This is a genomic window from Demequina soli (assembly GCF_000971195.1).
GTDB lineage: Bacteria > Actinomycetota > Actinomycetes > Actinomycetales > Demequinaceae > Demequina > Demequina soli.
On record NZ_BBLZ01000004.1, the window covers coordinates 396,280 to 447,621 of the forward strand.

At 73.3% G+C, this 51,342-nt stretch carries 53 protein-coding genes, 1 tRNA gene and 1 pseudogene (1 of these 55 only partly in view); 14 read left to right on the forward strand and 41 right to left on the reverse strand.

Annotated features, from left to right (window positions below; translation table 11 throughout):
* The 9 genes from AOM04_RS10940 to AOM04_RS10975 all read right to left on the reverse strand — a co-directional run.
* On the reverse strand, nt 1-189 hold the start of the coding sequence (locus tag AOM04_RS10940) for a M20/M25/M40 family metallo-hydrolase (protein ID WP_062464814.1). The gene continues 1,110 nt to the left of window position 1, outside the view; the window shows 189 of its 1,299 coding nt (coding positions 1-189); its start codon is at nt 187-189; its stop codon lies off the left edge, out of view.
* 49 nt (nt 190-238) lie between these two features.
* On the reverse strand, nt 239-1,639 hold the full coding sequence (locus AOM04_RS10945) for an ArnT family glycosyltransferase (RefSeq protein WP_062464815.1): 1,401 nt from the start codon (nt 1,637-1,639) through the stop codon (nt 239-241).
* A 164-nt stretch (nt 1,640-1,803) separates the two neighbouring features.
* Nucleotides 1,804-1,891: transfer RNA gene (locus AOM04_RS10950), tRNA-Leu, on the reverse strand.
* Between the two features lie 113 nt (nt 1,892-2,004).
* Nucleotides 2,005-2,151 (reverse strand): GPGG-motif small membrane protein, encoded by a 147-nt coding sequence (locus tag AOM04_RS14825; protein ID WP_169816437.1) that lies wholly within the window; start codon nt 2,149-2,151, stop codon nt 2,005-2,007.
* Nucleotides 2,152-2,310: 159 nt separating this feature from the next.
* Complete coding sequence (locus AOM04_RS10955) at nt 2,311-5,721, reverse strand: error-prone DNA polymerase (protein WP_062464816.1); 3,411 nt, start codon at nt 5,719-5,721, stop codon at nt 2,311-2,313.
* Nucleotides 5,714-7,411 (reverse strand): DNA polymerase Y family protein, encoded by a 1,698-nt coding sequence (locus tag AOM04_RS10960; protein ID WP_228373690.1) that lies wholly within the window; start codon nt 7,409-7,411, stop codon nt 5,714-5,716. The genes AOM04_RS10955 and AOM04_RS10960 overlap by 8 nt, the downstream gene beginning before the upstream one ends.
* A complete protein-coding gene (gene imuA', locus AOM04_RS10965; RefSeq protein ID WP_156160703.1) occupies nt 7,408-8,100 on the reverse strand; it encodes a DnaE2-dependent mutagenesis accessory factor ImuA' in 693 nt (230 codons plus the stop codon). Before imuA' ends, AOM04_RS10960 begins: the two co-directional genes overlap by 4 nt.
* A 138-nt stretch (nt 8,101-8,238) precedes the next feature.
* The gene (locus AOM04_RS10970) at nt 8,239-8,997 is read right to left on the reverse strand and encodes an ABC transporter permease (RefSeq protein ID WP_156160704.1); all 759 of its coding nucleotides are present in this window, start codon (nt 8,995-8,997) and stop codon (nt 8,239-8,241) included.
* A complete protein-coding gene (locus AOM04_RS10975) occupies nt 8,976-9,776 on the reverse strand; it encodes a TrmH family RNA methyltransferase (protein ID WP_062464818.1) in 801 nt (266 codons plus the stop codon). The genes AOM04_RS10970 and AOM04_RS10975 overlap by 22 nt, the downstream gene beginning before the upstream one ends.
* 95 nt (nt 9,777-9,871) lie before the next feature.
* On the opposite strand from AOM04_RS10975, the gene AOM04_RS10980 reads away from it, so the two are divergent.
* A complete protein-coding gene (locus AOM04_RS10980) occupies nt 9,872-10,876 on the forward strand; it encodes a DUF2157 domain-containing protein (protein WP_062464819.1) in 1,005 nt (334 codons plus the stop codon).
* Between the two features lie 87 nt (nt 10,877-10,963).
* Here AOM04_RS10980 and AOM04_RS10985 read toward each other — a convergent pair whose 3' ends face one another.
* From AOM04_RS10985 to glgA, 6 genes are all read right to left on the reverse strand, one after another.
* Complete coding sequence (locus AOM04_RS10985) at nt 10,964-12,043, reverse strand: SPFH domain-containing protein (RefSeq protein WP_062464820.1); 1,080 nt, start codon at nt 12,041-12,043, stop codon at nt 10,964-10,966.
* Between the two features lies 1 nt (nt 12,044).
* Nucleotides 12,045-12,491: an NfeD family protein gene (locus AOM04_RS10990; protein ID WP_228373691.1), complete on the reverse strand. Its 447-nt coding sequence runs from the start codon at nt 12,489-12,491 to the stop codon at nt 12,045-12,047.
* A 108-nt stretch (nt 12,492-12,599) separates the two neighbouring features.
* A complete protein-coding gene (locus AOM04_RS10995; protein ID WP_062464821.1) occupies nt 12,600-13,511 on the reverse strand; it encodes a sulfite exporter TauE/SafE family protein in 912 nt (303 codons plus the stop codon).
* 86 nt (nt 13,512-13,597) lie between these two features.
* Complete coding sequence (locus AOM04_RS11000; protein ID WP_062464822.1) at nt 13,598-14,071, reverse strand: RrF2 family transcriptional regulator; 474 nt, start codon at nt 14,069-14,071, stop codon at nt 13,598-13,600.
* Between the two features lie 3 nt (nt 14,072-14,074).
* Nucleotides 14,075-14,857, reverse strand: coding sequence for an ABC transporter ATP-binding protein (locus AOM04_RS11005; RefSeq protein WP_062464823.1), 783 nt, complete (start codon nt 14,855-14,857; stop codon nt 14,075-14,077).
* 11 nt (nt 14,858-14,868) lie between these two features.
* Complete coding sequence (glgA, locus tag AOM04_RS11010; protein ID WP_062464824.1) at nt 14,869-16,071, reverse strand: glycogen synthase; 1,203 nt, start codon at nt 16,069-16,071, stop codon at nt 14,869-14,871.
* Between the two features lie 70 nt (nt 16,072-16,141).
* Here glgA and AOM04_RS11015 point away from each other — a divergent pair, with 70 nt between their 5' ends.
* Nucleotides 16,142-17,383 (forward strand): glucose-1-phosphate adenylyltransferase, encoded by a 1,242-nt coding sequence (locus tag AOM04_RS11015; protein ID WP_062464825.1) that lies wholly within the window; start codon nt 16,142-16,144, stop codon nt 17,381-17,383.
* Complete coding sequence (gene serB / locus AOM04_RS11020; RefSeq protein WP_062464826.1) at nt 17,380-18,012, forward strand: phosphoserine phosphatase SerB; 633 nt, start codon at nt 17,380-17,382, stop codon at nt 18,010-18,012. Before AOM04_RS11015 ends, serB begins: the two co-directional genes overlap by 4 nt.
* A 267-nt stretch (nt 18,013-18,279) precedes the next feature.
* Here the strand turns inward: serB and AOM04_RS11025 are convergent, their stop codons facing one another.
* From AOM04_RS11025 to fabG, 4 genes are read right to left on the reverse strand one after another with little or no spacing between them, the layout of a single operon-like run.
* Nucleotides 18,280-19,245 carry a glycoside hydrolase family 88 protein gene (locus tag AOM04_RS11025; protein WP_062464827.1) on the reverse strand — a complete coding sequence of 322 codons (966 nt, stop codon included), beginning with the start codon at nt 19,243-19,245 and terminating at the stop codon, nt 18,280-18,282.
* On the reverse strand, nt 19,242-19,754 hold the full coding sequence (locus AOM04_RS11030; protein ID WP_062464828.1) for a SixA phosphatase family protein: 513 nt from the start codon (nt 19,752-19,754) through the stop codon (nt 19,242-19,244). The genes AOM04_RS11025 and AOM04_RS11030 overlap by 4 nt, the downstream gene beginning before the upstream one ends.
* Before the next feature lie 4 nt (nt 19,755-19,758).
* Nucleotides 19,759-20,526, reverse strand: a complete 768-nt coding sequence (gene fabI, locus AOM04_RS11035; protein ID WP_062464829.1) for an enoyl-ACP reductase FabI — start codon at nt 20,524-20,526, stop codon at nt 19,759-19,761.
* A 41-nt stretch (nt 20,527-20,567) separates the two neighbouring features.
* On the reverse strand, nt 20,568-21,272 hold the full coding sequence (gene fabG / locus AOM04_RS11040) for a 3-oxoacyl-ACP reductase FabG (RefSeq protein ID WP_062464830.1): 705 nt from the start codon (nt 21,270-21,272) through the stop codon (nt 20,568-20,570).
* 61 nt (nt 21,273-21,333) lie between these two features.
* Here fabG and AOM04_RS11045 point away from each other — a divergent pair, with 61 nt between their 5' ends.
* Nucleotides 21,334-22,176 carry an SURF1 family protein gene (locus AOM04_RS11045; protein WP_062464831.1) on the forward strand — a complete coding sequence of 281 codons (843 nt, stop codon included), beginning with the start codon at nt 21,334-21,336 and terminating at the stop codon, nt 22,174-22,176.
* 69 nt (nt 22,177-22,245) lie between these two features.
* Here the strand turns inward: AOM04_RS11045 and AOM04_RS11050 are convergent, their stop codons facing one another.
* Complete coding sequence (locus tag AOM04_RS11050; RefSeq protein ID WP_062464832.1) at nt 22,246-23,844, reverse strand: ABC-F family ATP-binding cassette domain-containing protein; 1,599 nt, start codon at nt 23,842-23,844, stop codon at nt 22,246-22,248.
* A 131-nt stretch (nt 23,845-23,975) separates the two neighbouring features.
* Between AOM04_RS11050 and AOM04_RS11055 the strand changes: the two genes are divergently transcribed.
* Genes AOM04_RS11055 through AOM04_RS11065 form a run of 3 tightly spaced genes read left to right on the forward strand, consistent with a single transcriptional unit; the run spans nt 23,976 to nt 26,278 of the window.
* On the forward strand, nt 23,976-24,656 hold the full coding sequence (locus tag AOM04_RS11055; protein WP_062464833.1) for a biotin transporter BioY: 681 nt from the start codon (nt 23,976-23,978) through the stop codon (nt 24,654-24,656).
* A 9-nt stretch (nt 24,657-24,665) separates the two neighbouring features.
* A complete protein-coding gene (locus AOM04_RS11060; RefSeq protein WP_062464834.1) occupies nt 24,666-25,373 on the forward strand; it encodes an energy-coupling factor ABC transporter ATP-binding protein in 708 nt (235 codons plus the stop codon).
* On the forward strand, nt 25,370-26,278 hold the full coding sequence (locus AOM04_RS11065; protein WP_062464835.1) for an energy-coupling factor transporter transmembrane component T: 909 nt from the start codon (nt 25,370-25,372) through the stop codon (nt 26,276-26,278). The genes AOM04_RS11060 and AOM04_RS11065 overlap by 4 nt, the downstream gene beginning before the upstream one ends.
* A 9-nt stretch (nt 26,279-26,287) precedes the next feature.
* Here the strand turns inward: AOM04_RS11065 and AOM04_RS11070 are convergent, their stop codons facing one another.
* Together AOM04_RS11070 and AOM04_RS11075 are read right to left on the reverse strand one after the other, a co-directional pair.
* The gene (locus AOM04_RS11070; RefSeq protein ID WP_062464836.1) at nt 26,288-26,836 is read right to left on the reverse strand and encodes a DUF1697 domain-containing protein; all 549 of its coding nucleotides are present in this window, start codon (nt 26,834-26,836) and stop codon (nt 26,288-26,290) included.
* Entirely contained in the window at nt 26,829-27,395 is a 567-nt protein-coding gene (locus AOM04_RS11075; protein ID WP_062464837.1) for an NADPH-dependent FMN reductase, read from the reverse strand. The genes AOM04_RS11070 and AOM04_RS11075 overlap by 8 nt, the downstream gene beginning before the upstream one ends.
* Before the next feature lie 118 nt (nt 27,396-27,513).
* Between AOM04_RS11075 and AOM04_RS11080 the strand changes: the two genes are divergently transcribed.
* The 5 genes from AOM04_RS11080 (at nt 27,514) to AOM04_RS11100 (ending at nt 31,436) form a co-directional block, all read left to right on the forward strand.
* A complete protein-coding gene (locus tag AOM04_RS11080; RefSeq protein WP_062464838.1) occupies nt 27,514-28,308 on the forward strand; it encodes a helix-turn-helix transcriptional regulator in 795 nt (264 codons plus the stop codon).
* Nucleotides 28,309-28,375: 67 nt separating this feature from the next.
* Nucleotides 28,376-28,822 carry an MmyB family transcriptional regulator gene (locus AOM04_RS11085; protein WP_062464839.1) on the forward strand — a complete coding sequence of 149 codons (447 nt, stop codon included), beginning with the start codon at nt 28,376-28,378 and terminating at the stop codon, nt 28,820-28,822.
* A gap of 66 nt (nt 28,823-28,888) precedes the next feature.
* A complete protein-coding gene (locus AOM04_RS11090) occupies nt 28,889-29,758 on the forward strand; it encodes an MmyB family transcriptional regulator (protein WP_062464840.1) in 870 nt (289 codons plus the stop codon).
* Between the two features lie 21 nt (nt 29,759-29,779).
* Nucleotides 29,780-30,568 (forward strand): SDR family NAD(P)-dependent oxidoreductase, encoded by a 789-nt coding sequence (locus AOM04_RS11095; protein WP_062464841.1) that lies wholly within the window; start codon nt 29,780-29,782, stop codon nt 30,566-30,568.
* Between the two features lie 25 nt (nt 30,569-30,593).
* Nucleotides 30,594-31,436 (forward strand): alpha/beta hydrolase, encoded by an 843-nt coding sequence (locus AOM04_RS11100; RefSeq protein WP_062464842.1) that lies wholly within the window; start codon nt 30,594-30,596, stop codon nt 31,434-31,436.
* 83 nt (nt 31,437-31,519) lie between these two features.
* Here AOM04_RS11100 and AOM04_RS11105 read toward each other — a convergent pair whose 3' ends face one another.
* The 8 genes from AOM04_RS11105 to AOM04_RS11140 are packed head-to-tail and all read right to left on the reverse strand — an operon-like array spanning nt 31,520 to nt 37,970.
* Nucleotides 31,520-31,846 carry a metal-sulfur cluster assembly factor gene (locus tag AOM04_RS11105; protein ID WP_062464843.1) on the reverse strand — a complete coding sequence of 109 codons (327 nt, stop codon included), beginning with the start codon at nt 31,844-31,846 and terminating at the stop codon, nt 31,520-31,522.
* Nucleotides 31,843-32,328, reverse strand: a complete 486-nt coding sequence (sufU, locus tag AOM04_RS11110; RefSeq protein WP_062464844.1) for a Fe-S cluster assembly sulfur transfer protein SufU — start codon at nt 32,326-32,328, stop codon at nt 31,843-31,845. The genes AOM04_RS11105 and sufU overlap by 4 nt, the downstream gene beginning before the upstream one ends.
* The gene (locus AOM04_RS11115) at nt 32,325-33,593 is read right to left on the reverse strand and encodes an aminotransferase class V-fold PLP-dependent enzyme (RefSeq protein ID WP_062464845.1); all 1,269 of its coding nucleotides are present in this window, start codon (nt 33,591-33,593) and stop codon (nt 32,325-32,327) included. The genes sufU and AOM04_RS11115 overlap by 4 nt, the downstream gene beginning before the upstream one ends.
* 2 nt (nt 33,594-33,595) lie before the next feature.
* Nucleotides 33,596-34,351 carry a Fe-S cluster assembly ATPase SufC gene (sufC, locus tag AOM04_RS11120; protein ID WP_062464846.1) on the reverse strand — a complete coding sequence of 252 codons (756 nt, stop codon included), beginning with the start codon at nt 34,349-34,351 and terminating at the stop codon, nt 33,596-33,598.
* Entirely contained in the window at nt 34,348-34,701 is a 354-nt protein-coding gene (locus AOM04_RS11125) for a non-heme iron oxygenase ferredoxin subunit (protein WP_062464847.1), read from the reverse strand. The genes sufC and AOM04_RS11125 overlap by 4 nt, the downstream gene beginning before the upstream one ends.
* Nucleotides 34,694-35,893, reverse strand: coding sequence for a Fe-S cluster assembly protein SufD (gene sufD / locus AOM04_RS11130; RefSeq protein WP_062464848.1), 1,200 nt, complete (start codon nt 35,891-35,893; stop codon nt 34,694-34,696). Before sufD ends, AOM04_RS11125 begins: the two co-directional genes overlap by 8 nt.
* Entirely contained in the window at nt 35,890-37,317 is a 1,428-nt protein-coding gene (gene sufB / locus AOM04_RS11135) for a Fe-S cluster assembly protein SufB (RefSeq protein ID WP_062464849.1), read from the reverse strand. The genes sufD and sufB overlap by 4 nt, the downstream gene beginning before the upstream one ends.
* Nucleotides 37,314-37,970: a helix-turn-helix transcriptional regulator gene (locus AOM04_RS11140; protein ID WP_062464850.1), complete on the reverse strand. Its 657-nt coding sequence runs from the start codon at nt 37,968-37,970 to the stop codon at nt 37,314-37,316. Before AOM04_RS11140 ends, sufB begins: the two co-directional genes overlap by 4 nt.
* Nucleotides 37,971-38,231: 261 nt before the next feature.
* On the opposite strand from AOM04_RS11140, the gene AOM04_RS11145 reads away from it, so the two are divergent.
* Nucleotides 38,232-39,179 carry a COX15/CtaA family protein gene (locus AOM04_RS11145; RefSeq protein ID WP_062464851.1) on the forward strand — a complete coding sequence of 316 codons (948 nt, stop codon included), beginning with the start codon at nt 38,232-38,234 and terminating at the stop codon, nt 39,177-39,179.
* A 47-nt stretch (nt 39,180-39,226) separates the two neighbouring features.
* On the forward strand, nt 39,227-40,411 hold the full coding sequence (gene ilvA / locus AOM04_RS11150) for a threonine ammonia-lyase (protein ID WP_156160713.1): 1,185 nt from the start codon (nt 39,227-39,229) through the stop codon (nt 40,409-40,411).
* A gap of 40 nt (nt 40,412-40,451) precedes the next feature.
* Here ilvA and AOM04_RS11155 read toward each other — a convergent pair whose 3' ends face one another.
* The 11 genes and pseudogenes from AOM04_RS11155 to AOM04_RS14875 form a co-directional block, all read right to left on the reverse strand.
* On the reverse strand, nt 40,452-41,021 hold the full coding sequence (locus AOM04_RS11155) for a hypothetical protein (protein ID WP_062464853.1): 570 nt from the start codon (nt 41,019-41,021) through the stop codon (nt 40,452-40,454).
* A 220-nt stretch (nt 41,022-41,241) separates the two neighbouring features.
* Complete coding sequence (locus AOM04_RS11160) at nt 41,242-41,868, reverse strand: NUDIX domain-containing protein (protein ID WP_062464854.1); 627 nt, start codon at nt 41,866-41,868, stop codon at nt 41,242-41,244.
* Nucleotides 41,868-43,556 (reverse strand): CTP synthase, encoded by a 1,689-nt coding sequence (gene pyrG, locus AOM04_RS11165; RefSeq protein ID WP_062464855.1) that lies wholly within the window; start codon nt 43,554-43,556, stop codon nt 41,868-41,870. Before pyrG ends, AOM04_RS11160 begins: the two co-directional genes overlap by 1 nt.
* Before the next feature lie 14 nt (nt 43,557-43,570).
* Nucleotides 43,571-44,473, reverse strand: coding sequence for a copper transporter (locus tag AOM04_RS11170; RefSeq protein ID WP_062464856.1), 903 nt, complete (start codon nt 44,471-44,473; stop codon nt 43,571-43,573).
* The gene (steA, locus tag AOM04_RS11175; protein ID WP_062464857.1) at nt 44,470-45,600 is read right to left on the reverse strand and encodes a putative cytokinetic ring protein SteA; all 1,131 of its coding nucleotides are present in this window, start codon (nt 45,598-45,600) and stop codon (nt 44,470-44,472) included. The genes AOM04_RS11170 and steA overlap by 4 nt, the downstream gene beginning before the upstream one ends.
* A gap of 5 nt (nt 45,601-45,605) precedes the next feature.
* A complete protein-coding gene (gene recN / locus AOM04_RS11180; RefSeq protein WP_062464858.1) occupies nt 45,606-47,288 on the reverse strand; it encodes a DNA repair protein RecN in 1,683 nt (560 codons plus the stop codon).
* A gap of 1 nt (nt 47,289) precedes the next feature.
* Nucleotides 47,290-48,153: an NAD kinase gene (locus AOM04_RS11185; protein ID WP_062464859.1), complete on the reverse strand. Its 864-nt coding sequence runs from the start codon at nt 48,151-48,153 to the stop codon at nt 47,290-47,292.
* Complete coding sequence (locus AOM04_RS11190) at nt 48,150-48,968, reverse strand: TlyA family RNA methyltransferase (protein WP_228373692.1); 819 nt, start codon at nt 48,966-48,968, stop codon at nt 48,150-48,152. Before AOM04_RS11190 ends, AOM04_RS11185 begins: the two co-directional genes overlap by 4 nt.
* Nucleotides 48,969-48,970: 2 nt before the next feature.
* Nucleotides 48,971-49,144 carry a hypothetical protein gene (locus tag AOM04_RS14630; protein ID WP_156160705.1) on the reverse strand — a complete coding sequence of 58 codons (174 nt, stop codon included), beginning with the start codon at nt 49,142-49,144 and terminating at the stop codon, nt 48,971-48,973.
* 11 nt (nt 49,145-49,155) lie between these two features.
* Entirely contained in the window at nt 49,156-50,157 is a 1,002-nt protein-coding gene (locus AOM04_RS11195; RefSeq protein WP_062464861.1) for an HAD-IIA family hydrolase, read from the reverse strand.
* A pseudogene (locus tag AOM04_RS14875) lies at nt 50,154-51,342 on the reverse strand (hypothetical protein); the annotation flags it as partial. The gene AOM04_RS11195 and the pseudogene AOM04_RS14875, both read right to left, overlap by 4 nt.

A 51,342-nucleotide genomic window follows, 5' to 3' on the forward strand; every position in this document is an offset into this window, starting at 1 on the left:
CCACAGCGCGGTGAGCGACGCGCGGCCGGGCTCGGCCTCGCGGATCACGGGTTCGAGGCCCAGGTCGCCGAGGTACGTCGCGACGTACTCCGCCGCGGCACGCTCGCCAGGTCCCTCGGCGTCGCCGTAGTTGGAGGTGTCGATGCGCATGAGGTCGCGCGCGAGGCGGACGACGTCGGACTCGGTCATGGCGCCCAGGCTAGCGGGCCCGCGCGGGCGCGCCCCGCATCGTCCCGCGTCAGATGACGCGCCACCCGTTGACGATCACGACGCCCAGCACCACCAGTCCCAGCACCGACAGCGCGTACACGAGCCACCGGTAGCCCGCCTTGTGCGCGGCGACCACGATGCACGCCACGGCGCCCGGGATGAGCGCGAGCCCGTAGCGCCCGGTCACGTTGGGGAAGTACTGCGGGACCACGGTGTTGAAGTACGCCTGCACCTGGACGATCGTCGGGTACAGGATGGTGCCCGCGAGCACCATCCAGCCGAGCGTGCGGCGCGCCGGGTCCTTCGCGCACGCGACGATCACCGCGAAGATGGCGCCGATGACGAGGACGTTGAGCAGGCGCGTCCACGCGAGCATGAGGGCGACGTTGAGCGGCTCCTGCAGGTAGAAGTCCGACGCGAGGTTGAGCCCCGAGAACGCGGTCTCGAGCCACTCCGAGCCGGGCAGCCCGGTCACGTCACGCGTGTTGAGGCCGACCAGCGGGTTCTGCCAGCTCGGGTCCCCCCGGCCGCCCTGCCACGCCTGCCACAGCCCGTACGGCACGAGGATCGCCCCCGCCATGCCGACGACGATCCACAGGTCCTTGATGCGGGGCTGCTTGCGGCGCCAGTCGCGCAGCATGCGGAACGCAAGGAGCGCGCCGAGGGCGATGAACGGCACCGCGGCGATGGTCTTGGCCATCCCGGCGAGCCCGGCGAGCAGGGAGGCGAGGCGCCAGTCCACGTCGTCGTCGACGAACATGCGCGCGGCCAGCCAGATGGCCGAGGCGCCGATCACGATCGACGAGGCGTCCGGGTTGACCGTCGTGACGGCGTGCAGGACGCGCGGGAACGCCGGGAGCAGCAGCGGCGCGACGATGGCGGCGGCCGGGTCGACGCGCCAGCGACGCAGCGCGGCGAACATCATCTGCATGCCGAGCGCGAGCCACAGCACGCCCATGAGACGCGCGGCCGTGAGGAAGTCCACGCCGGGCACCACCGCGGCGAGGGCGCGGGCGGGGAACCCGACCAGCGCGTAGAACACGGGCGGGTAGAAGAAGTTGTACTGCTGGCCCTCGTACGGGAACTGCCACGCCTCCGCGTCGGAGCCGCACGCGGGCAGGTCGTAGCCCTCCTGGCCGACGCACGCCCAGGTGTCGCGGATCTCCGGGGCGATCACCGAGCCCGCGTAGGGGATCTGGAAGTGGGCGACGCGCCACGCGTAGTCGGCGTGGGTGGGCTCGTCGATGCGCGACATGGCCGAGCCCGGACCCAGCACCACGGGGATCACGATCGCCGCGGACACGACGACATAGAACGCCAGCACGGCGAGGTACGAGCGGCGCGAGTCGCGGAACGATGCGGCCCACTCCTCCGCGAGCCCCAGCCACTCGGAGGGCAGCGCCGCCCGCCGTCGCGTCGTGGCTGTCACCTGCGCTCCTTGTCCGACCGGGCCGATGGGGGCGCCGACCGGCGGCGCGCTGCTCGCATCGTATAGGCGCCTGGAGGCGGACGATGCGCGGCGCACCGCGGCCCGGACGTGCGACGATGCCGGGGAACGCGGAAGGCCCCGACCTGATGGTCGGGGCCTTCCTCTGGTGTCCGAGGGGGGACTTGAACCCCCACGCCCTATACGGGCACTAGCACCTCAAGCTAGCGCGTCTGCCAATTCCGCCACCCGGACAGGTGACCTGCTGGACTCTCTCGAGCCCCTCAGCGCGAGAAGAACTCTAGCACGGCCCCGGGGCGACATTTTGCACTCGGGGCGGAATCGGCCGAAAAACTAAGTGATGGGCGTCAGCTGAGGAGGCTCACGCCTCCGGGTCCGATGAGCAGCCCGACGACGATGAGCACGACGCCCCACAGGATCTGCTTCTGGAAGATGCGGATCACGCCGAAGACGACGAGGATCACCGCGATGATCCAGAGGATGAAGTCCCACATGGTTGTTCCTTCCGTCCGTATGAAGTGCGGTCCCGGGATGCCTCCCTGACAACCTCTCGCGACACCGCAGGTATTCCCCGGTGCCCTCCCCCATGGTGCGCTCGCGCGGCGTGTTGCGCACCCGGAGGGCGCCTGCCGCCGTCGCGGATGCGCGCGCCGTCATCGGAAGTCCCGCGACCTGCTGGGGACCTTGAGGGACATGGGTGACAGGTGCTCGGCGACCAGGTTGGTGGCGCCGTCGGCGCGCTCGATGCGCCCGCGGATGATGAGCGCCGGCGAGCGCCGCGCGACCGCCTGGAACCTCTTCCAGACCCCCACCGAGCAGATGACATTGAGGAAGCCGGTCTCGTCCTCGAGCGAGATGAACGTGACCCCCCTCGCCGTCCCGGGACGCTGCCGGTGCGTGACGACGCCCGCGACGGTGACCCGCCGCTCCGCCTCGTGGGCGAGCACGTCGGCGACCCGCAGGACGCCCGCCTTGTCGAGGCCCTCGCGCACGAACATCGTCGGATAGCCGTCGACGGACACCCCCGACGCCCACACGTCCGCCACGGCCTCCTCCACCACGCTCATGCCGGGCAGCATGGGCGCCTGCGCGCCCGGGACGGTCCCGGGCAGCGTGTCGGGACCCTCGCGGGACAGCACCCCGGACGCCCACAGCGCCTCGCGTCGCGTCACGCCGAACGCCTCGAGCGCGCCCGCCGTCGCGAGCGCCTCCCACTGCGCCGTGGTGAGCCCCCTCTCGGGGGCGAGCCCGGCCTGCCCCGACACACCCGTGGGGCGGATGCGCACGCGGCGGGCCATGTCGTGGAGGTCGGCGAACGGGCGCTCGGCGCGCGCGGCCACGATCGCGGTCGCGGCCTCGTCCCCCAGCCCGCGCACCGCGCCCAGGCCCATCCGCACGCCCAGCAACGGGTCGACGCGCACCAGGCGCGCCATCTCCGGGCGCCTCTCCCCCGGCGCCGCGAACGGCTCGTCGAGCGCCTCGACGCGCGCGAGCACCTCGGAGCGGGCCACGCAGGGCCGCAGGATCGCCTGGCCGTGGCGGCGCGCGTCCGCGGCGAGGGACTGCGGCGAGTAGAAGCCCATGGGCTGCGCGGCGAGCAGCCCCGCGTAGAACGCGGCGGGCCGGTGCACCTTGAGCCAGCTCGACGCGTACACGAGGTACGCGAACGAGTACGAGTGGGACTCGGGGAAGCCGAAGTCGGAGAACGCCTTGAGCTTGTCGAAGATCTGGTGGGCGACGTCCGCGGTGATGCCGCGCTCGTTGGCGCCGACCATGAAGCGTGCGCGCAGCGCCTCCATGCGCTCGGGGCTGCGCTTGGAGCCCATGGCGCGGCGCAGCTGGTCGGCGAGCGCGCCGTCGAAGCCGGCGGTGTCCATCGCCATCTGCATGAGCTGCTCCTGGAACAGCGGCACCCCGAGGGTCTTGCCGAGCGACTTCTCGAGCAGCGGGTGGAGGTAGGTGACCTCCTCACGCCCGCGCGCCCGGTTGATGTAGGGGTGGACGGAGCCGCCCTGGATGGGGCCGGGGCGGATGAGCGCGACCTCGACGACGATGTCGTAGAACTTCCGTGGTCGCAGCCGCGGCAGGGTCGCCATCTGGGCGCGCGACTCGACCTGGAACACGCCGACGGTGTCGGCGGCGCACAGCAGGTCGTAGACCGCCGGGTCCTCCTGCGGCAGCGAGTGCAGGCCGAGGTCCTCGCCGCGCACCTCCTGCATGTACCGGAACGCGTACTTGAGAGCCGAGAGCATGCCCAGGCCGAGCAGGTCGAACTTCACCAGCCCCGCGTCGGCGCAGTCGTCCTTGTCCCATTGGAGGACGGTGCGGCCGGGCATGCGGGCCCACTCGACGGGGCACACGTCGATGACGGGCCGGTCGCAGAGCACCATGCCGCCGGGGTGGATGCCCAGGTGGCGCGGCAGGCGCATGAGCCGGTCGGCGAGGTCGAGCACGTTGTCCGGGATGTGCTCGAGGTCCTGGGTGGGCGGCGGCTCGGGCCACATCGCGTCGCGCTGCTTCGCGGCCCACTCCTCCTGCCTCTCCGGCGGGACCCTCAGGGCGCTCCACCGGTCGATGGACTTGGACCACGCGTCCTGCTGGCCGACGTCGAAGCCGAGCGCGCGGGCCGCGTCGCGCACCGCCGACCGCGGCCGGTACTGGATGACGTTCGCGACCATCGCGGCGTTGATGCGGCCGTGGCGCGAGAAGACGTACTGGATGACCTCCTCGCGGCGGTCCGACTCGATGTCGACGTCGATGTCGGGCGGCCCGTCGCGCTCGGGCGCGAGGAACCGCTCGAACAGCAGGCCGTGCGTGACGGCGTCGACCGCGGTCACGCCGAGCGCGAAGCAGACCGCGCTGTTGGCGGCGGAGCCGCGCCCCTGGCAGAGGATGTCGGAGCGACGGCAGAACGCCACGATGTCGTGGACGATGAGGAAGTAGCCGGGGAAGTCGAGCGCCTCGATGACGGCGAGCTCGTGCTCGATCTGCCGCCATGCGCCGGGCACCCGCTCCGCGTCGGGCGGCCCGTACCGCTCGCGGGCGCCGCGGTAGGTGAGCTCGCGCAGCCACGTGGCCTCGGTGTGGCCCGGCGGGACGGGGTACGGCGGGAGGTGCGGGGCGACGAGGTCGAGGTCGAACGCGCACTCGGCGGCGAGCCGCGCGGCCGTGGCGACGGCCTGCGGGTGACGGCGGTGGCGGAACAGCATCTCGCCCGCGCTGCGCAGGTGCTGGCCCGGGGAGCCGGGCAGCCAGCCGTCCATGTCGTCGAGCGAGGAGCGCGAGCGCACGGCCGCGAGCGCGCCCGCGAGGTCCGCGTCGCGCGGGGTCGCGTAGTGAGCGTTGGTCGTCGCGACCAGGGGCAACGAGGCATCGAAGGCCAGGTCCGCGAGCGCGGCGTTGATCTCGGAGTCGTAGGGCGAGCCCGTGTCGGTGATCTCGACGGCCACGCCCTCGCGCCCGAACAGGGACACGAGCCGGTCGAGCTCGGCCGCCGCGGCCGCGTAGCCGTCGCGGGAGATGCCGCCGGCCAGAGCATCGGCCCCCGCGCGGCGGGAGGCGCCCGCGACGCCGGCCCCGCCGAGCCCGGTGAGGGCGGCGCGCACGGGACCCTTGCGGCAGCCCGTCAGCACGAGCAGGTCCCCGCCGCCGGCGTCGGCGAGCGTCTCGAGGGTGTAGCGGGCGAGGCCCTTCTCCCCCGTCGCGAGGTGCGCCATGCCGATGGCGTGGCTGAGCCGCGAGTAGCCGCTCGCGCCGCGCGCGAGCACCACGAGGTGGGAGGCGCGCGGGTCGGGCACCCCGGTGGGCGGGTCGAGCACCGGACGGCCGCCGGGCCCCTCGACGGCGAGGCTCAGCTCGGCGCCGAACACGGTCGGCAGGCCGATCTCGCGGGCCGCGCCGGCGAACCGGACGGCGCCGTAGAGGCCGTCGTGGTCCGTGATCGCGAGCGCGCTGAGACCCAGCCGGCCCGCCTCCGCGGCCATCTCCTCGGGCTGGCTCGCGCCGTCGAGGAAGCTGAAGGCGCTGTGGGCGTGCAGCTCGGCGTACTCGGGCAGGTCAGTCATAGACGGCCTCCAGGCGCCACTCGCCGCCGCCGTACGCGAGCAGCACCGCGGTCGCGACCCCCTCGCCGTCGCGCAGCGCGACCTGGAGGTAGGCGAGCCGGGACGCATCCTCGGACCACCAGCGCTCGGACACGGGCCACGGCCCCGCCCACGACTCGACGGGCCGCGGCCTGTCCCACACCGGCCCGACGATGCGCCCCACGTGCCCCTCGGAGGGGTGACGGTTCGCGGCGCGCGCCCGCTCGTCGGCGCCGTCCGCCTCGAGCCGCACCCACGTGGGCGGCGCGCTGATGGCGAGCCGGCGGCTGATGGTGACGGGGGCGCCGCCCGCGTCGAGCACGAGCGCGGGGCGGGCGACCGGCGGCACGGTCGCGGGCGGCGGGTCGGGGATCCGCCCCGGCCACGGGTGCGCGATCGCGCGGGCGGGGGGCGCCTCCTGGCCCCAGGGCGCGAGGTGCGCCCTGTCGCGGGGAGAGCGCCCGCCCTGCTCGGCGACCGCGAGCACACCCTCGAGGCCGAGAAGCCCCTGGACGCGCTCGAGGGCACGATGCGCGCGCGAGTCCGCGCCCGACACCCCGCCCCACAGGTAGGCCTGCTCGGAGCCGAGCGGGACCACGTCCTCGGCGACCAGGCCCAGCGACACCAGGGGCGACGGCTCGGGGCCCTTGTCCCCGCCGGCGCCCGCGGTGCCCGACAGCCAGCCCTCGAGCTGCCAGCGGACGCGGTCCGTCATGTGGCGCGCGAACGCGCCGGCGCGGGTGCCCACGTCGGTGCGCCACACGCGCTCGAGCTCCTGGCCCTTCTCGGTGCGCGCGGTGATGCGCACCCGCCCGCAGCGCACGCCCGCGGCCAGCAGCGCCGCGTCGAGCGCGGCGGCGGCCTCCCGGGCGACGTGGACGAGCTGCTCGATGCGTTCGGCGGGATCCTCGAAGACGTGCTCGACGGCGATGTCCTCCTCGCTGCGGCGCAGCACGGGCGGGGCGAGGTCCTCCCCCGACGCGAGCCGGTGCGCCCACACGCCCACGGGCCCGAAGCGGGCCAGCACGTCCGGGAACGGCAGCGCCGCCAGGTCCCCCAGGGTGACGATCCCGAGGCGGGTGAGCACGCTCGCGAGCCGCTCCGCCTCCTGGCGCTGGACGCGCTCCATGGCCGCGAGCGCGAGCGACTCGACCGGCGCGGGCGCGAGGTAGTCGCGCGACGTGCCGGCCGGCACGAGCTCCGCGCGGCGCGCGGCGATCACGGCGGCGAGCAGGCCGTCGGCGGCACCGACCGCGCACTCGAGCCCCGCATGCTCGGCGACGGCGGTGACGAGCGCCTCCGCGAGCGTCTCCTCGGAGCCGTGGAAGCGGGCGGCGCCGTCCGCGGGGATGATCATCAGCCCGGGACGGGAGATCTCGACGCCGGAGACGGCCTGCTCGGCGGCGGCCGCCACGGACTCGAACAGCCGCGAGTCGCGCCCCTCGTCGTGGGGCAGGATCACGAGCTCGGGGCACGCGCGCTGCGCGAGGCGGCGGGTGCTGCCGCGCCGCACCCCGGCGGCGCGCGCGGCCGCCGACACCGCGACGAGGCCGCGCCCGTGCAGGACGGCCGCGGGGACGTCCGCTCCGAGCCCCGCCTCGGTCATCGCGGCCACGACCGGCCAGTCCGGCACCCAGAGGACGGCGCGACGCACCACGGTCACGACGCTCACGCCGCACCCCCGAGGACGCGCGCGGCCGCCACCGCGGGCACGGTCGCGCCGCGTCGCAGCGGGGCCTCCGCCTCGAGCGGCACGGTGACGAGCCGCGCGGCGGCGCCGCGGCGCTCCTCGACGCGCACGGTGAGCTCCCGCCCCCGCAGGCGGCCGTCACCCGCGCCGAGCCCGTGCCAGCGGGACGCGACCGCGGTCAGGCTCGCATGCGCACCCGCCCAGGGAGCCTCGGCGATGATCACCGCGCCGCGCTCCCTGGCGCGGGTGGCGAGGCGGCGACGGTCGGGCTCGGACAGCGCGAGGCGCGGCCCCAGCAGCACGACGTCCATGCCGTCGACGCACGCGCCCGCCACGGCGGCCGCCTGGGCGCCCGGGTGCGGCACGAGCGCGACCCGTGCGAGGTCGAGCCCGCGCCGCGCCGCCGCCACCACCCCGAGCGAGGGCATGCCGACGGCCGCGGTCCAGGACCCCGCCTCGGAGGCGGCGGCCGCGAGCGCGAGCATGAGGGACGTCGAGCCCGCGACGGCGATCACCTGGCCGCGCCTGAGACCCTGCGGCAGCACCTGATCGAGCAGCGGCACGAGCGGCAGCGTGGGCGCCTCCCAGCGCTCGCGCGTGGTGCCGACCTTGCGCTGCACGCCCGCGAGCGCCTCGCGCGCCCGGGCGAGCCTGGCCTCGGCCGTCTCCATCGCGTCACCCGCCTCCCGCATCGTCCATTCGAACACCTGTTCGAACGATTCGATTATGGACCCACCCTCCGACAGCGGGCAAGGCGCGCACGAGCGCCCTGGAAGGACGCCGGATCGCGGCGAGGAGAGGAGGGCCGGTCAGGCAGGGCGGCGCGCGCCCGTCCCGGCGCGCATCAGCTGCGTGGCCGCGACGGCCGCGACGGACTCCGCGGCGAGGAGCCCCACCAGCACGAGCAGCTGCACCTGGGCCGCCTCGAGCGGCGACGCTCCCCCGAGCAGCAGGCCCACGAAGGCCCCGGGGAGCACGACGACGCCGGCGTTGCGGGTCTGGTCGATCGCCGGCACGAGCGCCCGGGAGACCGCGACGCGGGCCAGGGGCGCCGCCGCCTGCCGCGGCCGCGCGCCGAGCGCGAGCCAGCCCTCCACCTCGGGCCACGTCGCACGGGCCTCGTCGCGCATGCGCTGGCCGGCGAGCGAGACCGCCGTCATGGAGCCGCCGATGATCTGCGCCGCGAACGGCAGCAGCGACGCCGCCTGCCGCGGCAGCGCCCCGGCACCCATGACCGCGCCGACCGCGACCACGGCGCCCGCGACGATCGCGGCCGCGACCCGCCACGCGCCGGCGGCGCCCAGCCCGATCCGTCGCGTCGACGTCCACGTCGCGGCGGCCACCATGACCGCGAGGTACAGCCACACCGCGCCGGGATGGCGGAACACCCACCCGATCACGAGCGCCACCGCCGCCAGCTGCACCGCCGCACGCGCGATCGCCACGGCGGCGTCGCGCCCCATCCGCACCCGGGCGGCCGCGAGCGCGCCGAGCGCGACGGCCGCCAGCGCCGCCACCGCGACCACGAGACGACCGACGCCGCCCATCAGCGGGCCCGCAGCTCCCACATCGCGACCGCCGACGCGGCGGCCACGTTGAGCGAGTCCACTCCCCCGTGCATGGGGATGACGACCGCCTCGTCGACGTGGGCGAGCGCCTGGCGGGTCAGCCCGTCGCCCTCGGTGCCCATCACCAGGGCGACCCGCTCCCCGGCGCGCGCGGCGAAGTCGTCCAGGGCCACCGCATCGTCCCTCAGCGCGAGGCCCGCGACGGTGAAGCCGAGCCCGCGCAGCTCGTCGAGCGCGCCCGGCCACGACTCGGCGCGCGTCCACGGCACCTGGAACACCGTGCCCATCGACACCTTGACGGAGCGGCGGTAGAGCGGATCGGCGCACGTGGGCGAGACCACCACCGCGTCCGCGCCGATGCCCGCCGCCGACCGGAAGATCGCGCCCACGTTGGTGTGGTCGACCAGCCCCTCGAGGACCACGATGCGCCGCGCGTCGCGCGCGAGGTCGGCCAGCGCCGGCAGCTCGGGGCGCTGCATCGCCGCGAGCGCGCCGCGATGCACCTGGTAGCCGGTCACATCCTCGAGCAGCGCCGCGGGCGCGAGGTACACCGGCACGTCCTCGCCCACCAACGGCTTCACCGAGGACAGCCACCTCTCGCTCACCAGCACGGACCGGGGACGATGCCCGGCACGCACCGCGCGACCGATCACCTTGGCGCCCTCCGCCATGTAGAGGCCCCGCTCGGGCTCGAGCGCGCGGCGCAGCGCGACGTCGGTGAGGTCGCGGTAGTCGGCGAGGCGGGGGTCGGCGGGGTCGTCGATCGCGATGACGGGCATGGGCCCATCATCCCAGGGAAGCGGGCGGCCGCATGCCCCCGGGAGTAGCCTGGAGGTGTCGACGACGAGGTCGGCACCGCCGGAGGGAGGCGGTCGTGAACACGCTGGACACCAGGCTCGACGCATGGGTCGAGCAGGGGCTCATCACCCCCGAGCAGGCCGCCGAGCTGCGCCGCTACGAGGTCGCGCACCCCGCCGAGGAGCCCGCCGCGACGCCGGCCCCGACACCCGGGGAGGTCGCCGTCGCGCCTCCCGGCGCGCTCGCGGTCGTCGGCGAGGTCGTCGGCTACCTCGGCGCGGTGCTCGCCGTCTCGGGCGCCGCCTTCGTGGTGAGCCGGACGTGGTCCGACCTGTCCGATCCCGCTCGGCTCGCCCTCGTCGCCGTGCTGACCGCCGCCGTCGCCACGGGCGGCGTGCTCGCGGCCCGGGCCCCGCAGCCGCCCGCGCAGCGCCTCGCGTCCGTGCTGCTGCTCGCGACCGTCGCCCTGTCGGGGTGGCTCGCCTGGGTGGTCGCGCACGACGTCGCCGGGCTCACGGCGGACGATGCGCTGGCCCGGTCGGTCACCGTGACGCTCGCCGTGGTCGCGGCGACGGTCTACGTGCTGCGCCGCCGCGCGCTCGCGCAGGGCGCGCTGCTGGCCTCGCTCGCCGCCGCGCTGACCGCGGTCGTCGCGCCGTGGAACGCGGACGCCTCGACCCTCGCGATGGGTGCCGCGTGGGCCGGGCTCGGCCTCGCATGGGTGGTGCTCGGCGCGGCCCGGGTGCTGCCGCCCGCCCCGATGGCGCTCGTCACGGGCGGCCTGCTGGCGATCCTGGGCGCGCAGATGGCCGGCGCGGGCGCGCACCGGGTCGCGGTGATGTCCGCGGCCGCCGCGCTCGCGGTCGCGATGATCGCGGTCGCCGTGACGCTGCCCCGCCTCATGCCGCTCATCGTGCCGGGCGGGATCGGGCTGCTGGTCGCGGTGCCGCGGCTCATCAGCGAGCTCGTGGGCGACGCCGTCGCCACCTGGGTCGCGGTGATGGTCACGGGGATGGCCCTCGTCGGGCTGGCGGTGTGGCTCGTGCGGGAGCGCCGGCAGCCTCCGGGCCTCGCCCCCTGAGCGTCGCCCGGGGCCGCCCGTCACAGGCCCCGGGCGCGGCGAGGGCCCCGAGGGATCGCTCCCCCGGGGCCCCTCGCATCGTCCGGGCTACTGGCCCTTCTCGGCGTCCGGGTCGAACGGCTTGCCGGACCGCGTGCCGGCCTGCTCCGCCTCGCCCGAGATGCCCTCGGCCTGCCGGCGCGCCTCCTCGAGCGCGGCACGCGGGTCCGCGAGCGCGGAGGTGATGCGCGACGTGCGCTGGCGGGCACGCTCGGGATCGCGCTCGAGCGGCGCGCCCTCGTCGGTCACCCCGAAGCCGGCGGCGACGGCCTTGAGCGCTCCCGTGAACTCGGTCGGCACGAACCACATCTGGTTGTTGTTCGCCTTCGCGACCTCGGGGAGCATCTGCAGGTACTGGTAGGACAGCAGCTTGGAGTCGGCGTCGCCCTCGTGGATGGCGTCGAACACCTGGAGGATCGCGCGCGCCTCGCCCTCGGCGCGGAGGATCTTGGACTGCGCCTCGCCCTCCGCCTTGAGGATCGCGGACTGCTTCTCGCCCTCGGCGGTGAGGATCGCGGACTGCTTGACGCCCTCGGCGGTGAGGATCGCGGCGCGGCGGTCGCGCTCGGCGCGCATCTGCTTCTCCATCGAGTCCTTGATCGACAGCGGCGGCTCGATCGACTTGAGCTCGACGCGGTTGACGCGGATGCCCCACTTGCCGGTCGCCTCGTCGAGCACGCCGCGCAGCTGGCCGTTGATCTGGTCGCGGCTGGTGAGCGTCTGCTCGAGGTCCATCGTGCCGACGATGTTGCGCAGCGTCGTCACGGTGAGCTGCTCGACACCGGTGATGTAGTTCGCGATCTCGTAGACCGCGGACTTCGGGTCGGTGACCTGGAAGTAGATGACGGTGTCGATCTCGACCACCAGGTTGTCGGACGTGATGACCGACTGCGGCGCGAACGAGTACACGTTCTCGCGCAGGTCGACCTTGGCACGCACCTTGTCGATGAACGGCACGAGCAGGTGCAGCCCCGCGTCCATCGTCGCGTGGTACCGGCCGAGCCGCTCCACCAGGTACGCCTGCGTCTGCTGCACCACGATGATCGCGCGCGCGATCGCGGTGATGACGAAGATCGCGAGGACCGCGAGCGCGACCCACACGATGATCATCCCTACGTTGTCACCCATCTCAGCTCTCCTCCTCGGGCGCGACCACGGCGGTCGCCCCATCGATCCTCAGCACGGTGACGTCGGCGCCCTCGGGGATGGCGGGCGCATCGGCAACGGTGCGCGCCGTCCAGACCTCGCCGTTGAGCTTGACGCGGCCCCGCGTCTCCGTCACCTCGTCGATCGCGCGTGCCGACCGGCCCACGAGCGCGGCGGCGTTGGTCTGCGCCGCGCCCTCGCCCTTGGCCCGCAGCGAACGCAGCAGGTAGGGCCGCAGCAGGCCGATGAGCGCCGCCGCCACCACGAGCGCGATGATGACGCTGAGCCACCACGGCGCCCCCAGCAGGGCCGCCACGCCTCCGGCGAGCGCGCCACCGGCCAGCATCGCGAACAGCAGGTCGAGGGTGAAGAGCTCGATCGCCCCGAGCACCATCGCCCCGATGAACCACCACAGGAACTGTTCTCCCACGTCTTCCTCCTTGTTCTTGCGACGCTAGCAGGGGCGACGAGAGGCGCGCATCGTCCGCGGGGACGATGCGCGCCTCAGGGTCGGGGTGCGCCCGGGTGGGCGTGGGGCTCAGGCGGCGGGCGCCTCGGCCTCCAGCGCCTCGGCGCGGCGGAGCGCCTGGTCCGCGTGATGCCCGCGCCACGCGCGGGAGATGGCCCACGCCCACGCGGCGACGATGGTCGCGTACACGGCCCAGCTGTACGGGGCGACCGCGGACAGCGCGTCGGAGTGGAGCAGGGTGCGCGCGTTGGTGAGGAGGATCATGCCTCCGACGGCGGCGCCGAGCATGCGCGGCGGGACGATGCGCACGAGGTACGCGGCGATGGGGGCGGCGACCAGGCCGCCGGCCAGCAGCGCGAGCACCCATCCGAAGTCGATGCCGGCCGAGCCGAGGCCGAGGATGAAGCCGATCGAGGCGGCGGCGGAGACGAGGAACTCGCTCGTGTCGATCGAGCCGATCACCTTGCGGGGCTCGAGGCGGCCGGTCGCGAGGATGGTGGGCGTGCCGATGGGGCCCCAGCCGCCGCCGCCCGTCGCGTCGACGAAGCCGGCGACGAGTCCGAGCGGGGCGAGGAAGCGCGAGCGCAGCGGCTGCTTGGCCTTCTCGGCGCTGACCTTGGTGCCGGTGAAGCGCGTGAGGACGTACAGGCCCAGGCCGAACAGGAGGGCCGCCATGACGGGGCCGGCGGCCTCGGTGGTGATGCTCGACAGGAACGTCGCGCCGGCGAACGCGCCGATCGCGCCGGGCACGCCGACGCGCCACACCACGCGCCAGTCGACGTTGCCGAAGCGCCAGTGGGCGACGCCCGAGGCGAGGGTGGTGCCGACCTCGGCGAGGTGCACGGTGGCCGACGCGAGCGCCGGGCTCAGGCCCACGGCGAGCATGAGCGTCGACGACGTGACGCCGTAGGCCATGCCCAGGCTGCCGTCGACGAGCTGGGCGCCGAATCCGACGATCGCCAGCAGGACGAGTGAACGCATGGGTGCCTCCGCTCGAGCCGGCCGCGGGCGCGACCATGGGTCGAGGTGAGACAAACCATACCCACCTAGTAGGTAGGAATCAATCCCTACCTGTCAGATGGGTTGATGTGGGCGTCCTCCCAGGCCGCTTGGTCGTCGACAAGCGCGCGGATCTCCCCCGGCAGCTCGCCGCTCGCGAGCTGCGCGACCGTCACCTTCTCGAGCACGTTGCGCACGCTCGCGCGCACCGCGACCCACACCGTGAGCAGCTCCGACGCGGCGCCGCCGTACTCGAGGTCGGACGGGCGCTCGCCGCGCACGAAGATGAGCGGCCCGTCGACGGCGCGCACGACGTCCGCGAGCGTGATGTCGACCGCCGGCCGGGCCAGGCGGTAGCCGCCGCCGATGCCGCGCTGGCCGACCACCAGGCCGTCGTCGCGCAGCTCCGTGAGGATGCCCTCGAGGAACTTGCGGGGGATCCCCTGGCTCGCGGAGATCTCGCCGGTGGTGCGCGGCGCGTCGGAGCGCGCGAGCTCGGCCGCCGCCCGGAGGGCGTAGTCGGCGCGGGCGGAGACCTTCACGGGTCAGCCGCGGCGCGCGGAGAAGCGGCCGCCGTTGGCGGTCAGCTCCACCGGCATGCCGTAGGTGGCGGAGAGGTTCTCGGACGTGAGCGTCTCGGCGATCGGGCCCGCGGCGACGATGCGCCCCTCGCGCAGCAGCAGCACGTGGGTGAAGCCCACGGGGATCTCCTCGACGTGGTGGGTCACCATGACGAGCGCCGGCGAGCGGTCGTCGGCGGCGAGCTCGGTCAGCGCGGACAGCAGCTCCTCGCGACCGCCCAGGTCGAGGCCCGCGGCGGGCTCGTCGAGCAGGAGCAGCTCCGGGTCGGGCATGAGGGAGCGCGCGACCTGCACGCGCTTGCGCTCGCCCTCGCTCAGGGTGCCGAACTCGCGCTCGGCGAAGGTCTCCATCCCGAACGCCCACAGGAGCGCGTCCGCGCGCTCCTCGTCGAACGAGTCGTACTCCTCCTGCCAGCGGCCCGTCACGCCGTGCGCCGCCGTCATGACGACGTTGCGGACGGTCTCGTGCGACGGGATGCGGTCGGCGAGCGCCGCGCTCGACAGGCCCACGCGCACCCGCAGCTCGCGGGTGTCGGTGTCGCCGAGCGTCTCGCCGAGGATGGTCGCGCGCCCCTCGGTCGGGAACATGCGCGCCGAGGCGATCGACATGAGGGTGGTCTTGCCCGCGCCGTTGGGTCCGAGGACCACCCAGCGGTCCGTGTCGGAGACGCTCCAGGACACCTCCCGCAGGATCTCGTTGTCACCACGGCGGACGCGCACGCCCTCGAACTCGAGCACCTCAGTCATGGCAGGTGAGCCTATCCAAGAATGGAGCGGTAGACGCTCAGCGTCCGCTCCCCGATCGCCTCCCACGAGAAGCTCTCGGCGGCGCGTCGGCGGCCCGCCTCGCCCATCGCCTTCGCGCGGTCGACGTCGGAGACCATGGCGGTCAGCGCGGCGGCGAGATCGGAGACGAAGGCCTCGGGGTCGCGAGGCGTGCCGGTGCCGTCCTGCTCCTGGTCGATCTCGACCAGCGTGCCGATCTCGCCGTCCACCACGACCTCGGGGATGCCTCCGGTGGCGGTCGCGACGACGGGCAGGCCCACGGCCATCGCCTCGAGGTTGACGATGCCGAGCGGCTCGTACACCGACGGGCAGACGAACGTCGTGCACGCGTCGAGCACCGCCACGAGGTCGGCGCGCGGCAGCATCCTCTCGATCCACACGATGCCGTCGCGGGTCTCCTGCAGCGTGGCGACCGCGCCCGAGACCTCCGCGGCGATCTCCTTGGTGTCCGGCGCTCCCGCGCACAGCACCACCTGGACGTCCTGGGGCAGCCGCTCGACCGCCTTGAGGAAGTAGGGCAGGCCCTTCTGGCGGGTGATGCGGCCGACGAAGACGATCGCGGGACGGTCGGGGTCGATGCCGTGCTCGGCGACGACCGCATCGGCGTGCGCGCGCGCCTCGTCGGTCGCGGGCGCGGCCCACGCGTCGACGTCGATGCCGTTGTGGACCACGTGGACCTTGCCCGGGTCGACCTCCGGGTACGAGCGCAGGACATCCTTGCGCATGCCGTCCGACACCGCGATGATGCCGTCCGCGCCCTCGTACGCGGTCTTCTCGATCCAGCTCGAGACGCGGTAGCCGCCACCGAGCTGCTCGGCCTTCCACGGGCGCATCGGCTCGAGCGAGTGCGCGGACAGGACGTGCGGGATCCCGTGGAGCCGCGCGGCGAGGTGGCCGGCCATGTTGGCGTACCAGGTGTGCGAGTGCACGAGGTCGGCGCCGCCGCAGTCCTTCGCCATCGGCAGGTTGTGCGCGAGCACGTCGAGAGACGCGTCGCCCACTCCCCCGCCGAGCGCGTCGTACCCGGTCACGCCGGGCTCGTCGCGGGGTCCGTCGAACGCCCGGACGCGGACGTCCACGTGCTCGCGCAGCACCGCCGCGAGCTCCGTGACGTGCACTCCGGCGCCTCCGTAGATGTGGGGCGGGTACTCGCGGGTGAGGATGTCGACGCGCATGTCCCCCACGCTAGCGGCTCGCCCCACGAAGAGCCTGCGACGTGCCCGCTTCGCCCCCTATGCTGGGTCTATGCCAGCGCCAAAGGTACTTGCCATCGTCCTTGCAGGAGGTGAGGGCAAGCGCCTGATGCCCCTCACCGCGTCACGCGCCAAGCCCGCGGTGCCGTTCGGCGGCACCTATCGGCTCGTCGACTTCGCGCTGAGCAACCTCATCAACTCGCGCTACCTCCACGTCGTCGTGCTCACGCAGTACAAGTCGCACTCGCTCGACCGCCACATCGCGCGCACCTGGCGCATGTCGCCGCTGCTGGGCAACTACGTGGCGCCGGTGCCCGCGCAGCAGCGTCGCGGCCCGCACTGGTACCTCGGCAGCGCCGACGCGATCTACCAGACCGTCAACATCATCGAGGACGAGCAGCCCGACATCGTCGTGATCGTCGGCGCCGACCACGTCTACCGCATGGACTTCTCACAGATGGTCGACGCGCACATCGCGTCGGGCGCCGAGTTCACGGTCGCCGGCATCCGCCAGCCGATCGGCCTCGCCGACCAGTTCGGCGTCATCGACATCGACCCGTCGCACCCCGACCGCATCCGCGAGTTCCTCGAGAAGCCCAAGGACCCGAACGGGCTGCCCGACAGCCCCGGCGAGATCCTCGCGTCGATGGGCAACTACGTCGCCAACGTCGATGCCCTCATGGCGGCGCTCACCGCGGACGCGGAGAACCCCGCGTCGAAGCACGACATGGGCGGCGACATCGTCCCCTGGTTCGTCGAGCGCGGCGAGTGCGGCTTCTACGACTTCATCGACAACGACGTCCCCGGCTCGACCGATCGCGACCGCGACTACTGGCGCGACGTGGGAACGCTCGACATGTACTACGACGCCCACATGGACCTCATCGCGGTCCAGCCGGTGTTCAACGTGTACAACGACCGCTGGCCCGTCCACCAGGGCCTCATCACGCACGCGCCGGCCAAGTTCATCCACTCCGAGGAGGGCCGCCTGGGCCACGCCGCGGACTCGATCGTCTCCCCCGGCGTCATCGTGTCGGGCGCGACGGTCACCGGCTCCGTGCTGTCCCCCGGCGTCCGGCTCCACTCGTGGTCGACGGTCTCGGACTCCGTGCTCCTCGACGGCGCACAGATCCACCGTCACGCGCAGGTCCACCGCGCGATCCTCGACAAGAACGTCGTGATCCAGGAGGGCGCCCGCGTGGGCATCGACCGCGAGGCGGACCTCGCCCGCGGCTACACGGTCACCGAGAGCGGCATCACCGTGGTCGCGAAGGGCACGGTCGTCACGGCATGAGGTTGTGCGTCCTCGACGTCGATTCCACCCTGATCACCGCCGAGGTCATCGAGCTCATCGCCGCCCGCGCGGGCACGCGCGAGCTCGTGGCCGAGATCACCGAGCGCGCGATGCGCGGCGAGCTGGACTTCGCGGCTTCCCTGCGCGAGCGCGTGGCCACGCTGGCCGGCATCCCCGACTCCGTGTTCGCCGAGGTGCGCGCCGAGGTCGAGTTCACGCCCGGCGCGCCCGAGCTCATCGCGGGCCTCCAGGCGGAGGGCTGGGAGGTCGCGCTGGTGTCGGGCGGCTTCGAGGAGATCGTCGGCTCGCTCGCCGCGTCCGTGGGGATCACCCGGTTCCGCGCCAACCGCCTCGAGGTGGACGATGCGCGGCTCACCGGCCGCACGATCGGCCCCGTCATCGACCGGGCGGCCAAGGCGGCGACGCTGCGCGAGTTCGCGGCCGAGGTCGGCTGCGCGCTCGAGGACGCGGTCGCGATCGGCGACGGCGCCAACGACCTCGACATGATGGGCGTCGCGGGCCTCGGCATCGCCTGGCACGCCAAGCCGATCGTGCAGGAGCAGGCGGACATCGCCCTCAACGGCGCGCGTCTCGACGAGGCGCTGCCGCTCATCCTCGCGCGCGGCTGATCGCCGCCCTTCCCCGCATCACCGCCTCGAGAGCGGCGTGGCATGCACGTGCCGCGCCGCTCTCCGTTTTCACGTGGTTGCGAACGCGTGGCGCGCGTCCTCGAGGGTGCTCCATCGCGGTCCCTCGCAGGCCCATGCCATATACCAGGGATGATGTGCGGGGCGCCCGCGCTCCCCCGGTGCGCGAGCGCGGCGATGCGTTCGCAATTGCGTGAAAACGGCGAGCGCGGCGCACAGGTGGTGCCGGTGTACCCGCGGGAGGGTGGATCAGGTCAGCCGGGACGCCGCCGCGATCGCCAGGATCGCGAAGGCCTGGGCCTCCGCGCTGGTGCCCGAGCGGTCGAAGCCGGGCGCGCCGCAGACCTCGCGGACGATCCCGTCCTCCCCGACCGAGGCGAGGGCCGCCTCCGCCCAGCGCGCCGCATCGTCCGCATACGAGGCCGGCAGCCAGCCGTCCGCCACGCCCGTGAAGGCCGCGTAGGCGAGCATGAGGCCGGCACCGCCGTCGACGAAGGTCGACGGGTCGTCGAGCACGTCGTGGAAGCGGCCGTCCGGGCGCTCGAAGGCTGTGCACGCGTCGATCAGCTCGCGCGCCTCGCGCTCCCAGCGCGCGCGCACGGTGTCGGCCTCGACGCCGAGGTGCAGGGCACGCGCGAGGCCCGCCGCCACCCAGCCGCTCCCGGACGCCCAGAAGGCGTCGCGCGCGAACTCGCCGGAGGCCATGTCGTAGCGGTGCCGGTACAACCCGGTCCCGGCGTCCCACAGCTGCTCGCGGTGCATGCGGTACTGCATGTCCGCCGGCGCGAGGTCGCCGGACGCGACGAGCGCGGGCACCACCATGTAGACGGAGTCCGCCCACACCTCGGTCGAGCCCTTGAGGTGGTGGAGCACGCCCCAGTCGTCGCGCGGCGAGTGCCGGAGCAGCCACCAGCGCTGGCGCTGCGCGGCCTCGGCGGCCGGCGCATCGTCCTCACCCAGGAGGAGCGTCGCCTCGAGGAGGGGGCCGGAGTTGACGGCCCCCGCATCGTCCATCGCGCCGAGCTGGCCGTCCGCGTCCTGGCGCGTGACAGCGTCCCGCGCGAGCATGCGCGCGAGGCCCAGGTGACCCGAGTCGATCGCGGCGTGCGTCGCGACGCCCTGCTCCCACGCGAAGCGCTGCATCGAGAGCAGCGCGCGCCACAGCGGCGCGGTGTCGCGGGAGGCGAGGGACGGCGCGGGTACGGTGCCGCTCACTCCTCGACGTCGCGGCCGGACAGCACCGCGACGAGGCGACCGCAGCGCGAGGTGACCTCGGACCACGGGCAGTCGAACTCGAGCACCGCGGCGGTCGCGGTCGGCAGGCCATGCGCGACGCGCTGGAGCGCGGTCTTGTCCGAGCCGGGCCCCGCAAGGTGGGCGGCGGCCGCGGACGAGGTCGGCTCGTGGCCGACGATCACCACGGTGTCGGTGTCGCCGAGCCCGTGCAGGACCTCGAGGATGCCGCCGACGTGGGTCTCGTACAGCTCGTCCTCGGTGACCGTCTCGCACGCGGGCAGGCCGGCCGCCATGAGCTTCCACGTCTGCTGCGTGCGCACCGACGGCGACACGAGCGCGAGGGTGGGCGTGTAGCCGGCCTCCGCGATCACCTGGCCCAGGCGCGTCGAGGCCTTGCGGCCGATGAGCTCGAGGGCGCGGGCGGAGTCGTCGAGTCCGGCCGCGGGGGCCTCCGCCTTGGCGTGGCGGGCGAGGATCAGCGTGGGCACGGTGTCACTGTCCCATAGCGTGGACGCCGCCGTCCACGTGGATCATCTCGCCCGTGGTGGCGGGGAACCAGTCGGAGAGCAGGGCGGTCACGGCGCGGGCGGTCGGCGCGGTGGCCTCCGAGTCCCAGCCCAACGGGGCACGCTCGGACCAGTTGCCCTCCATCTGCTCGAAGCCGGGGATGTGCTTCGCGGCGGTGGTCTTGATGGGGCCGGCGGAGACGACGTTGCAGCGGATGCCCTGCGGGCCGAGGTCGCGCGCGAGGTACCGGTTGACGGCCTCGAATGCGGACTTCGCGACGCCCATCCAGTCGTAGACGGGCCACGCGAAGCGGCCGTCGAACGTGAGGCCCACGATGGAGCCGCCGTTCTCGAGCAGCGGCGCGGTCGCCTGCGCGAGCGCCTTGAGCGAGTACGCGGAGATGTGGATCGCCGTGGAGACGTCCTCCCACTCGGCGCTCATGAAGTTGCCACCCATGACGGACTGCGGCGCGAATCCGATGGAGTGGACCACGCCGTCGAGGTGCGGGACCAGCTCGCGGACCTTGTCGGCGAGGCCAGCGAGGTGCTCGGGGTTGGTCACATCGAGCTCGACGACCTGCGCCTCGACGGGCAGGCGCCGGCCCATGGCCTGGGTGATCTTGAGCGAGCGGCCCACGCCTGTGAGGACCACGGTCGCGCCCTGCTCCTGGCACAGCCGCGCGACCTCGAACGCGATCGAGCCCTCGGTGAGGACGCCGGTGACGAGGATGTTCTTGCCTTCGAGAATGCCCATGGGTGCTCCTAAGGGGGACGTAGCGGGGACGATGCGGGGTGTCAGTGGCCCATGCCGAGGCCGCCGTCGACGGGCAGCACGGCGCCCGAGACGTAGCCCGCGGAGTCGGACGCGAGGAAGACGGCGGCGGCGGCGACCTCGGAGGCCGCACCGAAGCGCTTGGCGGGGATGGTGTCCGCGTACTGCTTGACGGTGTCGTCGCCCAGCTCGGCGGTCATGTCGGTGGTGATGAAGCCCGGCGCGATGACGTTCGCGGTGATGCCGCGCGCGCCGACCTCGCGGGTGACGGAGCGGGCCATGCCCACGAGCGCCGACTTCGACGACGAGTAGTTGACCTGGCCGGGGTTGCCCATGAGGCCGACGACGGAGCCGATGAGCACGATGCGCCCGTAGCGCTCGCGGATCATCGAGTTGACCGCGCGACGCACGCAGCGGAACGTGCCGGTGAGGTTGACGTCGATCACCTGCTCGAAGTCATCGTCGCTCATGCGCATGAGGAGGCCGTCGCGCGTGATGCCGGCGTTGGCGATGAGCACGCGGACGCGGCCGTGCTGCGCCTCGAGCTCGTCGAAGGCGGCGTTGACGGCGGCGGTGTCGGTGACATCGGCGATGGCGCCCGTGACGCCGTCGGGCAGGTCGCCCCCGCGGTAGATGGTGGACACGGTGTCGCCGTTGGCCACGAAGGCCTCGGCGATGCTGCGACCGATGCCGCGGTTGGCTCCGGTGACGAGGACGTGGCGGGTCATGGGGGCCACGCTAGCGGAGGGCGGGACCGGAGCGCGAAAACGCGGCCACTACCCTTGTCGGGTGACCACCCCCTCCCTGGCCTCCCGGATCCTGCGCGTCACGGGCATCGTCCTGGTGTCGCTCGCGGTGTCCGCGGTGGCGGTGAAGGCGGGGTTCTGGCAGTGGCACCGTCACGAGACCCGCGCGGCCGCGATCGAGCTGTACGACCGCAACGCGGCCGCCGATGCGGTGCCGCTCGAGGAGGTGCTCTCCCCCGGCGACGCCGTCGGCGAGCACGAGTGGACGCACGCGACCGTGTCGGGACGGTTCGAGCCGGGCTCGGAGACGCTGCTGCGCAACCGGCCTGTCGACCGCGAGCGCGCGTGGCAGCTGCTGGCATGGTTCGACACCACCGACGGGCGCGCGCTGCTGGTCAACGCCGGCTGGGTGCCCATCGAGGACTCGGCGGAGGACACCTCCGCGGTGCCCGCCCTGCCCGCCGGGGACGTCACGCTCACGGTGGTGCTGCGCGCGCAGGAGGCCGACGACGGCCGCCGCGACGAGGGCGCGACCCGCATCACCGCGCTGCAGATGCCCACGCCCGACGCCGACCCGATCGACGGCTACGGCGTGGTGCAGCAGGTGTGCGACTCCGCCGGCTGCGACGACGCGATCGGCGAGCAGGTGCCGCTGCCCACGCTCAGCCTGGGCCCGCACCTGTCCTACACGTTCCAGTGGTTCGCGTTCGCCGTCATCGCGCCCGTGATCGGGATCCTGCTCGCCCGCCGCGAATGGCAGCTGCTGTCGGGCGCCCGCCCGGGCGACGAATCGTCCGCCGCCGAGAAGGCGCCGCAGGAGCCCGCCGCGCCGCGTCGCCGACGTGCGGCGGGTCCCAGCGACGAGGAGATCGAGGACGCGCTGTAGGGCTTCCAATGACAGATGTGACGGGTGTGACGTCCCGTCACACCCGTCACATCTGTCATTGCGAATCGTTCAGGCGAGGGAGATGAGCTCCCGGTAGGACTCGTTGTAGAGGTCCTCGACCGCGTCGGGCAGGAGCAGCACGCGCTCGGGCTCGAGCGCCTCGACGGCTCCCTCGTCGTGCGTCACCAGCACCACGGCGCCCTCGTAGGTGCGCAGTGCGCGCAGGATCTCGGCGCGCGACGCCGGGTCGAGGTTGTTGGTCGGCTCGTCGAGCAGCAGCACGTTGGCCTGCGACACGACGAGGGTCGCGAGCGCGAGGCGGGTCTTCTCGCCGCCGGAGAGCACCTTGGCGGGCTTGTGCGCGTCGTCGCCGACGAACATGAAGGAGCCGAGCACGTTGCGCACGGCCGTGTCGTCGAGGTCCGGCGCCGCGTGGCGCAGGTTCTCGAGGACGGTCGCCTCCATGTCGAGCGTGTCGTGCTCCTGCGCGTAGTAACCGAGCTTGAGGCCGTGCCCGGGCTGCACCTCGCCGGTGTCGGGGTCCTCGACGCCGCCGAGCAGGCGCAGCAGCGTGGTCTTGCCCGCGCCGTTGAGGCCCAGCACCACCACGCGCGAGCCGCGGTCGATCGCGAGCTCGACGTCGGTGAACACCTCGAGCGAGCCGTAGGACTTCGACAGCTCCGCCGCGCGCAGCGGGGTCTTGCCGCACGGCGCGGGGGTCGGGAAGCGCAGCGCGGCCACGCGGTCCTGCACGCGCTCGCCCTCGACGCCGGAGAGCATGCGCTCGGCGCGCTTGGCCATGTTCTGCGCGGCGACGGCCTTGGTGGCGGTCGCCTTCATCTTGGCGGCCTGGGCCATGAGCGCGGCCGCCTTCTTCTCGGCGTTGTCGCGCTCGCGGCGACGGCGCTTCTCGTCGGTCTCGCGCTGCCGGATGTAGAGGTCCCAGCCGAGCGCGTACTGGTCGAGCTCGCCGCGGTTGGCGTCGAGGTGGAACACGCGGGTGACCGAGGCGCGCAGCAGCTCGACGTCGTGCGAGATGACGACGAGACCGCCGGGGAACGAGGCGAGGAAGCCGCGCAGCCACACGATCGAGTCCGCGTCGAGGTGGTTGGTGGGCTCGTCGAGCAGCAGGGTCTCCGCGTCGGAGAACAGGATGCGGGCCAGCTCGACGCGGCGGCGCTGACCACCCGACAGGGTGCCCAACGGCTGGGACAGGATGCGCTCGTCGAGGCCGAGGTTCGCGGCGATGCGCTGGGCCTCGGACTCGGCGGCGTAGCCGCCCGCCGCGCGGAAGCGCTCCTCGAGGCGCGGGTAGGCGTTCATCGCCTTCTCCATGACCGCGAGGTCGGGGCTCGCCATGCCCTCCTCGGCGTCCCGCAGCTTCTGCATGAGGCCCGCGAGATCGCGCACCGACAGGATGCGGTCGAGCGCGCGCTGGGTGGGCTCACCCTCGCGCGGGTCCTGCGGCAGGTAGCCGATGCTGCCCTTGTGGGTGACGGAGCCGCCGGTGGGCTGCGTCTCGCCCGCGAGGATGCGCGTCATCGTGGTCTTGCCGGCGCCGTTGCGGCCGACGAGGCCCACGCGGTCGCCGGGCCCGATCTGGAAGCTCGCGGGGTGCAGCAGCACCCGGGCGCCGATACGGACCTCGAGATCCTTGGCGATGATCACACGTTCTCCCTGCTGTCGACACGGCGGCGTTTGTGGCGTCCGCACAACGTTTCTGCACCCTGGCCTCAACTCGGTCTCGGGGACCACCGGCGGCTCTAGGGTTTCCGCATCCAGTATCCCAGGGGGTTCGTATGTCGCAGAACCGTGGCCTGACCGGCCAGTCCATCGCGCTCGTCGCCGTCTTCGCGGCCTTCATCGCCGCGGCCTCGCAGGTGAGCATCACCATCGGGGTCGTGCCCATCACCCTGCAGACGTTCGCGGTGGTCCTCGCGGCGCTCGTGCTGGGGCCGTGGCGGGCGCTCGGAGCGGTGGCGCTCTACCTCGTCATGGGCGTGGTGGGTGCGCCGGTGTTCGCCAACCACCTGGGAGGGCTCGCCGTCCTCACCGGACCGACCGGAGGCTTCCTCGTCGGGTTCCTCGTGTCCGCGGTGGTGGTCGGCGCCCTCGCGAGGCTCCTCGCTCGCACGGGCCGGCTCGCGCGGCGCGGCGGCGCCGCCGCCTGGCTGATCGCCGCGGGCCTCGTCTCCGTCCCGCTCATGTACGCCGTCGGGGCTCCGTGGCTCGCGCTGCGGACGGGCCTGCCGCTGCTGCCCGGCCCGGAGTGCTCCGGCGTGTGGGACAAGGCGTGCGCGTCGGTCGCCACCGTCGGGATCATGCCCTTCATCCCGTTCGACATCGTCAAGGTGGTCGCCGCGGGCATCGTCGCCGCGGCCATCCGCCGTGCCTACCCGGGGCTGCTCGGGGCGGCGAGCCGCGCATCGTCCACCCGCACGGTCCACCAGGGGGACGAGGCGCCGGCCGCCACCGCGTAGCCTTGACGCATGATCGAGTTCAAGGATGCGGCGGTCGTCGCGCCCGATTCCGGGGTCCCCATCCTCGAGCCGACCACCCTGACGCTCACCGAGGATCGCATCAGCATCATCGGCGCGAACGGGTCCGGCAAGTCCACCCTCGCCCGCCTCATCAACGGCCTCGTGCTGCCGGTCGAGGGCCAGGTGCTCGTCGACGGGCTCGACACCCAGCGTGACGGCGCCCAGGTGCGCCGCAAGGTGGGCTACCTCTTCACCGACGCGTCCGCGCAGCTCATCATGCCCACCGCGGTCGAGGACGTCGCGCTGTCGCTGCGGCGCCTGATCAAGAGCCGCCGCGAGCGGGACGACGCGGCGCTGGCCGCCCTCAAGGAGATCGGCCTCGCGTCGAAGGCCGACGTCTCCGTCAACGCGCTCTCGGGCGGCCAGCGCCAGCTGCTCGCCCTCGCGGGCGTGCTCGCGTGCACGCCGTCGATCCTCGTGGCCGACGAGCCCACCACCCTGCTCGACCTGCGCTGGCGCGCACACGTGGGCGCGCTGCTGCGCTCCCTTCCGCTGCAGGTGATCGAGGTCACGCACGACCTCGACTCCGCGGCCCGCGCCGAGCGCACGCTCGTGGTCGACCTCGGCCGCGTGGTGTTCGACGGCGATCCCAAGGAGGCCGTCGGCGTCTACCGCGACCTCATGTTCGGCCGCGCGTCTCAGGGCGCGACGGCGTGATCTCGCTCCTCGGCATCTACCGGCCCGGCCGGACCCCCCTGCACCGCGCGCCCGCGTGGTCCAAGATGCTGCTCCTGCTGGCGATCTCCATCCTCAGCATCGCCGTCTCCGATCCCGTCACGAGCCTCGGCATCCTCGCGGCGTCGCTCCTGCTTCTCGCCTCGACACGCCCCCCGCTCGCCACCACGCTCAAGGGCATGCTGGCCATCGCGGTCCTCGCGGTGCTCGCCGCCGGGTTCCAGATCTGGCGGGGCGACTACGTGCGCGCGCTCGACCTCGCGGGCGACCTCATCTCGATCGCCGCGCTCGCGCTCGCCGTGTCGAGCTCGACGTCGATGTCGGACATGCTCGAGCTGGTGACGGCCCTCGCGCGACCGCTGCGATGGGTGCTCCCGCCCGAGACCATCGGCGTGATGGTCTCCCTCACCCTCCGCTCCATCCCCGAGGCCGCCCGCATCCTCACCGAGGCCCGCATCGCCGCCCGCGCGCGCGGCCTCGAGCGCGACCCGCGCGCCATCCTCATCCCCTCCGCGTCGCGCACGGTCGGCTTCGCGCTCCAGCTGGGCCAGGCGCTGCACGCGCGCGGCATCGCGGAGCACGGCCGCGCGGCGCGCCTGCCGGTCGGCCCCGATACCAGGGACGATGCGCACCCCCGGGTGATGGCCGAGCCTCCGGTCCGCGAGGCGACCCCCACCGGCGAGACGCCGGTCCAGGAGCCGAGGGCGCGTCGCGGCGGGCGCCGTGCGCACCGCGACGAGGCGGTCGAGACGGTGGCGGAGCCCGCACCCGCTCCCCCGGCGACGACTCCCGAGACCGTCGTCACGACGCCGGAACCAGCGACCGAGCCGGAGCCCGAGCCCACGACCGGCGCGATCCCGCGCTGGGGCCGCGTCCACGAGGGCTGAGCCGGGCCCTCAGGCCTCGTCGAGCATCCCCACCAGCCGCGTGGTGGTCGCCCAGCTCCGGATGGTCATGTCTCGGTAGGCGGGCGTGCCGACGACGCTCGACATCCTGCTCCGCGTGCGCTCGGCGCTGAGGCGCCGGAAGTACACGACGCCCTTGCCGGCCCAGCCCGAGTCGACGCCCTCGCGGATCCCGAACGCCGCAAGCGCGGCCTCGGCATCGACCCCCGCGCGCAGGAACGCGACGTCCGAGTGGTAGACGTCCGGCTCGGTGCCGAACCCGGCCGGCGCATCGTCCACCGCGGCCCTGAGGCGCGCCGCCCCCACGCCCACCACGACGGTGTCGACGTCGAACCTGTCGCGCAGCACGTCCTCGACGAGCAGCTCGACGCCCGCCTCCTCGAGGCCCGGCGACTCGAGGAGCACGTTGCCCGACTGGATGTACGTGCGCGCGGGCACGCCGCGGGCGGCGAGGACCTCCCGCAGGCGTGCCATCGGCACCGGGTTCCTGCCGCCGACGTTGATGCCGCGGATCAGGGCGACGTGGCTGGCGTCACCCACGGGGCAGGACGGTGAGGACCCGCGCGGTGTGGTCGTGGAACTCCTGCATGAACGCGGCGAGGAAGTGCTCCGTCGCCTCGACGGACACGTTGCCGGACTCGTCGATGAGGCCGGGCGTGAAGTGGATGTAGGCCTCCGGCGCGGTCATCTGGCGTGCGTTGCAGAAGCTGAGGACGCCGCGGAGGCTCTGCTGGCTCACGGCCGTGCCGATCATGCCGATCGATGCGCCGATCACGGCGGCGGGCACGTGGTCGAAGGCGTTCTGCCCCCACGGACGCGACGCCCAGTCGATCGCGTTCTTGAGCGCGCCCGGGATGGAGCGGTTGTACTCGGGGGTGACGAACAGGAGCGCATCGGAGGCGTTGATGGCGTCCTTGAGGGCGACGGCGGGCGCCGGATAGGCGGTGTCGTAGTCGGGGCTGTACAGCGGGAGGTCGCCGATGGGGATCTCGGTGAACTCCATGTCGTCGGGCGCGAGGCTGACGAGCGCCTTGCTGAGCAGGCGGTTGATGGACGTCGAGGACAGGCTGCCGACGAGGTATCCGACCTTGTAGACCATGGTGGCGCTCCCGGGGATGGTGGATGGGTCCCGTTCATCGTCGCCCGCGAGCGCGGGCCTCGCAACGCGAGCGCGCGACCCCTGGCCGTGCGCGCCGCGGCGCCCTAGCCTGAGCCGTGTGGCGATCAACGAGCTGGGCAACTACCTGCGGGCACGCCGTCACGCCGTGCGCCCGGAGGACGTCGGCCTGCCGCGCGACGACGGCCGCCGCGTCGACGGGCTGCGACGCGAGGAGGTCGCGAGCCTTGCGGGGATCAGCGCCGAGTACTACCTGCGCCTCGAGCAGGGCCGGGACACGCACCCGTCCGACCAGGTGCTGCGCGGGCTCGCGCGCACGCTCGGGCTCGACGACGCCGCTACCGCGTACCTCCACCGGATCGCCGACCCGCCGCCCGTGCGCTCCTTCGCTCCCCTGCCCGGCTCGCTCGACGACGAGGTCTTCACGTTCCTCGACGGCTTCGAGGACACCGCCGCGTACGTGATCAACGCCTGCCAGGACGTGCTCGCCGTCAACGAGCGAGCGAGCCGGGTGTTCACGTTCGGGACCGTCGGGTCGAACATGTTCGACACGCTGTTCTCGGAGGCCGCGCGCTCCAACCTGCCGGACTGGGACGACCACGTCGCGCTGGGGATCTCGGCCCTCCGCGAGCGCAGCGACCCCGACGACCCCCGCCTCCACGAGCTGGTCGGCCGGCTGCTGGTGACCGAGCCCGAGTTCGCGCGCCTGTGGGACCGCCACGACGTCACGGTCCAGGCGAGCGGCGTGGGCACCACGTGGGTCGCGGCGCTCGGCGCGCTGCTCACGCTCAGGTGGCAGAGCCTGCAGGTCCCGGGCGAGGCCGGGTTGACGCTGGTCGCGCACTACGCCGACCCGGGCACACCCGCCGAGGAGGCGCTGCGCTCGCTCGGCTGAGACCCGCCGCGAGGGTGGGTGCGCGGGGGTCCTCGTCGGGACGATGCGCGAGACCTAGGCTCGCCGCATGGAGCAGGTCGATGCGCTGCTGGCCGAGTTCGTCGAGTCGCTGGCGCTCACCCCCGCGGCCGTGGTCGATGCGCGCTGGGACGTGGTCGCCTCCAACGCGCTGGCGCGCGCCGTCTCGCCGAGCCTCGCCGTGGGCACCAACCTCGCGGAGGCCACCCTCCTGGGCGGGAGCGCGCGCCGCACACTGCGGGAGTGGGACGTGGTCGCGACGCGCATGGCCGACCTGCTCGCCCGCCCGCTGTCGCGCGACGACGACACGACGCCGCTCCACGGCCTCACGGTGGCGATGGAGCATCCCGAGGTCGGTCGCCTCGACCTCACCTACGAGCTGCTGCGCGTCACCGGCGCCGAGCAGACCGTGATCCTCGGGCACGCCGCGGTGGCGAGCGAATCGGAGCGGCGCCTCCTCACCCTCGCCGCCCGCCTGGGTCCCGCCGCCCGGTGACGCGCCCCGCGAGCGTGGGTGCGACGCGGCCAGGCACGTGCGGCGCGACGGACCTACCCTGTCGCCATGGAGAGGCTGGGTCCGCTCGCGCAGTTCCTGCGTGCGCGGCGAGCGCTGGTGCAACCCGAGGCGGTGGCGCTGCGACGGGGAGCGTCCGCGCGCCGCGTCGACGGGCTGCGCCGCGAGGAGGTCGCGCTTCTCGCGGGCATCAGCACGGACTACTACCTCAAGCTCGAGCAGGGCCGCGAGCTCCATCCGTCCACCACGGTGCTGGACGGCATCGGCCGGGCGCTCGCCCTCGAGCCGCACCTGCTGCTGCACCTGCACCGCCTGGCGCGCCCGCCCCTCGCCCCGGCCCCGCGCACCGACGGCGCCGTGAGCCCCACGCTGCTGGGGCTCATCCGGTCGATGCCCGGTGTCCCGTGCCACGTGCTCACCAGGCGCCTCGACCTCGTCTACGTCGATCCCCTGGCGGAGCGCCTCAGCCGCGCGTTCCGCGTCGGCGGCAACCTGGTCGCGATGGTGTTCCGGCCGGAGGCGCCCCGCACCGCCGCCTGGCATGTCGACGCGCGGCGAGCGGTCGCGTACCTGCGCGCCTCCGTCGATCCTCACGACGACGGCCCCGAGATCGCCCGCCTCCTCGACGAGCTGCGCGCGCTCGACCCGGAGTTCGAGGTCCTCTGGGAGCTCCACGAGTCCGGCGTCCCCAACGGCGCGCCGACATTCTTCGCACACCCCGAGGTCGGCACGATGGAGCTCCGTTACCAGGCCTTCGGCCTGCCGGGGACCGGAGGGCAGTCGCTCGGCATGTACGTGCCCGCGCCTGGCGGGCCCTCGGCCGAGCGGCTGCAGCTGCTCGCCCAGCTCGTCGACGACGAGTCGCTGCTGGGTGACCGTGGCGCACCTAGGAAGCCCGGGGCCACGACGTCGCGTTGACGCGTTCGTAGCGTCGGGGGCATGGACCTCGGACTGGACGGCAGGACCGCGATCGTCACGGGCGCGGGCAAGGGCATCGGCCTGGCGATCGCCCAGGCGCTCGCCGGCGAGGGGGTGCACGTGATCGCGGCCTCGCGGTCGCGGACCGATGCGCTCGACGCCCTGGGCGACGCGGTCACCTTCGTGTCCGCGGACCTCACCGACCCGACGGTGCCCGCCTCGCTCGTGGCCGTCGCCGAGGAGCGCGGCGGCCTCGACATCCTGGTCAACAACGTCGGCGCCGTGTCCCTGCGCGGGGACGGGTTCATCGCGATCGACGACGACGCCTGGGCGCGGACCTTCGAGGTGTGCTTCTTCTCGATGCTCCGCATGACTCGCGCCGCCATCCCGGCGCTCGTCGCCCGCGGGGGAGGCAGCGTGGTCACCGTCGGGTCGGTCAACGCGTTCCTGCCCGACCCCGGCGTCGTCGACTACTCGGCCGCCAAGGCCGCCGTGTGGAACCTCTCGAAGGCGCTCTCGAAGGAGTACGGGCCGCAGGGCCTGCGGTTCAACACCATCAGCCCGGGGCCCGTGGCGACCGACCTGTGGCTCGGCGACCACGGGGTGGCGGCGACCGCCGCCGCACAGCTCGGCGTCGACGTGGACACCGCGCGCGACGCCGTCATCGCCCAGCAGGGCGGCTTCTCCACCGGCCGCTTCACCCAGCCCTCCGAGGTGGCCGACCTGGTCCTCGTGCTCGCGAGCGGCCGCGCGGGCAACATGACCGGCTCGGACGTCCTCATCGACGGCGGGCTCGTCAAGACCCTCTAAGCACCCCATCACAAGGAGCACTCCCATGCCGAGCACCACCCCCGACATCGTCTTCATCCACGGCCTCTGGATCCACGCCACCGCGTGGGAACCCTGGCAGACCCTCTTCGAGGAGCACGGCTACGCCTCGACCGCGCCGGGCTGGCCCGGCGACAAGGACACCGTCGCGGCGACCCGCGAGGATCCCAGCGGGCTCGACGGGGTCGGGATCGCCCGGATCGTCGACCACTACGCCGAGGTCATCGAGGGCCTCGACGGCAAGCCGATCGCGGTCGGCCACTCGTTCGGCGGCCTGGTCGCCCAGGAGCTGCTCGCGCGCGACCTGGTCCGCGGCGCCGTCGCGATCGACCCCGCCCCCATCAAGGGCGTGACCGCGCTGCCGTTCTCCCAGCTCAAGTCAGGGTTCCCTGTGCTCAAGAACCCCGCCAACAAGAACCGCACCGTCGCGCTCACCCCCAAGGAGTTCCACTACGCGTTCGGCAACGCGATCTCGGAGGAGGAGTGCAACGGGATCTTCGATGCGTATGTGATCCCCGGGCCGGGCCGCCCGCTGTTCGAGGACGCGACCGCGGCCTTCGTCAGGCGCTCCCCCGCGGCGGTCGACACCCACAGCGCCGCCCGCGGGCCGCTGCTGCTGACCTCCGGCACCGAGGACCACGTGGTCCCCGCGGTGGTGACGAAACAGGTCCTCAAGCTCTACGCCGACAACACCGCGTCGATCACCGAGTACCACGAGTACGAGGGCCGCGGCCACTCGCTCACGCTCGACGACGGCTGGCGCGAGGTCGCCGAGGACATCCTCGGCTGGCTCGCCGCGCAGGGCCTCACGCCGAGCGCGACCGCCGCAGACGCCGACGCGGCGCGCTGAGCCGGCCGCCGCATCGTCCCCCGAGAACGACGAGAGCCTCCTCCCCGCGAGGGGAAGGAGGCTCTCGCGTGTGCGACGGCGTCTCAGACGTTGAAGCCGAGCGCGCGCAGCTGCTCGCGGCCGTCGTCGGTGATCTTGTCCGGGCCCCACGGCGGCATCCACACCCAGTTGATGCGGAAGCCGTCGACCAGGCCGTCGAGGGCCTGGGACGCCTGGTCCTCGATGACGTCCGTCAGCGGGCAGGCCGCCGACGTGAGCGTCATGTCGATGACGGCGTGACGGTTCTCGTCGAGCATCACGCCGTAGACCAGGCCGAGGTCGACGACGTTGATGCCGAGCTCGGGGTCGATGACGTCGCGGAGCGCTTCCTCGACGTCGGCGGCGTTGGCCGGAGAGGTGGTCTCGGTCATGCCTGTCCTCCTTCCACGGCGGCGGACTGTGCTCCGCGCGCCTGGATCAGCGCGTCCCGGAAGGCCATCCAGCCCAGGAGCGCGCACTTGATGCGTGCAGGATACTTGCCCACCCCGACGAAGGCGGTCGCGTCGCCGAGCAGGTCCTCGGTCTCGTCGTCGAGGTGCTCGCCCTTGGCCTGCATGAGGGCGCGGAACGCCTCGACGGTCGCGTCGGCGGTCTCGAGGGACTCGCCCTCGAGCAGCTCCGACAGCACCGAGATGGAGGCCTGCGAGATCGAGCAGCCCTGGCCCTCCCACGCGATCGCGGAGACGGTGTCGCCGTCCACGCCGACGCGCAGGGTGACCTCGTCGCCGCACGTGGTGTTGAGCTGGTGCGACTCCCCCGTGCCGGCGGCCGTGATCTCGATGAGGCCGCGGCCGTGCGCCTCGCGGGCGTGGTCCATGATGACCTGCTGGTACATCTGCTCGAGGGTGCTCATACGGTGACTCCGAAGAACTCGCGGACGCCGGCCAACGCCTCGATGAAGGCGTGGGCGTCGTCCTCGGTGGTGTAGACGTGCGCCGAGGCGCGGGTCGAGCCCGTGAGCCCCAGGCGACGGTGGAACGGCTGGGCGCAGTGGTGGCCGACGCGCGCCGTGATGCCGCGGTCGTCGAGGACCTGGCCCACGTCGTGCGCGTGGACGCCCTCGACGACGACGGCCGCGAGGCCGAGCACCGCCGTGCCGTCCCCGCCGACGGGTCCGAGCAGGCGCACGCCCGGCAGCGCCGCCGCGCCCTCGCGCAGGATACGCGCGATGCGGGCCTCGTGCTCGGCGACCCGGTCCATGCCGAGGCCCATGAGGTAGCGGGCCGCGGCGCCCATGCCGACCGCCTGCGCGACGGGCTGGGTGCCGGGCTCGAACCGCTGGGGCGCGTCGAGGAAGCCGGTGGTCTCCATGGTGACGACCGTGATGGCGCTGCCGCCGAACTGCGACGGTGGCAGGGCGTTCAGCAGGTCGGACCGTCCCCAGAGGGCGCCGATGCCGGTCGGGCCGAGCATCTTGTGCCCCGAGAACGCCAGGAAGTCGACGCCCAGGTCCGCCACGTTGACCGGGAGGTGGGGCACGGACTGGCAGCCGTCGAGCACCGTGAGCGCACCGACCTCGCGCGCGCGAGCCGTGATCGTCGCGACGTCGGAGACGACGCCCGTGACGTTGCTCGCGTGGGTGAACGCGACCACGCGCGTGTTGCCCGTGATCACCGAGGCGAGATCGTCGAGGACCATCACCCCCGCATCGTCCACCGGGATCCACGCGAGCTCGGCGCCCGTGCGGGCGGCGAGCTGCTGCCACGGGATGAGGTTCGCATGGTGCTCGACCTCGGTGATGACGATGCGGTCGCCGGGGCCGACGCGGAAGCGGTCCGCCGCGGGGCCGCCGGCGCCGAGCGACGCCTGCAGCATGCCGTTCGCGACGAGGTTGAGCGCCGCGGTCGCGCCGGGCGTCCACACGATCTCCTCGGCGGGCGCGCCGACGAGCCGGGCGACGTCCTCACGCGCCGACTCGAAGGCCTCGGTGGCCTCCTCGGCGAGGATGTGGGCGCCCCGGGCGACCGCGCCGTTGTGCTCGCGGTAGAACCGGTCCTCGGCCTCGAGCACGACGAGCGGCTTCTGCGCCGTCGCACCCGAGTCCAGGTACACGAGCGACCTCCCGTTCCTGACCGTGCGGGCCAGGAGCGGGAAGTCGTCGCGCAGATCGGGGAGCATGGTCAGGCGTTCGCCACGTAGCGGTCGTAGCCCTCGGCCTCGAGGCGCTCGGCGAGCTCGGGGCCGCCCTGCTCGGCCACGCGGCCGGCCACGAACACGTGCACGAAGTCCGGCTTGATGTAGCGGAGGATGCGCGTGTAGTGCGTGATGAGCATGATGCCCAGGCCGGTGTTGTCCTTGGCGCGGTTGACGCCCTCCGAGACGATGCGCAGCGCGTCGACATCGAGGCCGGAGTCCGTCTCGTCGAGGATCGAGATCTTCGGCTGGAGGAGCTCCATCTGGAGGATCTCGTGGCGCTTCTTCTCGCCGCCCGAGAAGCCCTCGTTGACGCCGCGCTCGCCGAACGCGGGGTCCATGCGGAGGTTCTCCATCGCGCCCTTCACGTCCTTGACCCACGTGCGGAGCTTGGGGGCCTCGCCGTCGATCGCGGTCTTCGCGGTGCGGAGGAAGTTGGACACGGACACGCCGGGGACCTCGACCGGGTACTGCATCGCGAGGAACAGGCCCGCCTTGGCGCGCTCGTCGACGCTCATCGCGAGGACGTCCTCGCCGTCGAGCGTGACGGAGCCCTCGGTGATCGTGTACTTGGGGTGGCCCGCGATCGAGTAGGCGAGGGTCGACTTGCCGGAGCCGTTGGGGCCCATGATGGCGTGGGTCTCGCCCGAGTTGATGGTCAGGTCGACGCCCTTGAGGATCTCCTTGGTGCCCTCGGGGGTGTCGACGGTGACGTGGAGGTTGCGGATCTCCAGGGTGCTCATGCGTTCTCCTTGGTACGGATGGGGGTGTCGACATCGACGAGGACGCGCTCGCCGTCGACACGGGTCGGGTAGGTCTTCACGGGGGTGATGGCGGGCAGCTCGTCGGGCTCGCCGGTGCGGACGTCGAAGCGCGAGCCGTGGCCCCAGCACTCGATGAAGCAGCCCTCGACGTCGCCCTCGGAGAGCGAGACGGCGCCGTGGGTGCACATGTCGTCGATGGCGTAGAAGTCGCCGTCATCCGTGCGGACGATCGCGATCTCCACGTCGGAGCCGTTCTCCAGCGTGAGCTCGGCGAGCATCGCCGAGCCCGGCTGGAGGTCGCCCACCATGCAGGCGAGCTGCTCACTCATCGCCGGGCTCCTCCTGGAGGTCGTCCGCGACGTGCTCGAGCTCGAGGTCGATCTGGCGCATGAGGCCCTCCTCGACGGCCGGCACGCCGATCTCGTGGATGAGGTCGGCGAAGAAGCCGCGGACCACGAGCTTGCGCGCCTGGTCCTCCGAGATGCCGCGCGAGCGCAGGTAGAACATCTGCTCCTCGTCGAAGCGGCCGGTCGCGGACGCGTGGCCCGCGCCCTCGATCTCGCCGGTCTCGATCTCCAAGTTGGGGACCGAGTCGGCGCGCGCGCCGTCCGTGAGGACGAGGTTGCGGTTGAGCTCGTACGTGTCGGTGCCCTCGGCTGCCGCGCGGATGAGGACGTCGCCGATCCACACGGAGTGGGCGGTGGCGCCGGCCAGCGCACCCTTGTAGGTGACGCGCGAGGTGCACTTCGGGACCGCGTGGTCGACGAAGAGCTGGTGCTCCTGGTGCTGGCCCGAGTCGGCGAAGTAGAGGCCGAACAGGTCGACCGAGGCGCCCTCGCCGGCGAACGCGGCGGAGGTGTTGAGGCGCACGACCTTGCCGCCGAGCGTGACGACGGTGCCGCGCAGGCGCGCGTCGCGGCCGAGCTTGGCGACCACCTCGCCCGCGTGGACCGCGTCCGCGTCCCACTGCTGCAGCAGCACGAGGTTGAGCCCGGCGTTGTCCGCCAGGTTCACCGAGACGAGCTCGGAGTAGCGCGCGGTGCCCGTGCGGGTGATCACCACGGTCGCCTCGGCCGACTGGCCGACCTCGATGAGGAGGTGGCCGCGGACGTCGCCGCCGACGCCGGTGAGGTCGATCGTGATGGGCTCGTCGACGACGGTGTTCGCGGCGATGGCGAGCGCCATCGCGCCGCCCGAGTGCTTGACGGCCAGCGCCGACGCGCGGTCGCCGGGCGCGCGCACGGTGCGCTCGCGCGCATCGTCCACGGGAACCTCGGTGAGGGTCACGCCCGCCGGGAGCTCGCTGGTGGCCCACTCGAGGTGGCCCGCGACCGGCTCGTCCGCGAACAGCGGCTTGAGGTCGCGCACCGGCGAGAAGCGCCAGTTCTCCTCGCGGCCCGTGGGCACGGGGAACGCGTCGGCGTCGAAGGAGACGATGCGGTCCGCACGGGACTTGTCGGGGACGATGCCGTGCGAGTGCGCGGCGTCAGCGGTGGCCTGGGTGTGATCGGTGACGGTCAACCGACGGATCCTTCCATCTGGAGCTCGATGAGGCGGTTCAGCTCGAGCGCGTACTCCATGGGCAGTTCGCGCGCGATGGGCTCGACGAACCCGCGCACGATCATGGCCATGGCCTCCGACTCCTCGAGCCCGCGGGACATGAGGTAGAACAGCTGGTCCTCGGACACCTTCGAGACGGTCGCCTCGTGGCCCATGTGGACGTCGTCCTCGCGGACGTCGACGTACGGGTAGGTGTCGGACCGGGAGATCTGGTCGACAAGCAGCGCGTCGCACAGCACGTTCGACTTCGAGTTCTTCGCGCCCTCGAGGACCTGCACGAGGCCGCGGTACGAGGTCCGGCCGCCGCCGCGGGCGACGGACTTCGAGATGATCGACGACGAGGTGTTGGGGGCGGCGTGCACCATCTTGGCGCCCGCGTCCTGGTGCTGGCCCTCGCCGGCGAACGCGATCGACAGCGTCTCGCCGCGCGCGTGCTCGCCGAGCATGAAGATCGCCGGGTACTTCATGGTGACCTTCGAGCCGATGTTGCCGTCGACCCACTCCATGGTGGCGCCCTCGGCCGCGGTCGCACGCTTGGTGACCAGGTTGTACACGTTGTTCGACCAGTTCTGGATGGTCGTGTAGCGCACGCGGGCGTTCTTCTTGACGATGATCTCGACGACGGCCGAGTGCAGCGAGTCGCTCGAGTACACCGGCGCGGTGCAGCCCTCGACGTAGTGCACGTAGGAGCCCTCGTCCGCGATGATCAGCGTGCGCTCGAACTGGCCCATGTTCTCCGTGTTGATGCGGAAGTAGGCCTGCAGCGGGATCTCGACGTGGACGCCCGGCGGGACGTAGACGAACGAGCCGCCCGACCACACGGCCGTGTTGAGCGCGGCGAACTTGTTGTCGCCCACCGGGATGACGGTGCCGAAGTACTCCTCGAACAGCTCCGGGTGCTCCTTGAGCGCCGTGTCGGTGTCGAGGAAGATCACGCCCTGGGCCTCGAGGTCCTCGCGGATCTGGTGGTAGACCACCTCGGACTCGTACTGCGCGGCGACACCCGCGACGAGGCGCTGCTTCTCCGCCTCCGGGATGCCGAGCTTGTCGTACGTGTTCTTGATGTCCTCCGGCAGCTCCTCCCACGAGGTCGCCTGCTTCTCGGTGGACCGCACGAAGTACTTGATGTTGTCGAAGTCGATCGCGGTGAGGTCGGAGCCCCAGTGCGGCAGCGGCTTCTTGTCGAACAGGCGCAGGCCCTTGAGACGCAGGTCCAGCATCCACTCGGGCTCGTTCTTGAGCGCCGAGATCTCACGGACGACGTCCTCATTGAGGCCGCGCTTGGCAAGCGCGCCGGCCTCGTCCGAGTCGTGCCATCCGAACTGGTAGTTGCCGATCGAGGCGATGGCCTCGTCCTGCGTCATGGGCTCGGTAGGAGCACTCATGCTGATCCTTCCTTACGGGTGGGGGTGGCGAGCGGGATCGTGGTGGTGCAGACGTGGGCGCCGCCCGCGAGGGTCGACAGACGCTGCACATGCACGTCGAGGATCCTCGAGAAGGCGCGGGCCTCGGCCTCGCACCACTCGGGGGTCCTCTCCGCGATGGACTGGACGGGGCAATGCCCCTGGCAGAGCTGGACGGTGATGCCGCCGGGGCCCGGACGGACCGAGGCGGCGTAGCCGCGCTGACCCAGCGCGGCGGCGAGCTCCTCGACGCGGCGCTCCATGGGGGCGTCGGCGTCGACGGCGGTGGCGAGGGCGTCCTCGAGCTCCTTGGCCTTGGACTCCACGAAGGCCTCGAGGCCGCCGCTGTCGCGCAGCGCCGTGATGGCATCGACGGCGACGTCGCGATAGGCGGAGGCCAGGGCGCGCTGGCCCTCGTTGGTGGCGACGAACGAGCGCGCGGGGCGGCCGCGGCCACGGACGTGGAGGCCGGCGGGCTCGTGATCGACGATGTGCCCGTCGTCCTCGAGCGCGGCCAGGTGGCGGCGCACGCCGGCCGGGGTGACGCCGAGCTCGGTGGCGAGCGCGGCGGCCGTGATGGGGCCGGCGGTGGCGATGAGGCTGAGGACGCGATCGCGGGTGGTGTCGGCGTGCATCCGGTGCCCTCTCCTTCTGGTCGCGGCTCGGCCCTCGACGGCCGCGCCTCAATTAGGAAACATTTTGGTTCATTAAAAAGAACGCCGCAAGCAAGGCCCGCCTAACCTCGCCGCCGCGGTCCGTGGACGATGCGTCGCGCGCCTCGCCGCGCCCGTGCGGCGCCCGCGTGGTCAACGCTCGCAGGCGCCGCGTTGTGCCCGCCGGTGCGCGACCCACGGAACCGGGCCGGCGCATCGTCCCGCGCACCTAAGATTGTCCGCGTGTCGAGCACCACCGATTCCCCCGTGACCTCCTCCCCCGCCCGCGGCCTCCGCAGCGTGCCCGGCCGCCTCGGCGACCTCGTCGGGCGCCACACGCGCGGGCTCACGCTCGCGAACATCGCGACGCAGGCGGGCATCATCGTCACGGGCGGCGCGGTGCGCCTCACCGGCTCGGGCCTGGGCTGCTCGACGTGGCCGCAGTGCGAGCCGGGCCAGTTCACGCCCACGCCGTTCGGCGAGTCGACCATCCACCCCTACATCGAGTTCGGCAACCGCACCCTCACGGGCCTCCTCACCATCGTCGCCGTGCTGCTCGCGATCGGCGTGTGGCGCACGCGCCGCGACCTCCGCTGGTGGGGGCTCGTGCCGCTGGCCGGCGTCGCGGTGCAGGCCGTGCTCGGCGGCATCACGGTGCTCGTCCACCTCGACCCCGTGATCGTCGCGCAGCACATGCTCGTCAGCCTCGCGCTGGTCTGGTACTCCACGTGGCTCGCGCTGCGCTACCGCGGCGCACGCGGACGCCTCGGCGTCAACCTCGCGCCCGAGCGGTGGGTGTCGGCCGGCCTGCTGCTGGCGCTGCTGATCCTCGGCACCGTCACCACCGGCGCGGGCCCCCACTCCGGCGATGCGGGCGTGACCGACCGCCTCGCGATCGACCCGGCGACGGTCGCCCGCGCGCACGCGCTCACCGTCTGGGCGTTCTGCGCGCTGCTCGTGTGGATCGGCTGGCAGATCCGCCGCGACCGCAGCGCGGGCGCGCGCGACGAGGCGCGCAAGGCGTACTGGGTGCTCGTGGGAGTCACGCTCGCGCAGGCCGCGATCGGCGAGATCCAGTACTTCACCGGGCTGCCGTCGCTCATCGTCGGCTTCCACATGCTCGGGGCCGCCACCCTCACGGCCGCGCACTCCGCGTTCTTCCTGCTCAACAAGCGCGAGCGCGTCGCGTGAGCGCGGGGGGCGAGGTCACGCTCGCGCGGATCGAGGACGCCGCGCGCATGCTCGCCGGCGTCGCCCAGCGCACGCCCGTGGACCACGCCTCCTCCTTCAGCGAGATGCTCGGCGCGCCCGTGCACCTCAAGCTCGAGAACCTCCAGCGCACCGGATCGTTCAAGGTCCGCGGCGCTGCCTACCGCATGTCCCGCCTCACCGCCGACGAGCGCGCCCGCGGCGTGGTCGCGGCCTCCGCCGGCAACCACGCGCAGGGCGTCGCCCTCGCGGCGCAGCAGCTGGGCATCGAGGCGACGATCTTCATGCCGCTCGGCGCCCCGGTCCCCAAGCTGCTCGCGACCAAGGGCTACGGAGCCACGGTCGTGACGGAGGGGGCGACGGTCGAGGAGTGCCTCGCGCAGGCCGCCGCCCACGCCGACCGCACCGGTGCGGTCATGATCCACCCCTTCGATCACCCCGACGTGATCGCGGGTCAGGGCACCATCGGCCTCGAGATCCTCGAGGCCGTGCCCGACGCGCAGACCATCGTGGTCCCGATCGGCGGCGGCGGGCTGGTCGCCGGCGTCGCGGTCGCGGCCAAGGCGGTCGCGGAGCGCCAAGGCCGCAGCATCCGGATCCTCGGCGTGCAGGCGGCCGCCACCGCCGCGTTCCCGCCATCGATCGCGGCCGGCCATCCCGTCACCATCGACCGCGCCGGGACGATCGCGGACGGCATCGCCGTCGCACGGCCGGGGGAGCACACGTTTCCCTTGGTCCGCGACCTGGTCGACGAGATCGTCACCGTGGACGAGGATCACCTCGCGCGCGCCGTGCTGACGATGCTCGAGCGCACGAAGCTCGTGGTCGAGCCGGCCGGCGCCGCGCCCATCGCCGCCCTCCTCGCGGGCCTCGTCCCGGCCGACGGCCCCGCGGTGGCGCTGGTCTCGGGCGGCAACATCGATCCCCTGCTGCTCCAGCGCATCATCGCGCAGGGGCTCGTGGTGTCGGGGCGCTACATGACGATCCGGATCCCGCTGCCCGACCGCCCGGGACAGCTCGCGCGGGTGTCCGAGCTGCTCGCCGCGGCGGGCGCCAACGTGGTCGAGGTGCTGCACACGCGCCACGACCTGGGGCTCACCCTCAACGACGTGGTCCTCCAGGTCAGCGTCGAGACCCGCGGCCCGAACCATCAGCGCGACGTGCTCGAGGCGCTGGGTCGGGCCGGCTACGCGCCGGAGGTCGCCGGGGACTGAGGGCCGGCCGCGCGGGTGGGATGCTCGAGCTGCCGGCGGCTCAGGCGCAGAAGCGGGCGTTGCCTCCGGCGCCGTTGTAGAGCCACACGCCGTCGATCTGCTGGAAGCCCATGCTCCAGCTGCCGCCGCAGTCGGCGGGCCACGTCACCATGATGCCGGGGATCCCGTTCTCCATGCCAAGCACCTTGACGGTACCCGCGCTGCCGACCTTCGCACGCGCCTGGGCGAGGGTCGTGGATCCTTCTACAAGGCCCCTCCAATACGCTTCGGCCCGCGAGATGTGACCGGCGTTGTACTTCGCGTCGAGCCAGACGGCCTGCTTCGCGGTGACCTTGTACACGCCACCCGACCGCTTCAGGGTGACGCGCACGTAGCCCTTCGCGTTGGTCGCCGCCTTGAACTGGCGCACCTGCGAGCCGCCCGCGCTGCTGACGATGGTGCCCGACGCGTCGAATACGCGCTTGACCTTGGCGAACGAGTCACCGAGGTGCACCGCCGCGTACTCGGCGCGGTCCACGGTGGGCGTGCTGTTGGCTGCTGCCGGGACAGCGGCGGCGGCCATCATCGCGAGACCGGCCACAGCGGCGGCCACGGTGCGGGTGAGCTTCATCACTTCTCCCTGTTCGGGGCGCAATACGCCCCAGTGGTGCGGATCAGCGGTGGCGCGCTTCGCGGGCCGTGACCCGCCTCCACACGCATTCTGCAGCTGGCGATGGCCCACTCGGGGTTTGCGTCGCGAGTTGCAGCGGAGAGCGTTCTCTCCGGTCCGCTTGTGTGGAGCAGGGTAACGCCACCGTGTGACACCCTGCGACACGGCGCGGTCCGTGCGCTCAGCCGAGCAGCGACGGGGGGCGACGCCAGGGCGCGTCGGCGGGGCGCAGCAGCTCCCAGCCGGACCGGCGCGCCGCGTCCAGCGCCAGCGCGCCCGCGACGATGGTGGGGCTCTGGACGTCGCCGGCCCAGATGGACTCGAGGACCTCGGTCAGGGGCACCCAGCGCCCCTCCATGTCCCGCTCCTCCTCATGGCGTGCGTGGCGCTCGCCCTCGGGCACGGGCGCGAGGTCGCGCGCGAGGAAGATGCGGATGCCCTCCGACGACCCCCCGGGCGAGGTCATGAAGTCGACGAGCGTGTCCCACCGGCCGGCTCGCAGGTCGGCCTCCTCGTAGAGCTCGCGTGCGGCCGCCTCGACGGGCGGCTCGTCGCGCACGTCGAGGAGGCCGGCAGGCGGCTCCCAGGTCTCGGCCTGGACCGGGTGGCGGTACTGGCGGACCAGGTAGACCCGGTCCGCCTCGTCGAGCGCCATGATGGCGACCGCGCCGGTGTGGTGGATGTAGTCGCGTTGGACCTGGCCGGACTCCCCCAGGTCGACGCGGTCGGTGCGCACGTCCCACACCTTGCCCTGGTAGGCGAGGCGCGAGTCGACGACCGGCCGCGCGCCGGGGACGTCCGCGATCATCAGACGGCGGCCGCGTCCGCGGTGGCGGACGCACCCTCCTTGCGCGAGACCGCGGCGCCGATGAGGCCCGCGAACAGCGGGTGCGCCTTGGTCGGGCGGGACAGGAACTCGGGGTGCGCCTGCGTCGACACGTAGTACGGGTGGGTGTCGCGCGGGAGCTCGACGAACTCGACGAGCGAGCGGTCGGGGCTCTGACCCGAGACCACCAGGCCGGCCTCCTCGAGCTGAGCGCGGTAGGCGTTGTTGACCTCGTAGCGGTGGCGGTGGCGCTCGCCCACGGTCGTCTTGCCGTAGGTCTCCGCGACCACCGAGCCCTCCTTGAGGACGGCCTGGTACTCGCCGAGGCGCATCGTGCCGCCCAGGTCGCCCTTGCCCTCGACGATCTCGAGCTGCTCCTCCATCGTCGCGACGACGGGGTGCTTGGTGTCGGGGTCGAACTCGGACGACGACGCGCCCTCGAGGCCGAGCACATTGCGGGCGTACTCCATCACCATGGTCTGGAGGCCGAGGCAGATGCCGAGCGTCGGCACCTGGTTCTCGCGGGCCCAGCGCAGCGCGCCGATCTTGCCGTCCACGCCGCGCACGCCGAAGCCGCCGGGGACCAGCACGCCGTCGACGCCGCCGAGCGCCTCCTGGGCGCCCTGCTCGGTCTGGCAGCGGTCGGACGCGACCCAGCGGATGCGCACCTTGGTGTTGTGGTGGAAGCCGCCGGCGCGCAGCGCCTCGGTCACCGACAGGTAGGCGTCGGGCAGGTCGATGTACTTGCCGACGAGCGCGATCTCGACGTCCTTCGCGGGCTTGTGCACGCGCTTGAGGACGTCGTTCCAGGCGCCCCACTCGACGTCGTGGAACGGCAGGTCGAGGCGGCGCACCACGTAGGCGTCCAGGCCCTCGGCGTGCAGCACCTTCGGGATGTCGTAGATCGACGGGGCATCGATCGCGTTGACCACGGCGCCGGGCTCGACGTCGCACATGAGCGCGACCTTGTTCTTGACCGAGGTGGGCACCTCGCGGTCGGAGCGCAGCACGAGCGCGTCGGGCTGGATGCCGATCGAGCGCAGCGCGGCCACCGAGTGCTGGGTGGGCTTGGTCTTCTGCTCACCCGAGGGACCGATGTACGGCACCAGGGAGACGTGCAGGAAGAAGACGTTGTCGCGGCCCACGTCGTGACGGACCTGGCGCGCGGCCTCGAGGAACGGCTGCGACTCGATGTCGCCCACCGTGCCGCCGATCTCGGTGATGATGACGTCGACGGACGGGCCGGCCTGCTGACGCATGCGGCGCTTGATCTCGTCGGTGATGTGCGGGATCACCTGCACGGTGTCGCCGAGGTACTCGCCGCGGCGCTCCTTGGCGATCACCTGCGAGTAGACCTGCCCGGTCGTGACGTTCGACGCGGCGGACAGCTCGACGTCGAGGAACCGCTCGTAGTGACCGATGTCGAGGTCGGTCTCAGCGCCGTCGTCGGTCACGAAGACCTCGCCGTGCTGGAAGGGGTTCATCGTGCCCGGGTCCACGTTGAGATACGGGTCGAGCTTCTGCATCGTCACGCGCAGGCCGCGCGAGCGGAGAAGCCGTCCCAGGGAGGAGGCCGTCAGGCCCTTCCCGAGGGAGGACACCACGCCTCCGGTGACGAAGATGTGACGGGTGACATGGTCCGTGCCGGACGAGAATCGCGTTCGCTCCACGGGCTTCAAGGGTATCAGCCGTCGGTCCCGGGTGCGGTCCCGGAAACGCCGAGGAAGCCCGGAACCTCGCCGTCGCGGTAGTGCGGGAGCGTGCCGGTGAGGCTCTCCGAGACGGCGGCGACGGCGGTGACGGAGCCCAGCGTCCAGTCGGACGATGCGACGGTCGCCACATCGTCGCGCCTGGTCTCCGCGGTGATCGCGCCGGGCTTGCCGACCACCGTGACCGGCGCGTCGTAGGCCGCGAACGCGTCGACGAGGGCCGTCGTGGCATCGGCGTCGCCGGCGACGAGGACGATCGCGTCGGCGCGGGCCGCGGGCTCGCCCTGCGCGAGCCCCGCCTGGGTGAGCAGCTCCCACACGACGGCGCCGCGGTCGTCGCCCGCCGCCGCCACGGCCTTGTGGTCGGTGCCGGTGGGCGCGGCGCCCGTCGCGCCCTGCACGAACGCGTGCGCGAGCACGATCGTCGGGTCGGCGGTGTCGACGCCCACGAGCGTCGAGGCGACCTGCTCGGAGAAGGCCTGCCGGAACTCGCTCTGCGACGAGTCCGTCCACACCTTGCCCGGGGACACGGGCCCCGCCTCCGTTGCCCCGGCGAGGGGAAGGCGCTCCCCCACCGCCGTGACGGCGGCGTCGGGGGCGCCGGGCGCTGCCACCACGAGCACGGAGAACCCGGGCAGCAGGTTGGCGAGCAGCGTGGGCGCCGTGGTGTCCACGTAGGCGGCGGCGGTGGTCGCGCGGGCCTCCGCGTCGTCGGCGCGTTGCTGCTGCGTGGCGACCTCGGACTCGAGCCGGTCGATGCGGTCCCCCGTCTCGCCCAGGAGGGCCGCGCGCAGCGGCCCCGAGCCGAGGACCACGCCGATCGCGAGCACGGCGACGCCGGCCGCGGCGGAGACGACGCGTCCGCGCCCGTCGCTCATCGGCCACCCCCGACGGTCCGGTCGATCCACTCCCAGGCCGATGCGAGCGCATCGTGCCCCTCGGGCGTGCCCCACGCGGCGAGCAGCACCGCGACCGCGGCGAGCGCGAGCGCGCCCCACGCGGTCCACGCGCTGTAGCGGTGCCGGTAGACGGCGCCCAGGACGCGCGAGTCGACCACGGAGCCGCTGGCGACGAGCCGCGACAGCAGCGCGCCCGCGCCCGCCGTCGAGCGGTCCTCGACGTAGTCCAGGAGCCCGTCGCGGGCGCCCGCCACGATCACGACGGAGGCGCCGGCGCGGTGGGCGGCGAGCATCGCCACCTCCTCGCTCGCGAGCGAGGCGTCGCACGAGTCGTGGGTGAGGCCGATCGCCTGCGCGCGGGCCCGGCCGGCGTCGCGGCCCTCGGCATCGTGGACCACCACCTGGGCGGCGCGCGCGAGAACGTCCTCGCTCACGGCATCGATGTCACCCAGGACGATGCGTGGCACCAGTCCGGCCGCGCGCGCGGCGTCGGCGCCCTCGCCCACGCCGATCACGATGGGACGCCGCTCGCGCGCGAAGCGGGCGAGCACCTCGTCGCCGCCGGCGAAGCGGGAGGTCACCACCACGACGGGGCGGTCCTTGACCGGCAGGCGGAGCTCGGGCAGGCCGACGCCGTCGAGGAGCAGGTCGGCGTCACGGTTGAGCAGGTCGAGCGCGGTCGCCGTGAACGAGGCGACGTGCACGTGCAGGTCCTCGTCGGCCGCGCGGATGCGTGCCTCGACGTCCTCGAGGTGGAGACGCACGCCGCCCTCGACGGAACGAGGGCCCGAGGCGATGCGGCCGTCCTCGACGCTCACCGTCGAGCCGTCGCGGAAGGCGAGGACGTCCGGGCCCGCGGACTCGACGACGGGGATGCCGGCCTCGAGCAGGACCAGCGCGCCGGTGGTGGGCAGGCGCCCCGACAGGCACGCGCTGGCGTTGACGACGGCGGCGGGGCGACGCTCCGCGAGGGCGGCGGCCGCGCGGCGGTCGAGGTCCAGCGCGTCCACGATCGCGACGTCCCCGGGCTGGAGCCGGCGGGCGAGCGCGAGCGGCGAGGAGTCGACCCGCGCGGGTCCCGAGATCAGGGTGGTGGCGGCGGTCATGGCGGCTATGGTGCCACGCGCGACGCCTCCAGCAGCTCACGTGCGTGGGCGAGTGCGGTCTTCGATCCCTCGTGCCCGGACAGCAGCCGCGCGAGCTCCTCGACGCGGTCCTCACCGGCCACCTCGTGCACCTGCGAACGGGTGATCGAGCCGTCGGTCGACTTCGCTACCACCACGTGCCGGTCGGCGTGCGCGGCCACCTGCGCGAGGTGGGTCACCACCAGCACCTGATGCGTGCGGGCGAGCTCCGCGAGGCGGCGCCCGACGGCGATGGCCGCCTTGCCGCCCACGCCGGCGTCGACCTCGTCGAACACGAAGGTATGGCCGGGTGTGACCGCGTGGCGCGCGAGCGACACCTCGATGGCGAGCATGATGCGCGACAGCTCCCCGCCCGAGGCGGCCTGGGCCACGGGACGATGCGGGGCGCCCGGGTGGGAGGCCAGGGTCATCGCGACCTCGTCGGCGCCGGTCGCGCGCGGCTCGATGGGGCGCAGCTCGACGCGGAACGAGGCGTCGGGCATCGCGAGCGAGTCGAGCTCGGCGTCGACGTCGACGGACAGGCGGGTCGCGGCCGCCTCGCGGCTCGCGGTCAGGTCCGCGGCGGCCCGCTCGACCTCGGCGCGTGCCACCCGCTCGGCCTCGCGGCGCGCCGCGAGCGTCTCGTCCCACGTGTCGTCCTGCGCCACCGCGGCCTCGGCGCGATCGCGGTACGCGAGCACGCCCTCGAGGTCCGCGCCGATCCGGCGCATGAGGGCGTTGAGGTCCGCGCGGCGGGCCTGCAGGGACTCGAGGCGGGCGGGGTCGGCGTCCATGCGGTCGAGGTACGCGGTGAGCTCGTGGGCGACGTCCGCGGCTGCGTAGGCGACGTCGGCCAGGCGCTGCTCGATGGCCTCGAGGGCGGGGTCGTGGCGCGCCGCGTCGCCGAGGGCGCGGCGGGCCGCGTCGGCGGCGATGACGAGGGTGAGCTCGGCGTCGCCGTCGATGGCCTCGCGGGCGCCGGCGACGCCGGCGCGGACCGCCTCGGAGTGCTGCAGCACCTCGATCTCGGTGGCGAGCGCCGCGTCCTCCCCCGGCTCGGGAGCGACCTCGTCGATCGCCGCCAGGTCGTCGCGCAGGCGCGCGGCCTCGAGGCGCGCTGCCTCGGCGCCCGTCTCCATCGACTCGAGGTCGTCGCGCGCGGCACGCCAGGCCTCCCAGGCGGCCGCGTACCCGGTGAGCAGCGCATCGTGCCCCGCGAAGCCGTCGAGGATGACGCGCTGCTCCGCGGACGAGCGCAGGCGCGCCTGGTCGCTCTGGCCGTGGACGGTCACCCAGTGCTCGGCGACCTCGGCGAGGACGGACTGCGGCACCGTGCGCCCTCCGATGACCGTGCGGGAGCGCGTGGTGGCGCCGACGGTGCGGGAGACGATCACGGTGCCGTCGTCGTCGATCGCGGCGCCGGCCTCCTCGAGCCGTTCCGCGGGCCAGGTGCCCGCCGGGACGTCGACGACCGCCTCCGCGAGAGCCGCGTCGGCGCCCGTGCGGACGGTCGCGGGGATGCTCTTCGACCCGGTGATCAGGCCGAGGCCCGTGAGGACCATCGTCTTGCCGGCGCCCGTCTCCCCCGTGACGCAGGTGAGGCCCGGGCCGAGGTCGACGCGGGCGGACTCGATCACGCCCAGGTTCTCGATGGCGAGCTCGTGGAGCACGTCAGATGCCCGCCCCCCACCCCGCGATGGGGCGGGTGCCGCGGAAGCCGTCGACGGGCAGCGCGAACTTCTTCACCAGGCGCTCGCTGAACGGCGCGTCCGAGGTGCGCGCGAGCCGGACCGTCTGGGCGCCGCGGCGCACCTCGACGCGGCCGCCGCGGGCGAGGTCGATCGCGCGCGCGCCGTCGAGCACCACCTGCCCGTCGCTCGACGAGCGGTCGAGGATCTCGACGCTCACGTGCGAGGAGGGGCTGACCACGAGCGGGCGCGCGAACAACGCGTGGGCCGCGAGCGGCACGACGAGCACCGCGTCGACGTCGGGCCACAGCACGGGCCCGCCGGCGCTGAACGCGTGGGCCGTCGAGCCCGTCGCGGTCGACACCACCACGCCGTCGCAGCCGAACGTCGACAGCGGCCTGCCGTCGATGTCGAGCGCCACCTCGATGGTGGTGCGCAGGTTCGCGCGCTCGACCGTGACGTCGTTGAGCGCCCAGCCGGTCTCGACCACGCCCTCGGGCGACGTGACCGTGACGTCGAGCGTGCCGCGCTCCTCGACGCTGTACTCGCCGCCGGCGAGGCGGCGGGCCGCGTGGGCGACGTCGTCACGCTCGAGCTCCGCGAGGAAGCCGACGTGCCCGAGGTTGACGCCGAGCAGCGGGATGCCGGTGCCGCGCGTCATGTCGGCGGCGTGGAGCATCGTGCCGTCGCCGCCGAGGACCAGGGCCGCCTCGATGGGCGCGTCGCCGACCCGGAAGTCGGTGCACGTGGACACGCCCTCGCCCGCGAGCGCGGCCGATGCGAGGCTCGCGGCCTCGAGCGCCTCGGGACGATGCGGGTGCACCACGAGGAGGATGCGGCGGGTCATGGCATGCCTCCCGTCTCCTCCTCGATCGCGGCCCGGACCTGGGCCTCCGTCAGCGCGGGCGGCCTCTCGCGGCCGCCGCCCCTAGCCTGCCACGAGCGCGACGCCCACACGAAGAACTCGACGTTCCCGTGCGGACCCGGGAGCGTCGACCGCGCGATCCGGTGGATCGCGAGGCCCGAGGACATCATCGCGGACGCCACCGACATCACGGCGCGGGCGCGGTCGTCGGGGTTCGTCACGACGCCGCCGCGGCCCAGCCGTTCGCGTCCCACCTCGAACTGCGGCTTGACCATGAGCAGGAGGTCGACGTCCTCCGCGGTGGCGGCGAGGACGGGCGCGAGCAGCAGCGTGAGGGAGATGAAGGACACGTCGGCGACGACGAGGTCGGGCCGCTCCCCCAGGTCCTCGACCGTGAGCTCGCGCGCGTTGAGGCCCTCGCGGGCGACGACGCGCGGATGCGCCGCGATCGCGGGAGCGAGCTGGCCGTGGCCCACGTCGATCGCGTGGACGCGCGCGGCGGCGCGCTCGAGGAGCACCTGCGTGAAGCCTCCCGTCGAGGCGCCGACATCGAGGCAGAGCCGGCCCGCGGGGTCGAGCCCGGGACACGCGTCGAGCGCGCCGAGGAGCTTGTACGCCGCACGCGACACGTACTGGTCGGGGGCGCTCACCTCGAGCAGCGCATCGTCCCCCACCTCGAGCGACGCCTTGCCGGCGGGCGCGCCATCGACCGTGACGGCGCCCGCCGAGATGAGCTCCTGCGCGCGTGTGCGCGACGGGACCAGCCCGCGCGCCACGAGCGCGCGGTCCAGCCGCATGCTCAGCGCGACTCGTCGCGCAGGCGCGTGGAGAGCGCCTCCTGGACCTTGTCGAAGAACACGGCCTGCTGCTCGAGGTCGTCGGGCAGCTCGGTCACGGCCTTGAGCGCCTCGCGGACCTCCGCGGGGTACTCCACCTGGCCCAGGGACTCGCGCGCATCGTTGAGGTCAGCCATGGAACTGGAGGCTAGCCGAAGTGCGGGAGGGTCTCAACGTCGATCTTCTCGCCCGCGTCCGCGGCAGCCCACGCCGCGGCGCATGCGGCGCGCACCCGATCGAGGGCGTCGCCGCCGTCGACGTGGAGGCGCCCCTCGGTCACGCGGGCGCGGGCGTCGCCCGCGTGCCACCAGCGGTCGACCAGGGTCGGCTCCGGGTGGGCCTCCGCGAGGGTCGACAGGTCCGCGCCGATGAACGACGGCCGCTCGCCGGGCACCGCCAGGATGGCGTCGCGGGCGGTGTTGACCCCCGTGAGCACCAGCAGGCCGGGGATGCCCGCGGCACGGGCACCCTTGAGGTCGGTGTCGAGGCGGTCGCCGATCATGAGCGGGCGGCTCGCGCCCGCCTTCGCCGCGGCCATGCGCAGCATCGCGGGCTCGGGCTTGCCCGCCGCGAGCGGGGTCACGCCGGTGGCCGTGCGGACCACGCCCACGAGCGAGCCGTTGCCCGGCGCGATGCCGCGCTCGTTCGGGATCGTGAGGTCGAGGTTGGTCGCGAAGAAGCGCGCGCCGGCGTTGATCGCGTACGTCGCCTCCGCGAGCTGGCGCCAGCCGAGGTCGGGCGAGAAGCCCTGGATGACGGCCGCGGGGGCCTCCTCGGCGGAGTCGACGATGGTGTAGCCCTTGGCCTTGACGGCCGTGTAGAGGCCCGCGCCCCCGACCACCAGCACCTTCGCCCCCGCCGGGACATGCTCGGAGAGGAGCTCGGCGCCGGCCTGCGCGGCGGTCATCACCTCGGCGGCGGAGCACGGGATGTCGAGCTCCGAGAGGTGCTCGGCGACCGTCTCCGGCTCGCGGTTCGCGTTGTTGGTCACGAACATGACCCCCATCCCCGCCGCGCGCGCCGCCTCGAGGGCGGGCGGCGCGGACGGGATGGCGTGCGGACCCTTGTAGGCGACGCCGTCGAGGTCCACCAGGGCGACGTCGAACGTGTCCTGAAGGGCCGCCTCCGTGCCGAGCAGGCCTGCGCTCATGCGCGGTCCTCGTCCTCGTGGTCGTCGTCGACGAAGTCGATGTCCGTGTCCTCGTCCTCGTCGTCCTCGTGGTCGACGTGCTCGGGCTCAGCGTCGACGTCGTCGTCCTCGTCGTCGGCGACCTCGTGGAGGTCGTCCTCGGCGTCGAACTCGGGCTCAGCGTCGACGTCGTCGTCCTCGTCGACGTGCTCAGGCTCCGGCTCGGGCAGCTCGGCGGTGTCGTACAGGACGATGTCCTCCTCGAGCTCCTCCTCGACCTCCTCGGGCAGGGACGCCTCGAGCTCGTCGGCCTCGGCGTCCTTGCCCAGCGCGCGCAGGACCGCGATACGGGCCTCCGTCACGCGGACGGTGAGCTCCTCGTTCTTGGTGGAGATGCGGTTGAGGACGAGCATCGCCGCCTCCGCGTCGCCCATGTCGAGGCGCGCGCCGGCGACGACGATCTGCAGCTCGACGGCCGAGTCGTGCGGCAGCACGCGCGCGTCGGGCTCCTCGGCGAGAGCGAGGGCGCGCTCGGGACGGCCCAGGCCGCGCTCGCAGTCCGCCATGAGCGGCAGGTGCTCGACCGAGCCACCCAGGCGGCGAACCGTCCGCAGCTCGCGCAGCGCCTCGGCGTAACGGCCGGTGGCGTAGGCGGTGAGGGCGGCGGCCTCGCGGACCACGTCGACGCGGCCACCGCGCTGCAGCGCGACCTGCGCGTGGCGGTACGCGAGCTCCGGGTCGATGTCGACGAGGTTGCCCGCCATGATCAGGTGTCGGCCCACGTCCTCGGCATTGTCCTTGCTCAGCGTGCGCAGGCGCGCGCGGACGTCGCGGTCGAGCTGGCCGTACGTGATCTCCTCGGGGATCTCCGGGGCCTCGATGACCTGCGACTTCGTGAGCGGGACGCCGGCGACGCGGGCGGTGCGCTCGTCGGACTCCGGACGCTCGCGCCCACCGCGGTCGGGACGCGCGCCGGGACGGCCGGAGCCACGCGGGGCGCGGTCGCGGTCGAAGTCACGGCGGGGGCCGCGGTCGCCATCGAACGAGCGCCGCGGACGGTCGTTGTCGAAGTCGCGACGCGGGCCGCGGTCACCGTCGAAGGAACGACGGGGACGGTCGTTGTCGAACGAACGCTGCGGACCCCGGTCACCGTCGAAGGAACGACGGGGACGGTCGTTGTCGAACGAACGCTGCGGACCCCGGTCA

Excerpts from the sequence above, each read along its gene's own strand:
- AOM04_RS14825 (WP_169816437.1), bottom strand. The coding sequence starts at position 2,151 with ATGTGGGACTTCATCCTCTGGATCATCGCGGTGATCCTCGTCGTCTTC.
- AOM04_RS10955 (WP_062464816.1), bottom strand. The coding sequence starts at position 5,721 with ATGACTGACCTGCCCGAGTACGCCGAGCTGCACGCCCACAGCGCCTTC.
- imuA' (WP_156160703.1), bottom strand. The coding sequence starts at position 8,100 with ATGGAGACGGCCGAGGCCAGGCTCGCCCGGGCGCGCGAGGCGCTCGCG.
- AOM04_RS10975 (WP_062464818.1), bottom strand. The coding sequence starts at position 9,776 with ATGCCCGTCATCGCGATCGACGACCCCGCCGACCCCCGCCTCGCCGAC.
- AOM04_RS10985 (WP_062464820.1), bottom strand. The coding sequence starts at position 12,043 with ATGGGTGACAACGTAGGGATGATCATCGTGTGGGTCGCGCTCGCGGTC.
- AOM04_RS10995 (WP_062464821.1), bottom strand. The coding sequence starts at position 13,511 with ATGCGTTCACTCGTCCTGCTGGCGATCGTCGGATTCGGCGCCCAGCTC.
- AOM04_RS11005 (WP_062464823.1), bottom strand. The coding sequence starts at position 14,857 with ATGACTGAGGTGCTCGAGTTCGAGGGCGTGCGCGTCCGCCGTGGTGAC.
- glgA (WP_062464824.1), bottom strand. The coding sequence starts at position 16,071 with ATGCGCGTCGACATCCTCACCCGCGAGTACCCGCCCCACATCTACGGA.
- AOM04_RS11015 (WP_062464825.1), top strand. The coding sequence starts at position 16,142 with ATGCCAGCGCCAAAGGTACTTGCCATCGTCCTTGCAGGAGGTGAGGGC.
- serB (WP_062464826.1), top strand. The coding sequence starts at position 17,380 with ATGAGGTTGTGCGTCCTCGACGTCGATTCCACCCTGATCACCGCCGAG.
- fabI (WP_062464829.1), bottom strand. The coding sequence starts at position 20,526 with ATGGGCATTCTCGAAGGCAAGAACATCCTCGTCACCGGCGTCCTCACC.
- fabG (WP_062464830.1), bottom strand. The coding sequence starts at position 21,272 with ATGACCCGCCACGTCCTCGTCACCGGAGCCAACCGCGGCATCGGTCGC.
- AOM04_RS11055 (WP_062464833.1), top strand. The coding sequence starts at position 23,976 with ATGTCGCAGAACCGTGGCCTGACCGGCCAGTCCATCGCGCTCGTCGCC.
- AOM04_RS11060 (WP_062464834.1), top strand. The coding sequence starts at position 24,666 with ATGATCGAGTTCAAGGATGCGGCGGTCGTCGCGCCCGATTCCGGGGTC.
- AOM04_RS11075 (WP_062464837.1), bottom strand. The coding sequence starts at position 27,395 with ATGGTCTACAAGGTCGGATACCTCGTCGGCAGCCTGTCCTCGACGTCC.
- AOM04_RS11085 (WP_062464839.1), top strand. The coding sequence starts at position 28,376 with ATGGAGCAGGTCGATGCGCTGCTGGCCGAGTTCGTCGAGTCGCTGGCG.
- AOM04_RS11090 (WP_062464840.1), top strand. The coding sequence starts at position 28,889 with ATGGAGAGGCTGGGTCCGCTCGCGCAGTTCCTGCGTGCGCGGCGAGCG.
- AOM04_RS11095 (WP_062464841.1), top strand. The coding sequence starts at position 29,780 with ATGGACCTCGGACTGGACGGCAGGACCGCGATCGTCACGGGCGCGGGC.
- AOM04_RS11100 (WP_062464842.1), top strand. The coding sequence starts at position 30,594 with ATGCCGAGCACCACCCCCGACATCGTCTTCATCCACGGCCTCTGGATC.
- AOM04_RS11105 (WP_062464843.1), bottom strand. The coding sequence starts at position 31,846 with ATGACCGAGACCACCTCTCCGGCCAACGCCGCCGACGTCGAGGAAGCG.
- sufU (WP_062464844.1), bottom strand. The coding sequence starts at position 32,328 with ATGAGCACCCTCGAGCAGATGTACCAGCAGGTCATCATGGACCACGCC.
- AOM04_RS11115 (WP_062464845.1), bottom strand. The coding sequence starts at position 33,593 with ATGCTCCCCGATCTGCGCGACGACTTCCCGCTCCTGGCCCGCACGGTC.
- sufC (WP_062464846.1), bottom strand. The coding sequence starts at position 34,351 with ATGAGCACCCTGGAGATCCGCAACCTCCACGTCACCGTCGACACCCCC.
- AOM04_RS11125 (WP_062464847.1), bottom strand. The coding sequence starts at position 34,701 with ATGAGTGAGCAGCTCGCCTGCATGGTGGGCGACCTCCAGCCGGGCTCG.
- sufB (WP_062464849.1), bottom strand. The coding sequence starts at position 37,317 with ATGAGTGCTCCTACCGAGCCCATGACGCAGGACGAGGCCATCGCCTCG.
- AOM04_RS11140 (WP_062464850.1), bottom strand. The coding sequence starts at position 37,970 with ATGCACGCCGACACCACCCGCGATCGCGTCCTCAGCCTCATCGCCACC.
- ilvA (WP_156160713.1), top strand. The coding sequence starts at position 39,227 with ATGCTCGCCGGCGTCGCCCAGCGCACGCCCGTGGACCACGCCTCCTCC.
- AOM04_RS11155 (WP_062464853.1), bottom strand. The coding sequence starts at position 41,021 with ATGAAGCTCACCCGCACCGTGGCCGCCGCTGTGGCCGGTCTCGCGATG.
- AOM04_RS11160 (WP_062464854.1), bottom strand. The coding sequence starts at position 41,868 with ATGATCGCGGACGTCCCCGGCGCGCGGCCGGTCGTCGACTCGCGCCTC.
- AOM04_RS11170 (WP_062464856.1), bottom strand. The coding sequence starts at position 44,473 with ATGAGCGACGGGCGCGGACGCGTCGTCTCCGCCGCGGCCGGCGTCGCC.
- steA (WP_062464857.1), bottom strand. The coding sequence starts at position 45,600 with ATGACCGCCGCCACCACCCTGATCTCGGGACCCGCGCGGGTCGACTCC.
- AOM04_RS11185 (WP_062464859.1), bottom strand. The coding sequence starts at position 48,153 with ATGACCCGCCGCATCCTCCTCGTGGTGCACCCGCATCGTCCCGAGGCG.
- AOM04_RS11190 (WP_228373692.1), bottom strand. The coding sequence starts at position 48,968 with ATGCGGCTGGACCGCGCGCTCGTGGCGCGCGGGCTGGTCCCGTCGCGC.
- AOM04_RS14630 (WP_156160705.1), bottom strand. The coding sequence starts at position 49,144 with ATGGCTGACCTCAACGATGCGCGCGAGTCCCTGGGCCAGGTGGAGTAC.
- AOM04_RS11195 (WP_062464861.1), bottom strand. The coding sequence starts at position 50,157 with ATGAGCGCAGGCCTGCTCGGCACGGAGGCGGCCCTTCAGGACACGTTC.